Source organism: Acidobacteriota bacterium, assembly GCA_035471785.1.
Classification (GTDB): domain Bacteria; phylum Acidobacteriota; class UBA6911; order RPQK01; family DATIPO01; genus JANQFM01.
Map to the genome: position 1 here is coordinate 1 of DATIPQ010000103.1, position 57,671 is coordinate 57,671.

General features: G+C 62.2%; 49 protein-coding genes (1 of these 49 running past the window's edge). 20 read left to right on the forward strand and 29 right to left on the reverse strand.

Features of this window, described 5'->3' with window-relative positions:
- Positions 1–603: 603 nt before the first annotated feature.
- From VLU25_15110 to nth, 6 genes are all read right to left on the reverse strand, one after another.
- Positions 604–4,569 carry a hypothetical protein gene (locus VLU25_15110; GenBank protein ID HSR69264.1) on the reverse strand — a complete coding sequence of 1,322 codons (3,966 nt, stop codon included), beginning with the start codon at positions 4,567–4,569 and terminating at the stop codon, positions 604–606.
- Positions 4,570–4,583: 14 nt separating this feature from the next.
- Complete coding sequence (locus VLU25_15115) at positions 4,584–6,134, reverse strand: hypothetical protein (GenBank protein HSR69265.1); 1,551 nt, start codon at positions 6,132–6,134, stop codon at positions 4,584–4,586.
- 40 nt (positions 6,135–6,174) lie between these two features.
- Positions 6,175–7,188: a hypothetical protein gene (locus VLU25_15120; protein HSR69266.1), complete on the reverse strand. Its 1,014-nt coding sequence runs from the start codon at positions 7,186–7,188 to the stop codon at positions 6,175–6,177.
- Between the two features lie 19 nt (positions 7,189–7,207).
- A complete protein-coding gene (locus VLU25_15125; GenBank protein HSR69267.1) occupies positions 7,208–8,680 on the reverse strand; it encodes a hypothetical protein in 1,473 nt (490 codons plus the stop codon).
- A gap of 48 nt (positions 8,681–8,728) precedes the next feature.
- Positions 8,729–9,004 carry a hypothetical protein gene (locus tag VLU25_15130; protein HSR69268.1) on the reverse strand — a complete coding sequence of 92 codons (276 nt, stop codon included), beginning with the start codon at positions 9,002–9,004 and terminating at the stop codon, positions 8,729–8,731.
- A gap of 199 nt (positions 9,005–9,203) precedes the next feature.
- Complete coding sequence (nth, locus tag VLU25_15135) at positions 9,204–9,863, reverse strand: endonuclease III (protein HSR69269.1); 660 nt, start codon at positions 9,861–9,863, stop codon at positions 9,204–9,206.
- A 626-nt stretch (positions 9,864–10,489) separates the two neighbouring features.
- Between nth and VLU25_15140 the strand changes: the two genes are divergently transcribed.
- The gene (locus tag VLU25_15140) at positions 10,490–11,317 is read left to right on the forward strand and encodes a cyclase family protein (protein HSR69270.1); all 828 of its coding nucleotides are present in this window, start codon (positions 10,490–10,492) and stop codon (positions 11,315–11,317) included.
- A gap of 7 nt (positions 11,318–11,324) precedes the next feature.
- On the opposite strand, the gene VLU25_15145 is transcribed toward VLU25_15140, so the two are convergent.
- Positions 11,325–12,632 (reverse strand): hypothetical protein, encoded by a 1,308-nt coding sequence (locus tag VLU25_15145; GenBank protein ID HSR69271.1) that lies wholly within the window; start codon positions 12,630–12,632, stop codon positions 11,325–11,327.
- A gap of 82 nt (positions 12,633–12,714) precedes the next feature.
- Here VLU25_15145 and VLU25_15150 point away from each other — a divergent pair, with 82 nt between their 5' ends.
- The gene (locus VLU25_15150) at positions 12,715–13,128 is read left to right on the forward strand and encodes a hypothetical protein (GenBank protein HSR69272.1); all 414 of its coding nucleotides are present in this window, start codon (positions 12,715–12,717) and stop codon (positions 13,126–13,128) included.
- Positions 13,129–13,144: 16 nt separating this feature from the next.
- Here the strand turns inward: VLU25_15150 and VLU25_15155 are convergent, their stop codons facing one another.
- Both VLU25_15155 and VLU25_15160 read right to left on the reverse strand, forming a co-directional pair.
- Entirely contained in the window at positions 13,145–15,109 is a 1,965-nt protein-coding gene (locus tag VLU25_15155; GenBank protein ID HSR69273.1) for a ferrous iron transporter B, read from the reverse strand.
- The gene (locus VLU25_15160) at positions 15,106–15,465 is read right to left on the reverse strand and encodes a FeoA family protein (protein ID HSR69274.1); all 360 of its coding nucleotides are present in this window, start codon (positions 15,463–15,465) and stop codon (positions 15,106–15,108) included. Before VLU25_15160 ends, VLU25_15155 begins: the two co-directional genes overlap by 4 nt.
- Before the next feature lie 305 nt (positions 15,466–15,770).
- Between VLU25_15160 and VLU25_15165 the strand changes: the two genes are divergently transcribed.
- On the forward strand, positions 15,771–16,757 hold the full coding sequence (locus tag VLU25_15165; protein ID HSR69275.1) for a radical SAM protein: 987 nt from the start codon (positions 15,771–15,773) through the stop codon (positions 16,755–16,757).
- Positions 16,758–16,774: 17 nt separating this feature from the next.
- Here VLU25_15165 and VLU25_15170 read toward each other — a convergent pair whose 3' ends face one another.
- Positions 16,775–18,550 (reverse strand): amidohydrolase family protein, encoded by a 1,776-nt coding sequence (locus VLU25_15170; GenBank protein ID HSR69276.1) that lies wholly within the window; start codon positions 18,548–18,550, stop codon positions 16,775–16,777.
- Positions 18,551–18,643: 93 nt separating this feature from the next.
- Between VLU25_15170 and VLU25_15175 the strand changes: the two genes are divergently transcribed.
- The 4 genes from VLU25_15175 to VLU25_15190 all read left to right on the forward strand — a co-directional run bounded on the left by VLU25_15175 (position 18,644) and on the right by VLU25_15190 (position 21,263).
- Positions 18,644–19,801, forward strand: coding sequence for an aminotransferase class V-fold PLP-dependent enzyme (locus tag VLU25_15175; protein HSR69277.1), 1,158 nt, complete (start codon positions 18,644–18,646; stop codon positions 19,799–19,801).
- A gap of 50 nt (positions 19,802–19,851) precedes the next feature.
- Positions 19,852–20,508, forward strand: coding sequence for a cyclase family protein (locus VLU25_15180; protein HSR69278.1), 657 nt, complete (start codon positions 19,852–19,854; stop codon positions 20,506–20,508).
- 201 nt (positions 20,509–20,709) lie between these two features.
- Positions 20,710–20,868 (forward strand): hypothetical protein, encoded by a 159-nt coding sequence (locus tag VLU25_15185; GenBank protein ID HSR69279.1) that lies wholly within the window; start codon positions 20,710–20,712, stop codon positions 20,866–20,868.
- On the forward strand, positions 20,865–21,263 hold the full coding sequence (locus tag VLU25_15190) for a type II toxin-antitoxin system VapC family toxin (protein HSR69280.1): 399 nt from the start codon (positions 20,865–20,867) through the stop codon (positions 21,261–21,263). The genes VLU25_15185 and VLU25_15190 overlap by 4 nt, the downstream gene beginning before the upstream one ends.
- On the opposite strand, the gene VLU25_15195 is transcribed toward VLU25_15190, so the two are convergent.
- Positions 21,260–22,561, reverse strand: a complete 1,302-nt coding sequence (locus tag VLU25_15195; protein ID HSR69281.1) for a dicarboxylate/amino acid:cation symporter — start codon at positions 22,559–22,561, stop codon at positions 21,260–21,262. The two genes, VLU25_15190 and VLU25_15195, sit on opposite strands and share 4 nt — an antisense overlap.
- A gap of 102 nt (positions 22,562–22,663) precedes the next feature.
- On the opposite strand from VLU25_15195, the gene VLU25_15200 reads away from it, so the two are divergent.
- The gene (locus tag VLU25_15200; GenBank protein ID HSR69282.1) at positions 22,664–23,263 is read left to right on the forward strand and encodes a UbiX family flavin prenyltransferase; all 600 of its coding nucleotides are present in this window, start codon (positions 22,664–22,666) and stop codon (positions 23,261–23,263) included.
- A gap of 12 nt (positions 23,264–23,275) precedes the next feature.
- Here the strand turns inward: VLU25_15200 and yidD are convergent, their stop codons facing one another.
- From yidD to lpxD, 4 genes are all read right to left on the reverse strand, one after another.
- Positions 23,276–23,626: a membrane protein insertion efficiency factor YidD gene (yidD, locus tag VLU25_15205; protein HSR69283.1), complete on the reverse strand. Its 351-nt coding sequence runs from the start codon at positions 23,624–23,626 to the stop codon at positions 23,276–23,278.
- Between the two features lie 17 nt (positions 23,627–23,643).
- Positions 23,644–24,063, reverse strand: coding sequence for a DUF4870 domain-containing protein (locus tag VLU25_15210; GenBank protein ID HSR69284.1), 420 nt, complete (start codon positions 24,061–24,063; stop codon positions 23,644–23,646).
- Positions 24,064–24,256: 193 nt separating this feature from the next.
- On the reverse strand, positions 24,257–25,213 hold the full coding sequence (locus VLU25_15215) for a GTPase (protein HSR69285.1): 957 nt from the start codon (positions 25,211–25,213) through the stop codon (positions 24,257–24,259).
- A 23-nt stretch (positions 25,214–25,236) separates the two neighbouring features.
- Entirely contained in the window at positions 25,237–26,262 is a 1,026-nt protein-coding gene (gene lpxD, locus VLU25_15220; protein ID HSR69286.1) for a UDP-3-O-(3-hydroxymyristoyl)glucosamine N-acyltransferase, read from the reverse strand.
- 74 nt (positions 26,263–26,336) lie between these two features.
- Between lpxD and murJ the strand changes: the two genes are divergently transcribed.
- A complete protein-coding gene (gene murJ / locus VLU25_15225) occupies positions 26,337–28,019 on the forward strand; it encodes a murein biosynthesis integral membrane protein MurJ (GenBank protein ID HSR69287.1) in 1,683 nt (560 codons plus the stop codon).
- Positions 28,016–28,969 carry a site-specific tyrosine recombinase XerD gene (gene xerD / locus VLU25_15230; protein HSR69288.1) on the forward strand — a complete coding sequence of 318 codons (954 nt, stop codon included), beginning with the start codon at positions 28,016–28,018 and terminating at the stop codon, positions 28,967–28,969. Before murJ ends, xerD begins: the two co-directional genes overlap by 4 nt.
- 51 nt (positions 28,970–29,020) lie before the next feature.
- Here xerD and VLU25_15235 read toward each other — a convergent pair whose 3' ends face one another.
- From VLU25_15235 to VLU25_15255, 5 genes are all read right to left on the reverse strand, one after another.
- Complete coding sequence (locus VLU25_15235; protein HSR69289.1) at positions 29,021–29,716, reverse strand: helix-turn-helix domain-containing protein; 696 nt, start codon at positions 29,714–29,716, stop codon at positions 29,021–29,023.
- 532 nt (positions 29,717–30,248) lie between these two features.
- On the reverse strand, positions 30,249–30,392 hold the full coding sequence (locus VLU25_15240) for a hypothetical protein (GenBank protein HSR69290.1): 144 nt from the start codon (positions 30,390–30,392) through the stop codon (positions 30,249–30,251).
- Positions 30,393–30,464: 72 nt separating this feature from the next.
- Complete coding sequence (gene sucB / locus VLU25_15245) at positions 30,465–31,913, reverse strand: dihydrolipoyllysine-residue succinyltransferase (GenBank protein ID HSR69291.1); 1,449 nt, start codon at positions 31,911–31,913, stop codon at positions 30,465–30,467.
- Positions 31,914–31,983: 70 nt separating this feature from the next.
- Positions 31,984–34,731 carry a 2-oxoglutarate dehydrogenase E1 component gene (locus VLU25_15250; protein HSR69292.1) on the reverse strand — a complete coding sequence of 916 codons (2,748 nt, stop codon included), beginning with the start codon at positions 34,729–34,731 and terminating at the stop codon, positions 31,984–31,986.
- Between the two features lie 196 nt (positions 34,732–34,927).
- Entirely contained in the window at positions 34,928–35,539 is a 612-nt protein-coding gene (locus tag VLU25_15255) for a helix-turn-helix transcriptional regulator (GenBank protein ID HSR69293.1), read from the reverse strand.
- Positions 35,540–36,304: 765 nt separating this feature from the next.
- On the opposite strand from VLU25_15255, the gene VLU25_15260 reads away from it, so the two are divergent.
- Genes VLU25_15260 through VLU25_15270 form a run of 3 tightly spaced genes read left to right on the forward strand, consistent with a single transcriptional unit; the run spans position 36,305 to position 40,613 of the window.
- Positions 36,305–37,186, forward strand: a complete 882-nt coding sequence (locus VLU25_15260) for a GNAT family N-acyltransferase (GenBank protein ID HSR69294.1) — start codon at positions 36,305–36,307, stop codon at positions 37,184–37,186.
- Positions 37,186–38,028: a lysophospholipid acyltransferase family protein gene (locus VLU25_15265; GenBank protein ID HSR69295.1), complete on the forward strand. Its 843-nt coding sequence runs from the start codon at positions 37,186–37,188 to the stop codon at positions 38,026–38,028. The genes VLU25_15260 and VLU25_15265 overlap by 1 nt, the downstream gene beginning before the upstream one ends.
- Positions 38,025–40,613, forward strand: a complete 2,589-nt coding sequence (locus VLU25_15270; GenBank protein HSR69296.1) for an alpha/beta fold hydrolase — start codon at positions 38,025–38,027, stop codon at positions 40,611–40,613. The genes VLU25_15265 and VLU25_15270 overlap by 4 nt, the downstream gene beginning before the upstream one ends.
- Positions 40,614–40,617: 4 nt before the next feature.
- Here VLU25_15270 and VLU25_15275 read toward each other — a convergent pair whose 3' ends face one another.
- Positions 40,618–41,421 (reverse strand): SDR family oxidoreductase, encoded by an 804-nt coding sequence (locus VLU25_15275; protein HSR69297.1) that lies wholly within the window; start codon positions 41,419–41,421, stop codon positions 40,618–40,620.
- 109 nt (positions 41,422–41,530) lie between these two features.
- Here VLU25_15275 and coaD point away from each other — a divergent pair, with 109 nt between their 5' ends.
- From coaD to VLU25_15290, 3 genes are all read left to right on the forward strand, one after another.
- Positions 41,531–42,031: a pantetheine-phosphate adenylyltransferase gene (coaD, locus tag VLU25_15280; protein ID HSR69298.1), complete on the forward strand. Its 501-nt coding sequence runs from the start codon at positions 41,531–41,533 to the stop codon at positions 42,029–42,031.
- A gap of 155 nt (positions 42,032–42,186) precedes the next feature.
- Positions 42,187–43,374: a peptidoglycan DD-metalloendopeptidase family protein gene (locus VLU25_15285; protein HSR69299.1), complete on the forward strand. Its 1,188-nt coding sequence runs from the start codon at positions 42,187–42,189 to the stop codon at positions 43,372–43,374.
- 72 nt (positions 43,375–43,446) lie between these two features.
- Positions 43,447–43,632: a hypothetical protein gene (locus tag VLU25_15290; protein ID HSR69300.1), complete on the forward strand. Its 186-nt coding sequence runs from the start codon at positions 43,447–43,449 to the stop codon at positions 43,630–43,632.
- A 7-nt stretch (positions 43,633–43,639) separates the two neighbouring features.
- On the opposite strand, the gene VLU25_15295 is transcribed toward VLU25_15290, so the two are convergent.
- Both VLU25_15295 and VLU25_15300 read right to left on the reverse strand, forming a co-directional pair.
- The gene (locus VLU25_15295; protein ID HSR69301.1) at positions 43,640–45,994 is read right to left on the reverse strand and encodes a CHASE domain-containing protein; all 2,355 of its coding nucleotides are present in this window, start codon (positions 45,992–45,994) and stop codon (positions 43,640–43,642) included.
- Positions 45,995–46,106: 112 nt separating this feature from the next.
- Positions 46,107–46,982, reverse strand: a complete 876-nt coding sequence (locus VLU25_15300) for an alpha/beta hydrolase (protein ID HSR69302.1) — start codon at positions 46,980–46,982, stop codon at positions 46,107–46,109.
- A gap of 258 nt (positions 46,983–47,240) precedes the next feature.
- Between VLU25_15300 and VLU25_15305 the strand changes: the two genes are divergently transcribed.
- Together VLU25_15305 and VLU25_15310 are read left to right on the forward strand one after the other, a co-directional pair.
- Complete coding sequence (locus tag VLU25_15305) at positions 47,241–47,987, forward strand: hypothetical protein (protein ID HSR69303.1); 747 nt, start codon at positions 47,241–47,243, stop codon at positions 47,985–47,987.
- 71 nt (positions 47,988–48,058) lie between these two features.
- Positions 48,059–51,127, forward strand: coding sequence for a glycosyl hydrolase (locus VLU25_15310; GenBank protein ID HSR69304.1), 3,069 nt, complete (start codon positions 48,059–48,061; stop codon positions 51,125–51,127).
- Between the two features lie 6 nt (positions 51,128–51,133).
- Here VLU25_15310 and VLU25_15315 read toward each other — a convergent pair whose 3' ends face one another.
- Both VLU25_15315 and VLU25_15320 read right to left on the reverse strand, forming a co-directional pair.
- Positions 51,134–51,619: a DinB family protein gene (locus VLU25_15315; protein HSR69305.1), complete on the reverse strand. Its 486-nt coding sequence runs from the start codon at positions 51,617–51,619 to the stop codon at positions 51,134–51,136.
- 95 nt (positions 51,620–51,714) lie between these two features.
- Positions 51,715–52,434: an HAD family hydrolase gene (locus tag VLU25_15320; protein ID HSR69306.1), complete on the reverse strand. Its 720-nt coding sequence runs from the start codon at positions 52,432–52,434 to the stop codon at positions 51,715–51,717.
- Positions 52,435–53,044: 610 nt separating this feature from the next.
- On the opposite strand from VLU25_15320, the gene VLU25_15325 reads away from it, so the two are divergent.
- Complete coding sequence (locus VLU25_15325) at positions 53,045–53,320, forward strand: helix-turn-helix transcriptional regulator (GenBank protein ID HSR69307.1); 276 nt, start codon at positions 53,045–53,047, stop codon at positions 53,318–53,320.
- Between the two features lie 39 nt (positions 53,321–53,359).
- On the opposite strand, the gene VLU25_15330 is transcribed toward VLU25_15325, so the two are convergent.
- The 3 genes from VLU25_15330 to VLU25_15340 all read right to left on the reverse strand — a co-directional run bounded on the left by VLU25_15330 (position 53,360) and on the right by VLU25_15340 (position 56,201).
- Positions 53,360–54,748 (reverse strand): MFS transporter, encoded by a 1,389-nt coding sequence (locus VLU25_15330; GenBank protein ID HSR69308.1) that lies wholly within the window; start codon positions 54,746–54,748, stop codon positions 53,360–53,362.
- A gap of 69 nt (positions 54,749–54,817) precedes the next feature.
- Positions 54,818–55,921 (reverse strand): exo-alpha-sialidase, encoded by a 1,104-nt coding sequence (locus VLU25_15335; GenBank protein ID HSR69309.1) that lies wholly within the window; start codon positions 55,919–55,921, stop codon positions 54,818–54,820.
- A 1-nt stretch (position 55,922) separates the two neighbouring features.
- Entirely contained in the window at positions 55,923–56,201 is a 279-nt protein-coding gene (locus VLU25_15340; protein HSR69310.1) for a MoaD/ThiS family protein, read from the reverse strand.
- A gap of 114 nt (positions 56,202–56,315) precedes the next feature.
- On the opposite strand from VLU25_15340, the gene VLU25_15345 reads away from it, so the two are divergent.
- Positions 56,316–57,341, forward strand: coding sequence for a zinc-binding dehydrogenase (locus VLU25_15345; GenBank protein HSR69311.1), 1,026 nt, complete (start codon positions 56,316–56,318; stop codon positions 57,339–57,341).
- Positions 57,342–57,501: 160 nt separating this feature from the next.
- Here VLU25_15345 and VLU25_15350 read toward each other — a convergent pair whose 3' ends face one another.
- Positions 57,502–57,671, reverse strand: the 3' end of a protein-coding gene (locus tag VLU25_15350) for a hypothetical protein (GenBank protein HSR69312.1). 196 nt of this gene lie beyond the right edge of the window; only the last 170 of its 366 coding nucleotides appear in the window; its start codon lies beyond the right edge, outside the window — the gene reads right to left on this strand; its stop codon occupies positions 57,502–57,504.

A 57,671-nucleotide genomic window follows, 5' to 3' on the forward strand; every position in this document is an offset into this window, starting at 1 on the left:
CACTAGGTTTCCCCCAAGCTTCCGCACGGCTTGAGATCCCATTTCCTGGCGGATGCGGGTCTTGCTGGCGGCCCAGGAGCAGATGGGGCAGCGGGTCGAATCGCGGGTGCGGGCGGGACAGTTTCGATAATACCCACGGGCCATGATGGTGTTTGGGGCCATCCATCTCGGCTTGCTTGTAAAGTAAATGGGGCATCAAGCCGAAACAGTCAAGGTCAGGCCGGGGCGACAAGGCCCCCCGTTGCGGCTGGTAGGGGCGCGGATGTACCCTTTGAGTGCAGGACAGCAGCCGCTTCTGCGGCACTTGTTTTGCGTTTGTCTTTTAAAGGAGGGCAGAGATGGGCATCGAAGCAAAGAAGGGGAAAGAATTGGACCTCGGGTCCAAGATATTAATTTACTGCTGTATCGCGTGCACTTCGATATTCGGAGCAGTGGCCATGACCTTGGGGATTATCGAACTCTACCAGGGCGACCTGCCCCCTGCCGTCGGATTGATGATGCTGGGCCTGATCGTATTGGGCACTTCCTACTACATGTACCGAGAACTCCGTTGAGCGGGCATAGGCAGGCACATCGACCCTGCCCGCATCAATTCAGACGCCCTCATGGTCCTGAACTGCTGACCAGCACCTCCACTTCAGCCTCGCTCACCAGACCCTTTTCACTGATGGCCACCAGCCGGAAGGTCGTACCCTCCTCAACCGTGATCTGAATCGATCCGTTGGTGGGCACCGAGCCGATTCCGGGCGCGATCTGTGCCCGGGCCGCTCCGCTCGTCGTCCAGCTCAGAGTCCGCACCGTCGTAGAGGGGAACGAGCCGGCGGGAGTCACCGTAAAGGAACCGATCACGGGGCGGTCGTCGACGGCAACGCTGATGGTCGCCTCGGCCGATTCACCCGTTCCATTGGTCAGCACCAGGGTGAAGCTGGTGTCTTGGGTAAGGGTGACGGAAACACTGCTTGAGGCCTGCATGGGGATGGGCTGGGTCACATTGCTGATGGTTATGGACCATCCGGCCCCGGCCCTGAAGTTGGTGTCCCAGCTCAGGGTGGCCTGAGTATTCCTTTCGAAAACTCCCGGATCGTCGGCGGGGTTTCCGCTGGACGCTGAAATCGAAAAGGAAAAGATGCGTGGCGTGGCCTCCCGGACTTCCACTGTCAATGTCGACGTCACGCTCTCGCCTTCATCGTTTTCGGCCCTCAGCGTGAAGGAGCCGGTACGGGTCAGACAGAATGCCTGCATTTGCACCGTTGGCTCGACCACCTGTGTGGTGCCGTCCGGCACCGTCAGTTCGACCCGGGAAGCGTCCTCCGTGGTCCAGCTCAAGAAAGTGCGGGCCTGGTTAATGCTGCAGGGGGCCTCACCCACGCCATCGAGACCTCCGATGATGGCCACCGCAGGATCGGCACTGAAGGCGAGGATGCGGGGCAAGGGAGGTCTGACCCTAACCGTAGCCTGGGCCTCGGCAAACTCCCCTTCCTGGTTGGTGGCGGTCATGTTGAAGGTGGTGGTCTGGTCGACGAAGACGACCCGTTCGCCATCGGGCTCCACGCTGCCGACTCCGGTGATTAGGACCGAGGTGGCACCCGTCGTCATCCAGCGCAGGGTTACCTCGCCGCTGCCCCGCAATTCGGTCGGCTCAGCCGTGAAGCTATCGATTTGCACCAGGTCGGCGGGCCGGACCCTGATGGTCAGGGAAGCCTGCACGACTTCCCCGCGGTCGTTGGTGGCTGTCAGCACGAAGGTGGTCGTGACCTCGGGCGTGACGACCAGCATCCCATCCACAGCCACTTCAGCAACTTCTCCCGAGCCGCCGTTGGTCAGGGTGACGCGAGTCGCTCCCTCAGTTTCCCATTCAAGGGTAGTGCTCTCGCCTTGTCGCAGATCGCTGTCTTGAGCCACGAAGCGAACGATGCGCGGAAAGTCGGGCCGCACCAGCACGGTCGCTTCGGCATTAGCGCACTCGTTGACGGCATTGCAGGCGGTGAGCACATAGGTAGTGCTCTCAACCGGCATGACCTGGATCGAGCCCATTGCAGGGTCGAGATCGTTGCCGTCGACGTTGGTGATATTGACCATTTCGGCATTCTCGACCCGGTAAGTCAAGACGGAAGCATCACCCACGCGAATCTCCGTCGGATCGGCCGTGAATTCAACGATCACCGGCTGCTCGAGGCGAATCGCGGTGACCAGTTTGACGTCGGTGTCGCTCAGTCCGTCGGGGTCAGTGACGGTCAGGCTGGCCGAGCAGGTCTCTCCGTTGCCGATGACGAAGGAGGCCACGGGCTCGTCGGCGTCCTGGATCTGCGTCTCGGAGTTGCAGTCATCCTGCAGCTCCCATAGAAATGTGAGCGGATCGTCGTCGGGATCGAAGGAATTGGTGCCGTCGAGGATGATGCGGGTGAAGGGTTCGACATCGAGCATGTCGGGGCCGGCGTCGGCCACCGGGGCGCGGTTGTCTCCCCGCACGCGGCGGGTCAGCGTCTCGTAGCGGACGCGGGGGACGACGACGGGGACGGGGCCTTTGTCGGCCAGGTAGTTGCGAGGCGAGTTGGAGCGTCCCCATTCTCCCAGCCGCACCCCGAATCCGAAGCGCCAGCTATTGTCCTGAGAGACGAAAGACTCGTTGATGCCGAACTCTCCGGTCAGCTTGACGCGGCCCCACAGGGGAGGCAAGTTGACCCGGAAGACGCCTCCGGGAGCGTTGTCGTTGCGTTCCGATTCGAGGTAGCCGAAGGCTCCTTCCACAGAAACCCCGTTTCCCACGGCTACATCGAAATTGACGCCAATCTGGTCGGTCACGGCCAGGTAGGTCTCCTCGGACTCGACGGGGGTGATGGGCACGCTGCGCACCACTACGTTGTCCTGGTTGCCGTCGGTCAGGAAAACGCCGACCTGTCCCCGGTTGAACAGGTAGTTGAAGTTGAAGAAGAACTGGCCCACGGTACCCGAGCGGTCCCAGCCGCTGCGGTCGACCCGGCGCAAGCTCTGCATGAGGGCGAACTGAAAATTGCGGTAGCGGACCACCGGACCGATGTCGAACTGCAGTTCGCGGGTGCCGAAATTGCCCAATCCCCTCTCGGACCTGGGCACGAACTCTGGAAGGAACCCGGCCAGGTCGTTGGAGTCGTTATGACTGCGGAATGCCGCTTCTAACTGGGTCTGGATGGCGAAGGCGTTGGTCAGCCGGTGGAAAGTGCGCAGTTGCACGGTACCGTGCAGAATCTCGTTCTGGTCGTCGGAGCCGACATCGAACCGCAGCAGGCGAAAGTCGGGCTGGAAGACCCTCCTCCAGGTATCCAGGGGCTCCTGGCCGGAGGCCACTACCCGCACATCGTTCAGCGAGGCCGACATGTAGACTTCGTAGCGCCCGGGCTGAATACGGCGGTCGCGGTCGATCACCAGGTTGGGGCCGGTCTTCTTGTCCAGTTCCTCGACGTAGTTGCAGCCGTCATCGGGATTACAGGGAAAAAAGTAGTAGCTTCCCTCAGGGATGCCGACCAGCAGCGGGATCCTCTCGCGGCCCTGGTTGATGCGGGCCCACATCTCCTGGAAGAGATCGATCTTCAAGGCGTCCCCGGGATCGGCGGCGAAGTAGTCCTCCACTTGAATGTCGATGGATTCGCTGCGCAAGTAGACGGGCGGCAAACGTACGGGAGCGTCCTGTTGGGGCTGAGCGCCTTGGTCCGGTCCTTGCCCGGCGCCTCCGACCCAGTAGGAGTCGCGCCTGGAGGGCGTCCAGCCGGGGAACCATTGACTGAGGAAATGGTCGAGAGGCCAGTTGGCGACGATAGGGTCACGCAAGTGATTGGTCAACCAGTTGGCGAAGATCATCGACTGAGGGGAGGCGGTATCCGGGTCGGCCACCCGCACCGCGAAGTGCCTCAGAAGGGCCCGGCTCGGCCCGGGATCGAAGACCAGGCGAACCGCTCCGCCCGCTGCCTGCCGGTAGTCCTCGAAAGGAGTCGGGGCGGAAACGGTATCGAGAGGCCTGTCGTCTTGACGATCAGCTTGGGCGGCGTCGCTACACGTTGATCGGGCAGCCCATGTATTAAAGTCCCGTGCCAGTTGGGGAACATTGGTGGAGAGGATCGTGCAGAAGGCCGTCTCGATCTGCTCTCCGGTCAGATTCTGCTGACTGCTCACCCGCTTGAAAGCAATCTCCATGTGCTTTTCATAAGCCACTACGTCCTGAACTCGGGCCGCGGCAACGGCCATGTAGGCATGAATCAGGACGTTCCCTTCATAAAGCAAGTCTTGCTGGGGACTGCGCCGGTAAATCTGGTCGGCCTGGGTGGCCAGTTCCTGCATGTCTCGCACGACGGCGTAGTTTTCGAAGTAGAGCTGTGAGAAGGCAGGGGCCGAATAGGCTTGGTCGAGAGAAATCCCTTTGAGGTCTTGAAACAAATCAGCTACTTGGGAAAGCTGATGGGCGTGTCCCCCGGCTGAGCGGCCCGCCAGCGGATCCTGAGGCGCCTCTTGGGCCCATAGCGATGAGCCGGTCACGAGAAGAAGCATGATGAGAATCGATTGAGATTTCTCTAGCTGGAACACGATGATCTCCTTCAATGATCCTTGTAAGCTCACGGGTTTCCGTCCGACGGGTCGGGACGCGGTCCGGGGCGGATGCCGAAGGCGCCGAACTCGCGCCGGTCCTCTTCCAGCCTCTGACGATCCACATCTCCGCGAACCAGGTGATAGACGGCTTTGGAGGAATTGCCCAGCATGGAGTAGGTGCGCGCCAAGAGTCCGTGTATGGTTCGAAGCTGGCTTTCTCTCAGCAACGGCCCGCCTTGAGGCGACTGGGTAGCGCGCCGGCGCAGGTCTTCCAGGAGTTCTACCAAGGTCGACCAGTGCATGGCCCAAAAGAGCTCTTGCCCGAAGGCTGATACGTGGCGCTGAAAGAGAGCCCGCAACCTGTCGACCGAGTCCTCCCGTCCCGTGGCCGGCGAAAGACGAATGCCCTCAAGATAGGCAGAAAACGCCCGCTCCATCAGAAACAGCCTCTTGTGGAAGGCCTCTCCGGCGCGGGAGGCCCTGTTAATCAGGAATTCGGCCTCCTCCACCAGAAAATCTCCGTAGCGGCCAAAGAAGCGGGCCGCCTCCAGGACCTCGGCGGGGTCCTGCAAGGCAGGACGAAAAAGCTCTTCGGCGTGAGCCAGACAGTGCCTCAAGGTTTCCTCGGGAAGTGCCGGAAACTCCTCGGTGACCTGGTAGGCGGGAAGCTCCTCCACCGGCCCCGGGCGGGAACAGGCGCCGGTGCTGCGATCGCCCCAGTCGGACTCGGGCAAGGAGAAGATGCGGGTCAAGCGGCTGTCGAAGCGATAGAGCGCCTGGGCCTCGGCCAACCGTCCGGCGTCCATCTCCACCAGCAGGGCATGGGCCCGGTTGAGAAAGGCCTGATCGGAGGGGTCCGTATAAATCCGGGATGCGGCGCAGATCAGCCTGCCCAGATTGGTTCCCAACGGACCCGTATAGCGGGGATGTTCAGCCGCCACCAGGACGGCCAATTCCACGAACCGCTTGAGCCACATGAAGTCGGGCACCGGGTCGAGGACGTCCAGCCCCAATTGCTCGGCGAGCGAGTAGGAATCGAAATTGCGTCCCTGATTGGCTTCGATGCTGCGGACCGCCTGGATGACGTGGTTGAAGTCGGCGACGGCGTTGCTGCTCAGCGCCAAAATGTCCCTGCGGTCCTGATCAGGCGAGGGGATCAAAGCGTGATAGAGGCTCAATGTGGCTTTGGCCAACCAGTCCTCAGCTTGCAGGAAGTCACGTCCGATGCGCCGATAGACGGCTTCTACCTGGCGGTGCTTTTCCAGAAGTTCGCGCCGTTTGGGGTAGTCGAGGGAGAGCACGGCGGCAGCGTCGAGCCGGGTGAGAAAATCTTCCAGGCGCTGAAGGGCCTGGCGTCCCTGGCCTTGAGTCTGAATCGCCTGAGGATCGGGCACATCGAAGCTGAGCAGTCCGCCGCCGTCGCCGGCTTGCGGTGCCGAGGGCGGCGTATCCAGGGGACATTGGGCCAGCAGCCGGTCGCCGCCCACCGTCCACAAGACTGCCAGACAGCCTAGCGCCAGGCCCAGCCCCCGTCTCCGCGGCAACAAGCCGCACAATCCTGCCCAATGCCGTTTCAAGACTTTCTCCTTCCTCTCTCGGCGCCTTCGAACCCGTCGGTTAGGGTTTGGAAAGGGCTTTTTGACTCAGGCTCCCCAGGCGGATGCGGCGGTCCTCCACCTCGTCCCAGAACTTCTCGAAGCGCGCCAGGATGGGATAGTAGGCCTGCCTGAAGCCCACTTCCTCAGGATCGCCTCCGCTGTCGCCCTCTTGCTGGACCTGCAAGTCAAAATAAGCCAGTTCCTCAATCCGGTAGGGAAGCCCCTTGCCCAGCATGCCCGAGACGATTTCGTCTTGTTCCGGCATGGCCTCATCTCCCTGGCCCGTGTCCTCAAGCCGCTCGGTCAGCCTGGTCCCCTGCCCACCTCCGGCCAGCTTGTTGGCGAAATGACTTTGCATCAGTGCGAGAAAGCGCAGCCCCGTCGGTTCCAGCTCAGAACGGATGCGGCGCAGATTGACCCCTTGATCGCGGCCAAAGGCCGGCGTATCCAGAATGCGGGAAGGAACCGCTGTGACCGGAATGACGTAGTACCATCCGTCCTTCTCAGAGGGCTCAAAACGGGGGATGAAGACGATATCCACCAGGCTGGCAGCGGCCAGCGGCGCTCCCTCATCGCTGGTGCTTAACTGCGCCGCCCGCTGAGGAGCTGCCTTATGGGAAGGCGGTGTCCGTTCCCGCCCGGGAGCCGGCACCACGTCTTCCCTTCCGGTGAAGAGAAAAAACTGGTAATCGATGTCCGTCAAAGTCCGCTCGATGATCGGTTTCTCTTGCGGAGAGCCGGCGACCGTCTTTTCTTTGGGCAGGGCCACGAAGAGCTGAACGGCTTCGTTCAGATCTTCGGAGGAGACGTCGTTCCTAGTGCACGGATTGCTCTCCGCCAGCCATCCCAGCAATTCCTTGACGGCTTCCTGCTCGGGCCAGTTTTCAAGCTGAGAGTGGGTATCGCAGGGCAGCATGATGCGGGTTTCTTTGGAAGTGCAGTCAGGTTGCCGATCCTCGGAATCCTGACTCAGGCCCCAACCGGTCGTCGCCGGCATCAGCAGCAGATACAACATAATTCGTAGATTGGTCATGCGGCTCTCTCTCTTGTCTTTACTGACCCAACACCCGGCGGATTCTCCTGGCATCGCTGCTCAACGTCTGAGCCTGCAAGACTCTGATCGTCACCCTGAATTCAACCCAACCGGTTTCCCCGTCAGTTGCCTGAATGGTGAAATCCAACTCGCGGGAGGTGTCGCCCCGCACGGCCTGCAGCAATTGATCGGGATCAAATACCAGTTGAGCGGAGGGGCTGGTCGGATCCGGTTCAATGCGGAAACCGGCGGGCCAGCTCGAGCCGGGCCGGAAGGAACCTGAACCGAGGAGGATGCCGTCCTCTCCGTCGGGATCCACAATCCAGCGGGAGAGATCGAACCACCACCGGTTTCCCATCGTGAAAGTGTCGTAAGGGAAGTGCCAGAGCATGTCGCGGTCGAATGCACCCGCCTGACCGCGGTATACGCTGCGCGGCGGTTGATTCTCCAGGATCACCACTGGCATGCTGCCGGGAACTTCCTCCCCGTATCGAACCTCTGCCGCAAGGGCGGAGTCGGCATTCTGCCCTTCCTTGGAGCGCAGGCGGAAAAACACTTTGTCAGAGGGCTTGAGCTCACTGAACCTGCCTTCGATGTAGGTACGGCGGGAAGCATCATAGGACCAGAGTACGGTCCGATTGTCGATAGTGACTTCCTGAGCGGGTCCGTTCTCCACCGTAAAACGCTTCTCGTCCGGTTTGGCCGCCACAGTCGTTGTCACCCGAAACCTAAGCACCGGCTCGGTTCCGGGATCCGACCTCAAGCGGAAGCGATTGGCGCTCGAGTCGATTGCGAAAGACTGCGCAGCGGAATCGAGTTGAAAACCTTCCAGCCTGGGATGCAGATCGCCCCAACGGCCACGGACGATCTTCAGCGGAGGCATCTCCCAAGGACCCGCCTCGTCGGAAGTATAGTGCATGGTAAGCGAGTGGCCTCGATTCGAGCGCTTCCAATGGACCTGGCTTTCGCCGAAGACCTCAAACTCAACCTTGTAAATGAAATAATAGGTTCCTCGCAACGGATCCGTAGACCCTCCGGGTCCGATCAGATCAAAATTGTAGCGCTTGATGGGGACTGCGCCGTTGTGTCCCAGACCGGAGTGATCAATGGACTCAGATTCCGTGTCAATCCGTCGCCAGTCTCCTGCTTCGTTCTCCGGACTCCAGTTCTGACCGTTCTTGGTCTTCCGATCCCAGTCTGAGATCTCACACTGTGTCTGACATTGCCAGGCCTCCACGTGAAGGTCGTAGTCGATGTCGCGGAAATCATGTCCGGGCGTGTAAATCACAGGATAAAACGAGATGGGGAAGCTAGGGTTCACGGAGGATTGGGTTTCTGGCGTCGTATTGACAACGCCCGTGGACTTGTCGGTGGGCATGCCCAACTGCGTCCTGATTCCCTGCAGTCCGATGATGAACAGGACAATGAATTTCAGGAGAATAAGGAGGACATTGACCATGTCCTGGTTGGTGTCGACGACTCTTTTTGCCATGACAGTTCCGCTCTCCTTATTAAAAAGGCCCTTTTCATAGGGAGGAGCCTATCTTGAGACTTTCTTGAAGGTTGTCTCTGCTTTGTAGGAAGTCAACGGTTCACAACTCGGCTTCCCATTGGGCTTGGAGACCTCTTCGGATTCGATATCATAGTAACCAACAGCCACTCTGGCAAAGGCATATATAATGATGCTCAAAGCTATCGCTATGAATGCCTCGTCAGGATAGTTATAGTACATCAAAGCAAGTCCGATAGCGAGGCCGACAAGGTTGATAAAGGTCCCGAAAAGGTCGATTCGCCGGATGTTCTTTCTTGAAGGCATTCTCTCTCCTTGTCAGATATTCATACGCTGCCGGTTGTCATTCGGCCACAGACCGTATAGACACCATAAGACGTTCTTGGGGTGAAACATTTTCTTATTTGCTTCCATGGTGAGCACGATTATTGCGCAGCAACGCAAAGAGGGCAAGTTTTGTCTGCGGAATTAGCGGTTCTTGATGAGCGGTCCTTGTTTCCTGGGGCTAGACGACGCCGGGGCCCATTTCCTGGCGGATGCGGGTCTTGCTGGCGGCCCAGGAGCAGATGGGGCAGCGGGTCAAATCGTGGTTGCGGGCAGGACAGTGTTCGCGTCCAAAATAGATGATCTGCAGATGCAGCTTGCTCCACAACGAGCGGTCGAAGACCTTCTTGAGATCTTTTTCAGTTTGGGTCACCGACTTGCCGTTGGAAAGTCCCCAGCGGGCGGCCAGACGGTGAATGTGGGTGTCGACCGGGAAGGCCGGTTGGCCGAAGGCTTGGGCCATGAGCACCGAAGCCGTCTTGCGGCCCACGCCGGGCAGTTCCTCCAGCTTCTCGAGATCGGCCGGCGGCTTGCCGCCGTACTCTCGGGCCAGACGTCGGGACATGGCCTTCAGGTTCTTGGCCTTGGTGGGGGCCAGTCCCACGGTCTTGATGATGTCGCGGATCTCCTCCACCTCCATCTCTGCCATCTTCTCGGCCGTGGGGGCACGCGAAAAGAGCACAGGGGTGACTTCATTGACCTTCTTATCGGTGGTCTGAGCGCTGAGAGCCACAGCGACCAGCAAGGTGAAGGGATCGACATGCTCCAGCGGAATAGGCGGATCAGGGTAAAGATCTCCCAGGATACGCACGATGCGTTCTGCTTTTTCAGCTCGGGTCACGGGGCGAGAATTTACCACAGGCTGCCGCCAACGCCCAACCTCCAAGTGTCCAACTTCCAAAACGGCGACGGGGTCAAGAAAAAAAAGAGCGGAATGCGGGAGAGCGCGAGGCTTAGGAGGTGGGTATCAAGACAGTTTGGGGCCAGCCTCGAAGGGGAGCCGAACGGAGGGGTTGCCGTGTCGGCCGGTCGCTCTTCTTCCGCATTCCGCTCAGCGGGGGGATCGTGGAGAGAAGACAGAGGACGGAACACGGCAAAGGGGGGAGGATGAAAGATTCTCGAGAAGCGCGGGCTACGCTTCGGGGCTAAGAATCCCATTCTTTTCGGGGATCGCACCTGAACGGCGGGCAACCGCCGGTATGATCCGGGGCGTTACGTGTTCCGTCCTCCGTCTTCTCTCGGTTGTCTCCCGCAGCAACGGGACGCCTATGTGTTGAAAAGGTTCTTCAATCCGGCGCGACTTCGCGCCGTCGCTTGGTTCAACGTTTGGCCTCGGCCTTTCCCCTCATATTTTTTTCAAAAAATTTTCGACAGGGCATTCGACCGCCTATTGGCGGCCATCCAGGGAAGAATCTGGCACAATGAGGAAAAGGCTCTTTCCCAGCGCCGAAAAAGGAGAAAGCACCAATGTCGACACCTCGGATTTGGACCGCACTCATAGCCGGACTGCTGCTGGCAGCCGCTGCCTGCAACAACCACTCCGCTACCCAGGTGGCGGAGGATGCCCAAGCAGGGATCATCTTCGACAAGGTCACCGACCTCACCTATCCCTTTGACGAGCAGACCATCTACTGGCCCACCGCCGAGGGGTTCGAGTTTCACAAGGGGCCGGAGGGAGTTACCGACAAGGGCTATTTCTACAATGCCAACACCTTCCAGGCCGCAGAACACGGCGGCACCCACCTGGATGCCCCCTACCATTTCTACGAGGGCGGGCACAAGGTGGGCGAGATCCCGCCTGAGCAGTTGACGGGCCCGGCCCTGGTGGTCGACGTCTCGGAGCAAGTCTCCAGCGACCGCGACTATCTGATTTCGCTGCAGGACTTGCAGGACTGGGAATCCTCCAACGGCTCCATCGAGGAAGGCGACATCGTCTTGCTGCGTACCGGCTTCGGCCGTTACTGGCCTGACGCCGAGCAGTACCTGGGCACGGCTGAAAAGGGCCAGCAGGCGGTGGCGTCCCTGAGCTTTCCCGGGCTCTCGGAGGAGGCCGCCAGGTGGTTAGCCGAGGAGCGCAGGATCGCCGGCGTGGGCATTGACACGGCCAGCATCGACTTCGGACGCTCGCAGGACTTCACGGCCCATGTGGCCCTGGCCAGCCGCAACGTCCTCATCTTCGAAAACGTCGCCAATCTTGACCAGTTGCAGCCCCGCGGCTCCTATGTGGTGGCGCTTCCCATGAAAATCCAAGAGGGCTCGGGAGCCCCCTTGCGCATCATCGCCTTGACACCTTGAGCGGGTCTTAAGATTCGACCGCAGGGCGCCGGGTTCGGTAGCGGCGTTGCTCCACTGCCAGGTAGCCGCATCCTGCCAGACGTCCCGTCAGGTAAGCGGCGGCGGCGGCCACGGCGCCAGTCCAGTCGAAGAGATAGAGTCCGCACAGCATCGAGGCCACGATGACCGCGATCTCCAGAGCCGAAGACCCGGTGATGGGTCCGGTGCGCTTGATCGCCACCAGCACCGACCGCTGCCATACCAGGGTCACCGTCAAAGCCGGCATCACGCACATGATCTGGGTCGGCAGAAGAGCGAAGGCGGCCAGGTCGGGGGAGAGGCCTGAAATGTCCTGGTACCAGACCGTCGCCAGAGGGGTGAAGGCCAGCAAGGCCAAGGCTCCGCTGGTGGAAGCGCCCAGCATGACGGCGAAGCGGCGCAGAATGCCTTCGTTTTCTCCTTTGGAGCCCATCAAGGCAATGGCGGCTTCCTGGTAGGACAGCCCGAAGGCTCTGAAGATGAAGACCAGCGAGTTGATGACGGGCAAGACCGCCAACGATTCCAGCGGCAGCCTGCCCAGCCCGGCCAGAAAGCTTGTCAGTGGATGCACCGCCAGGGCCAGGATCGCGGTCACGGCCAGTGGATAGTAAAAGTGGGTGAGGGCGCCAATGGTCACATCGCCGGCCTGCGTCTCGCCTTCCTTTTCCATCAACTCGGCCACCACCGGACCTGCCATCACACGAGCGGCCAAGGCCTCCACCGATACCCCCGCCGTGAGTGCCAGTCCGCCCACCAGGGCGCCCGGCAAATCGCTCCAGAAGCCGGCCGCAAAAGCGCAGACCGCCATCGCCAGCAGGCGCAGGACGGTTCCAAGGGCCACCTGGCGGGTCTTTCCCCCGGCGATGAGGACGCCCTGATAAAAGCGCCGCACCCCTACCATGGCGGGCCAGGGCAGAAGCAAGAGGATGGTCCAGCGGGAGAGCTGGCCCACCTCTACCGGGACGTCCATGACGTTGGCGGTCAGCCAAGGCATGAGCGAGGTCGACCCGGCCAGCAGCATGAGAACGGTGATGGAAGCGTTGAGGACGTTGTTGAAGCGCCTCAGCTTGAAGAACGAAAGGCGGTCGCGAACCAGCGCGGTGGCCGCGGTCAGCATGTTGATGATGGGCGACTCGACGACCAAGGCCACCGAGTAGGCCAGTCCATAGGCGGCCAGATTGATCTTGGCGTCCGGCAGACGCGCGATGACGGCGGCCAGCAGAGGGCCCTCCACCGACATCATGAGCCAAGTCATGGCCAGCGGCATCCAGAACTGGAATATCCTGCCGTAGGTCAAGCATCCCCCAAAAAACTTCGAGACGCCAGGCAGTGTAGCGGGGATTCCGTTATTGTGGAAGGATGGAGCGGAGGCGATAGGGATGTACGATTTCCAACCGTTTTTCGAGTTCGTATCAGGCCTGGTGGCAGTGTTGCTGATCTGGATGGCGGCAGCACTGCTCATCGCCGCCCTCCTGCTGGTGATCGCCTACCGCCGCATCAAGCGCATCGAACTGCCGCCGGACGCCGATTTTTGGGTGGCCATCCGGGCCGTCCCTCTCTACTTGGTGGTGGCTCTCGACCTGCTCGACTTCGCCCTCGACTTCCTCTCGGCGCCCATCGGATGGATAGTGCTCACCCATTTCGGACTGACGCCTTTGCGCAATACCTCGGTGGTAGAGATGCTCATCCCCTTCACTCAGCCCATCCCCACCCTCACCCTGGCCTGGCTTGGCGCCCGCCTGTTGGGCTGGGGCGAATCGTCGACACCGGCCCGCGTCATCGAGCTGGAGTAGGGGACCGGAACTCTGCTCAGGCGGCCAGCCAAAGAGTGGCGTGGTAAGTGATCCAGGAAGCGCAGTAGGCGATCACGAACATTCCGCCGAAAGCCAGGGCCGGCAAGCGCCAATTCCCGGTCTCGCGACGCATGACCGCCAGGGTGGAGACGCACTGCAGGGCGAAAATGAAGAAGGCCAGCAGCGAAAGGGCCACGGCCAACCTCTGTGCCCCGGTGGCCTGGTCGGGAGGCACGCTGGGCGGGGCCAAACGGCTGCGCAGCGTGCTGACCAGGGCCGTTTCGTCCTCTTCCTCCACCGAGTAGATCTGGGCCAAGGTGGCGATGATGACTTCGCGGGCGGCCAGCGAGGCCACGATGCCCACCGAGATGCGCCAGTCGAATCCGATGGGCTCGAAGACGGGCTCCAGCAGTTTCCCGGTCGAAGCCGCCAGCGAGTGTTCCAGTTGGTAGGCCTGATAGGCCTGCCGTCCCTGGGCTTCAACGTGAGCCGGCACCTCGACGCGGGGGAAGGTGAGCATCGCCCAAAGCAGGATGGAGGCCGCCAGGATAATGGTTCCGGCCCGGCGCAAGAAGCTGGAAACCGGCATCCATACGCCCCTCCACAAGACCCGGGCGGTGGGGCGGCGGTAAGGGGGCAACTCGACGAAGAAAGGCATCGACTGACCCTTCAAGGGCCCGCGCCGCAGCCAGGTGGCGGCCAGCAAGGCGGCCAGCGCTCCCGCCAGGTAGAGACCCATCATGACCAGTCCCTGCAGGTTGAGAAAACCGGCCACCGTCTGCGAGGGAACGAAGGCCGCGATGAGCACGGCGTAGACGGGCAGGCGGGCCGAGCAGGTCATGAAAGGCGTCACCAGTATGGTGGCCATACGCTGTCGTCGATCGGGAATGGAGCGGGTGGCCATGATCCCGGGAATGGCGCAGGCGTAGCCGGAGAGCAGGGAAACGAAGCTCCGTCCATCCAGCCCCGCCCAGCTCATGAGGCGGTCCACCAGGAAGACGGCGCGGCTCATGTAGCCCACCTGCTCAAAGAAGGTCAGCAACAGGAAGAGCAGGGCGATCTGGGGAACAAAGACGATGACGCTGCCCACTCCGGTAAGCACGCCGTCGACAAGGATGTCGCGCAGCATTCCGGCGGGAAGCAGCGTCGTCAAGTAGCCGCCGAGCATGCCCACCGCGCTGTCCAGGCCGTCCATCATGGGCTGGGCCCAGGAGAAAATGGACTGGAAGAAAAAGAGCATGACGGCCAGGAACGTGATGACTCCCGTCACCGGATGCAGCATCCAGCGGTCGAGAGTATCGGTGAAGGGCGTGCCCGCGACCGGCGAGCGATAGGCCTGGCGCAGAATCTCGTCGCCCCAGGCGAAGCGCTGGGCGGGATCGTCGGGAACGGGACTCTCGGGCATGGGCGGGTAGAGGGCGCGGGGGCTGAGAAGGCGCTGCTTGAGGCTCTCGATGCCGCGTCCGCGGTTGGCCACCACCGGCTCCACCGGGATGCCCAGCAAGCGTTCCAGCTTGTGCGGATCGACGCGTCCGCGGCGGGACTCGATCTCGTCGATCATGGTCAGCACCAGCACCACCGGCAATCCCAGCTCCATGACCGCGCCCAGCAAGGGCAAGGAACGCGAAAGCGAGGTGCTGTCGGCCACGAAGAGCACGGCGTCCGGCTGCGGCTCGGAAGCCAGGCGCCCGCGAAGAAAATTCAAGGTCAGCCGCTCTTCAGGCGAATGGGGATCGAGGCTGTAGGTTCCGGGAAGGTCGATGATTTCAACCTGGGTGCCGTCGACTCCGCGCAGCGTCCCCACCGCCAACTCGACGGTGACGCCGGCGTAGTTGGCCACTTTGCTGCGCAGTCCGGTGAGGGCGTTGAAGACGGTGGTCTTTCCCGAGTTGGGACTGCCCACCAGAGCCACGCGGCGTTGCGAGTTGAGCACTGGCAAAACCGCGTCGGGGGCATCCTGATGGCAAGACGGCCCGCTCACACGTCGTCCTTTCGGACGGAGCCGTTGCGATTGCCGTTTCCGTTGCCGTTGCGGTAGGTGGCGTCGCCCGCCATGCGCCCTTCAAGTTCGTCCAGCAGGACAAAAATGCAGCAGGACTCGCTGCGCCGCAGGCAAATGCGGGTGTTGCGGACTTCGTATTCCACCGGGTCCCGCAGGGGCGAACAGCGGCGCACCTCTACGCGGCTTCCGGGCACGAAGCCCAAATCCCGCAGCCGATGACAAAAGGGGTGATCTTGATCCATTCCGCAGACACGCCCGCATTGGCCCGTGGCCAAGGCGGAAAGCCGCACGGGCCGGGGGTTCTGCTGGTTGTGCCGGGTGGTTGCCATCGCCATCCGTGACCTCTTTTTGAAAACCATTCTCAAAAAGCAAGCCGAGTATAGCATGCCTGGCGGAAGAAAAGCCAACCTTGAAATAAGGGCCTGTCAAAAGATAGACATTGGCCTGGGACTTCCCTGTCGGATAGAATTGACGCATTTGGGGCCGGTTGGTATAGTGCGCGTTTAGTTTTGGGGGAGACTTTGTGAACTCGAAGGTCAGGCAAGCGCTGGATCGTTTCAATATCCCTGTGAAGCGTTCCGAAGCTTCGCAGCGACAGCGCAAAATCTACCAGTTGAAGACCACTCTGCGCGAGTGGAAGATGGCCGTCAAGTCCATTTATTCCACCCGCCATCCCCTTCTCGCCCACATCATCCCCATGCGGCGCTGCAACCTGGCCTGCACCTACTGCAATGAGTTCGACGACCATTCCGATCCGGTTCCCATCGAGGAGATGAACCGCCGCATCGACCGTTTGGCGGAACTGGGGACGGCCATCGTCACCATCAGCGGCGGCGAGCCCCTCATGCATCCTCACATCGAGGACGTCATCCGCCGCATCCGCAAGCGCGGCATGCTGGCGGGGATGATCTCCAACGGCTATCTCATGAGCCGTCAGCGCATCGAGTCGCTCAACGAGGCCGGTCTGGAGCACCTTCAGATCAGCATCGACAACGTCGACCCCGACGAGGTGTCGAAGAAGAGCCTCAAGGTTTTGGACAAGAAGCTCCGCTACCTGGCCGAATTCGCCAAGTTCAAGGTCAACATCAACTCGGTACTGGGTTCGGGCGTGGAAGACCCCGAGGACGCCTACATCATCGCCCGCCGAGCCGACCAATTGGGCTTTACCTGCACCGTGGGCATCATCCACGACGGCAGCGGCCACATGGAGCCCTTGGGCGACCGGGAAGTGGCGGTCTACGAGGCCGTGAAGATGATGGCCAAGAAGGGCTACTCGCGCATGAACCGCATCTTCCAGGAGAACCTGGTCAAGGGCAAGCCCAACAACTGGCGCTGCCGGGCAGGGGCCCGCTATCTCTACATCTGCGAAGACGGCCTGGTTCACTATTGCTCTCAGCAAAGAGGCTATCCCGGCATTCCGCTGCAGGACTACACCCAAGACCACATCGACCGGGAATTCCTCACCGAAAAGTCCTGCGCCCCCTACTGCACGATCGCCTGCGTCCACACCGCCTCCACGGCCGACATGTGGAGAGCTCCTCAAAAGAAGGTCTTCGTACCGAATGGCGAGGAGAAAAAGCAGCCCGGCGGCCCGAGTGTGGTGGAAGATCTGCTGCAACTGGAATAGCTGCCTGAAGCCGGGTTTCAGCGACGATGCGGCAGCAGGACTCTCCCCGCCAGCTCCCCGGTCAGTCTCCCCTGATCGAGAACCGCCCGCCCGTTGACCAGCACGAAGTCGACGCCGGAGGCGTGTTGGTGGGGTTTGAAGAAGGTCGCCTGGTCCTGCAGGTCGTCAATATCGATGACCACCAGGTCGGCAGCCAGTCCGGCTTGCAGGAGTCCCCGGTCTGAAAGGCGCAGTATGCGGGCTGGCAGGCTGGTCGAAGAGCGTACGGCATCAGCCAGCGAGAGGACGCTGCGCTCGATGGCGTAACGGCGGAGTTTGCGGGGAAAGGTCCCGTAGTAGCGGGCATGCACGGCTCCGTCCTCGGGGAGTGCGATTCCGGCGTCGGAAGCCGTTGCCGTCCAGGGCCGCCGGGCGTAGCGCCGGATGTCGCTTTCAGCCAGCGAAAACCCCCGCAGGCGAGCGCCGCCGGGCCGGTTGCCGTAGCCCTCAAGCTGCAGCTTGAAAGCCATCTCCACCGGGCTTATGCCATGACTGGCTGCCAACTCGGAAAGGGTCCTCCCGATCATTGCCGGATCGGGGTGGTCGAATACCACGATCTTGTCGGGCCCTCCCCGGCGGGCGATTTCGTGGGCCACGTCGCGGCGCAGCAGAGGCGCGGCTTCAGGATCGGCCAGGACGCTGCGCAGGGCTTGGCCGTAGGCCTCGGGCGGAGCGTCCTCGCCGTCGTCCTCTTCCGTCTCCTGGCCGGGCGAAGCGGGACGCCACACCCAGCGGGGAATCAGCACCGTCGATCCGTCGCTGCCGGTGGTGTCGTAGGGATACTGGTCGGCCCACACTTCCACACCCCGCTGGCGGGCCCGCTCGATGAGTTCGATTGCAGCCTGGGACGCGCCCCAGTAGTGCTCTCCCTTGGCCTTGATGTGAGAAGCCACCACGGTGGCTCCGCTGCGCTCTCCGATTTCGATGGTCTCGCGCACGGCATCGAGAAGGCTGGGAGGCCGGTTCTGGGAGCGGCTGGGCCAGAACCACATGGGATCGGCTCCCTCGCTGCGCTGATGAGAGATGTAGACGCCTCCTGCGGCGGCCACCTCCTTCATCAACTCGACCAGTTCGTCGGTAGTGCTCCAGCGTCCGGGTTCGTATTCCAGTCCGGCCGAGACGCCCCAGGCCCCCTGGGCCAGAGCCTGGCGCAGCAGTTCGCGCATCTGCTGCACTTCGTCAGGCCGGGCCGGACGCTTGAAATCGGCGCCCATCACCTGGCCGCGCAAGGTGCCGTGTCCCGCCAGCAACACGGCGTTGAGTCCGATGCCCAGCTCAATCAGCTCGCTCTTCTGCTCGGCGATAGGCCAGGGCGACCGGCCATCCTGGTTGACAACCGCGGTGGTGATTCCCTGACTCACCAGATTGGGCGCCGCGCGGCGCTGCGGATCGCTGGAGCGCAGCCCCCGCGAAGAACGCAGGGAGTCGTCGGCATGAGAATGCAGGTCGATGAAGCCGGGAACGATGAAGCGGCCATTCATCTCCACCTTGCGGCTTGCCCTGGCTTGCCCCAAATCGCCGATGGCGGCGATGCGCCCGTCCTTGACGGCCAGGTCGGCCAGAAACCAGGGATTACCGCTGCCGTCCAGCACCCGTCCACCCAGGAAGAGCCAGTCATAGGCGGGCTGGGCACGATCTTGCTGGGAAGGACTGACAGGCTGCGCCCCAAGGCTTGGCCAGAGCAGCACGGTCAGGACGAAGGTAACGGCAACACGCGACCAGGACATCCAGAGCAAGGTACCAAATCCCGCCATCCCGGCCAACCGGAAGCAGGTCTTGGGGGAATCGCCGCAAGGATGCGCCTCCCGTCCTTCAACGATCGGCTCAGTTGCTGTTATTCTGGGCTGATGAGCGACGACCTGCTGCAGTGGAGAGAAGAGTTTCCCATCCTGGACGAAACCGTCTACATGATCAACAACTCGCTGGGCGCCATGCCGCGCCGCGTCTACCACTCCCTCAAGGAGTACGGCGACGTCTGGAATCATCGCGGCGTGCGGGCCTGGGAAGAGCGCTGGTGGGACATGTCGCTGGAGGTTGGCGACTTGATCGGCAAGATCCTGGGAGCCGGCGCCGGAGAAGTGACCACTCATCAAAACGTCACCCTGGCCGAGGCCGTCATCCTCTCTTCACTGCCGCGCGGCGGGAAGCGCAACAAGATCGTTTACTCGGAACTCAACTTCCCTTCCGTCCGCTATCTTTACCAGGCCGATCCCGACTTGGACTGCCAGGTCATCCCCTGTCCCGACGGGATCGGCGTGCCTCTTCAGCCCCTGCTGGACGCCATCGACGAAAACACCCTGGCTGTACCCATCTCCCACGTGATTTTCAAGAGCGCCTATATCCAGGAGGTGGAACCCATCATCGAAAAGGCCCACAAGGTGGGTGCCTACGTCATTCTCGACACCTACCAGAGCTGCGGGACCGTGCCCTTCAACGTCACCGATTGGGGAGCCGATTTCGTGGTTGGAGGCTCGGTCAAGTGGCTGTGCGGAGGCCCGGGCGTGGCTTACTTGTGGGTGCGTCCTGACCTGCGCGATCAGCTCAAGCCTCGACTGACCGGATGGATGGCCCACGAGCAGCCCTTCGAGTTCCGTCCCCAGATGGCCTACGCACAGACGGGATTCCGCTTCCTCAACGGCACCCCCAACGTCCCCGCCCTCTACGCCGCCAAGAGCGGATACGAAATCGTCGCCGAAGTAGGCGTGGAAGCCATCCGCCGCAAGAGCCTCCAGATGACCGAGCGCCTTATCGAGCTGGCCGAGGAAAGGGGCTTCGAGGTCAACACGCCCCGCGATCCGGGCCGCAGAGGGGGCACCGTTTCCATCAACCCGCCCCAGGCGCAGCAGGTCAGCCGCCGACTGCTTGATCGCGGATACATGATCGACTACCGTCCGGGCGCCGGAATCCGCGTGGCTCCCCACTTCTACAACACGCTGGAGGAATGCGAGGCCACCATGAACGAGATGGCTGCCATCGCCGATCAGCTCTCGACCTCTACCGTCTGATCGTGTCCGGAACTGGACTTTTTCGACGCCTGGCCGTAATGTGGCGGGTCATGGAAGATAGCGGACGACCGGCCAAGAGCCAAGGCAAGAAGATCTACGACCTTTCCCCGACTTTCCGGTCCGGCATGGCGGTTTGGCCGGGTGACGTGCACTTCCGGCACCAGCAGAATCTCTTCCTTTCGCGGGGAGACTCGGTCAACCTCTCGGCGATCACGCTCAGCCTGCATGCCGGCAGTCACGCCGATGCGCCGCTGCACTACCTGGAAGAAGGGGATGCCATGGATCGGGTGGACGTCCGCAACTATATCGGGCCCTGCCGAGTGATCTCCGCGCAATCGCCGGACCTCATCCGTCCCGAGCACGTCGAGGAGGTGCTGAAGGAGCGTCCGCAGCGCCTGCTCGTGCACTGCAATCCCGGCTACTCCTTGGACGCTTTCCCGTCCCATTTCGTCCATTTCTCCGCTCAGGCTGCGGATGCCATCGGCTCGGCCGGCGTGCGCCTGGTCGGCCTCGACGCCCCTTCGGTCGACCACCAGAACAGCAAAGACCTCCCCGCCCATCACGCCTTCGCCCAGCACAGAGTGCTGATCCTGGAAAACCTCCTCCTGGACGGCGTCCCCGACGGCACCTACGAACTCATCGCCCCGCCCCTGAAAATCGCCCGCGCCGACGGCTCCCCCCTCCGCGCCCTCCTGCGTGAACTGTGATGAAGGTTCGGAGTTGGGAGACCTGGGGCACGCCTATCGAAGCCTGGGGGAGGTCGATCACTTGATTCTTGCATCAAAGTGATGCAGAATATGGCAGGAGGTGCGATGATGAAGGCTATTACACTGCGCAATTTGCCGCCACATGTGGAGCAGGTTGTTCGTCGGCGGGCAGAGAGAGAGCGCTGGAGTCTGAATCGGACCGTGATACGGCTGCTTGAGGAGGCCATAGAGGAGGAAACCGAAGACGACGGAATTCTCGAAGAGTTGGCGGGCACTTGGTCGCGGGAAGAGGCCGAGGCGTTTGACCGGGAGTTGGAAGCCCAGCGCACCATCGACCCTGAGATCTGGAAGGACGAATGATCCTGCTGGATACGTCTGGTTATTCTGCCTACCGCCGTGGCCACGCTGCCATCTTGGAAACGCTGAAGAAAAGCGCTCAGATTTATCTCAACCCCGTGGTCTTAGGTGAACTGCATCAAGGGTTCCGCCGCGGCCGGCGCCGGGCAAAGAACGAGACGGAACTGGAGCGGTTCCTGGCGTCGGGAAGAGTGAGACTCCTCGACATCACCGCCGACACAGCCGGCCATTACGCGTCCATCGTGGCCGACTTGCGGGCGGCCGGCACGCCGATCCCCACCAATGACATCTGGATCGCGGCGTCCGCAATGCAATTCGGGCTCACGGTCGTGACTACCGATGGACACTTCAATCACGTGCCTCAAATCAAAACACAGCACTTTTCACTTCACAGCTAGTCGACTTTGAGCTGTTCGCCTTCGGAGTGGGCGACCAGGGTGGCTACGGTGCAGTCGCCGGTGACGTTGGTGGCGGTACGGCACATGTCGAGGATGCGGTCAACGCCCAGGATCAAGGCGATTCCGGCGGCGGGGACGCCGATGGCGTTGAGGATGATGACCAGCATGATGATGCCGGCTCCGGGAACGGCGGCGCTGCCGATGGAGGCCAGCAAGGCCGTGAACACGATGGTCAGTTGGGCGCCCAGTCCCAGTTCCATGCCCAGGGCCTGGGCGATGAAAAGGGCGGCGACCGATTGATAGAGGGCCGTGCCGTCCATGTTGATGGTGGCGCCCAGAGGCAGCACGAAGGAGGAGACCTCTTCTGAAATGCCCAGCTCGTCCTGGCAGCGCTCCATGGTGACGGGCAGGGTTGCCCCCGAGGAACTGGTGGAAAAGGCCACCAACTGCACGGGCGCGATGGCGGTCAGGAACTTGCGCAAGGGCATGGGAGTCAAGAAGTTGATGAGCGAGGTGTAGACGATGACCACATGCAGCAGCAAGCCCAGCACAACCGCCAGGCAGTAATAGCCGAGCGCGCCCAACAACTCGATGATCTGGTCCGGATCCTCCCCCACCCGCACGATGGTGTCGGCCAGCAGGGCGAAGACGCCCAGCGGCGCCACGTACATGATCAGGTCGACCATCTTGATGATGACCTGGTTCATGCCTTCGAAGAACTGGTAGACGACACGGGTGTGCTCGGTCTTGAGCTGGATGAGCACGACGCCCACCAGCAGCGCCACGAAGACCATCTGCAGCATGTTGCGGTTGCTGGTGGCGGAATCGAAGAAGTTTCCCGGCACGATGTCCACCAGGGGCTGTAGGGGCCCCTGCTGTTCGGTCAAGGCCGCCGCCATCTCGCGCTCGCCGGTCTCGGCCTCGTAACGCGCCTGCAGGGTCTCGGCCAGTTCCCGGGGGACATAGTCGCCGGGACGCAGCAGGTTGGCCAGCCCCAGGCCGATGGTGATGGCCACGGCGGTTGTAGCCATGTAGAGGACGATGGTCTTGCCGCCCAGACGGGAGAGGCGGCTGACGTCGGAGAGCGAGGCCACGCCGGTGATCAGCGAAGTGAGCACCAGCGGAATGGCGATCAAGAGCAGCAGGTTGAGAAAGATGCGTCCCCAGGGAGCCACCCAGTCGGAGATGAACCCGTGCCAGCCGTTGAGCGCCCCGAAGACGCCGAAGATCACGCCCAGCACCATCCCCATCAGGATCTGCCAGTGCAACTGTCTGTACCAGGGTTTCTTGACTGCCATCCGGCGATGATACGGGGAAAGCCTTGGGCGGGCAAGGAGTTAGGGCACCCTGGAAATAGGGGGGCGCGAGCCCATGGGCGGCGGGCATGCTAGCATAGCGGCGTGAGCGAGAAGAAGCGCATCGTGGTGGCCATCTCAGGGGCATCGGCTCCCGTCTACGGCATCCGCATGCTGGAAATCCTGCAGCAACGCGAGGACGTCGAAACCCACCTCGTCCTGACCAAGTCCTCGCTGCGCGTCATTCAGCTCGAAACCGACAAGAGCCTTGACTACCTGCGCGAGTTGGCCGACGAATACTACCGCTGGGACGACATGGCGGCCGCCCTCTCAAGCGGCTCCTTCAGGCATCAGGGGATGGCGGTAGCGCCCTGCTCGGTCAACACCATGGCCTGCATCGCCCAGTCGATCACCAAGGACTTGGTGACGCGGGCCGCCGACGTGACGCTGAAGGAAAAACGTCCGCTGGTTCTCATGGTGCGGGAATCGCCTTTGCACCTGGGGCATCTGAGAAACCTGACGGCCCTGGCCGAGATGGGAGCCGTCATCGCTCCGCCCATCCCGGGCTTCTACTACAACCCACAATCGCTGCAAGACATCGTCGATCACAGCGTGGGCCGCGCGCTCGACCTGCTGGGAATTCACATCGAAATGAAGCGCTGGCGCACCCCCGAGGGCGCCCAATCGCCCTTCGGATCTGATTGAGGAGGCCTTGCACTAGGGACGGTTTTGAGCCGTGTCGCCGGGAGATGAGGCGAGGGGCTGAGAGGAGTCGTTTCCGCTCACCTGATCCCAGGCCCATCCCAGGGGAGAGCACATGAGCAGGCGGTGGCCGGCCTTGAGATTCCCTTTCAGCAAGCCGTCGTCTTCCAGGACTCCGAGCGCGTAGTGGGAGCAGGTGGGGCGGTACCGGCAGCGAACGATCTTTGAGGAAATGGGCGATCCGTATTCCTGGTAGAAACGGATCGCCCCTACCTCCGCGCGCAGCGCCAAGCCCGATCCGATGAAAACCGCCATGGCAGCGGCTATCACGAGCCAGATCAGCAATCGCCTGGCGCTGGCAAACATGACTCGACCCCTTGGTCTTAGAACTTGTTGACGAAATCGCTGATCACGGGAACGACCAGGCGCTGCCCCTTGGTCGCCTTGACGATGGCGATAATGCGCAGGACCAGGAATCCCAAAAAGAGCAGAGGAATCAGGCCGCATCCCAAGATCCATCCCAAAACGGGGACGAACTGGAGAATGGTCAGCACGATCCAGGCCACGATTTCCGCGCCCAGAATGCAAAGCCCGTTCTTGGCGTGCCACTGCACCTCGGCGTCGTCCTTTTCAACCAGCAGGGGAACGAGTCCGAGGATGTACAGATAGCTGAGCACCAACATCACGGCCTTGTTCTCCCCTCCCCCGCCGCTTCCTCCCGAAGGCGGTGGCGGAGTGGACGACTCAGGCGGCGGCGGCGAAGAAGGCGGTGGCGGAGTCTGCGGCGGAGTATCTTCAGGCATGCGTTAATTCGCTCCTTGTGAGGGACAGGCTCTAGCTCGTTGACTCGCCGCAGCGGCAAGCTCGCCGCCAACGGCGCCGGCGCTATCCGGCAGGCGGACTCCCCCAAATCTCCCCGACGGACGGGTACCGTGCCCAGAATCTGTAGCATATCCGACATGCTTGCACAAGGGGCAAGGCGGGAAAAAAAGCTGATCAGGCATGAACTTCAGCGACGTCTTTGTCACGCACGGGATACTCGCGCTCCACCATCAGGCCTTCCAGTTCGTCATTCCAAACCTTGGCGAACTTGAAGTTCTGGGCCAGGTCCTTGTGGATGTGAGCGGCGGCCTCGATCATGGTGGTGCCGCGCTTGAGCACAAAAGGGGCGCCTTCAGCTTCCCGATGTCCGGGGGCCTTGGTGTAGAGGCGCACCACGTCCAGGGTCTTGAACAGCCGCGACTTGAGCGCCATCAGATCGCCTTGCGAGAGAGCCGAGAAGGGTCGGGCCCGCAGATTCTCGCCGTAAAGCTCCTGCCAGGCCTCAAACTCGTCCTTGCCCCCGCTCAGATCGACCTTGTTGCCCAGGACGAGAAGCGGCGGCGAGGCCTTCTCGCCGATCTCGATGCCGCGCCGCTCGAACGACTCCAGTATGAACTCGCTCTGCTCGAGCAAAGCCGCATCGGTGACGTCGAAAAGCAGCAAGGCCGCATCGGCCCGCTCGATGAGGGCAAGTTGCCAGGGCTCGAGCGTTTCCTTCGCCAAAGGAGGCGTGTCCACCAATTGGATCTGGATGTCCTCGAAAGGCATCATGCCGGGCTGGGGAACGCGGGTGGTGAAAGGATAATCGGCCACTTCCACGTCAGCCGCCGTCAGGGACGCCACCAGTTGCGACTTGCCCGCGTTGGGCGGACCGCAGATGACTACTTGGCCGGCCCCTTCCTTGTCGACTTGGTGATGAGTCTTGGTAGAGGTGGCGGGTCCGCCCTTCGGTCCGCCCTTGCGCAGCTTGGCCAGGCGCGTCTTGATGTCGGCCTGCAGCTTTTCGGTCCCTTTGTGCTTGGGAATGACGCGCAGCATCTCTTCCAGGGCATGCAGCTTCTCCTCATGGCTGGCGGCCTTCTTGAAGCGCTCTTCGGCGTCGTGGTACTGGGGCGTCAGGTTGGCTGGCATCGCTTATATTATGCCAAGTTCCGTCAGCCGCGGTCTTGTCGCCGCAGCTCGCGGATTTCCTTCTCCAGCCGGCGGACGGTCTTGACCAACTCGGGAAAACGGTGCATGAGGACATAGTTCTTCTTCCACAAACGCGTGTCCATCTCGGGCGAGCCGGACACCATCGTCCCCGGCTCCACGTCCTTGCCGACACCGGACTGGGCCGTGACCACGGCGTCGTCTCCGATGGTCAGGTGGCCGGCCAGCCCGACCTGACCGGCCAGGCGGACGCGCCGGCCGACCTTGGTGCTGCCGGCCAGTCCCGCCTGAGCCGCCACGACGCTGTCGGAACCGACGGCGGATCCGTGGCCGATCTGCACCAAGTTGTCGATCTTGGCCCCCTTGCTGATGCGCGTTTCGCCGACGGTGGCGCGGTCGATGCAGGTGTTGGCGCCCACTTCCACGTCGTCCTCCAAGATGACCAGTCCCGATTGCACCATCTTGTGATACTCGCCACCCGAGTCGGGAGCAAAGCCGAAACCGTCGGCGCCGATGACGGCTCCGTTCTGCAGCACCACCCGGTCGCCGATGCGCACGTGCTCGCGCACCACGGCTCCCGAGTGGGCCTCGAAATCGCTGCCGATCTGCGCATAGGGATAGATGACGACGTTGGGATGAAGCACGGCTCCGCGGCCGATGCTGGCGCCCTCGCCGATGACCACGTTGGCGGCCAGGGCATGGTCTTCGCCCAGTCGGGCCGTCTCGGCCACCCAGGCCGTGGGGTGTATGCCGGGCACCACCTGGGGAGGCTGATAAAAGAACTCGATGGCCCGCGCGAAGGCCAGGTAAGGGTTGTCGGTGACCAGGCGGGGAATGTCGGTTTCGACTCCGGGCGCCGTCAGCACGGCCCCGGCCCGGGTCTCCTTGAGCTTGGCGCGGTACTTAGGATTGGAAAGAAAGGTGAGCTGATCGGGCCCCGCTTCCTCGATTCCGGCCACGCCCTCGATCTCGAGATCTTCAGGCCCCTTGAGTTCACAGCCCAGGCGGCGGGCAATTTCATCTAGTCTCATCAGGTGCCGATGATATCGTATCGCGGACCCATCGCTAAAGATGCGGCGACTAATAGGGATGGGCGTGGAGACGCATGAGCAGTCAATCTGAGAAGGATCCTCAGCCGGCGCGGGGCAACGGTCAGAGGGGCGAGGCGGCCCGCGCCGCCGGACTGGTTTCTTTGGCCGTCTTGTGCAGCCGCATCCTGGGGCTGGTGCGGGAGATGGTTTTCTCGCGCCTGCTGGGCGCCAGCTTGGCCATGGACGCCCTGCGGGTGGCCTTTCTCATCCCCAACCTGCTGCGCGACCTCTTTGCCGAAGGAGCCCTTTCATCGGCCTTCGTCCCCACCTTCACCGACTACCTGCGCAACAAGTCGAGGAGTGAGGCCTGGCACCTGGCGGGCCTGGTCATGAGTCTGCTGATGATGGTGCTGAGCGCCTTCGCCCTGCTGCTGCTGGCCTTTCCGCGTCAAGCCATGCTGCTGGCCGCGGCAGGTTTCGCCGATGATCCCGAAAAGGCCCGTCTGACGGCCTTCCTCCTGCAGATCCTGTCGCCTTTTCTGCTCTTCGTGGCGCTGGCTTCGGTGGCCATGGGCATCCTCAACGCCCTGGGACACTACTTTCTGCCGGCCCTGGCCCCTGCTTTCTTCAACCTGGCCGTGATCGTCTCGGGATTCACCCTGGCGCCCTATCTGGAGTCCCAGGGTTACAATCCCGCCGCCGGACTCGCCCTGGGAATGCTGGCGGGAGGCGTGCTTCAGTTCGCCGTACAGGTGCCCCTGATGCGCCGCAACGGATTCCGCTTCCGTCCGGGACTCGACCTCAATCACCCCGGCATCCGGCGAATCCTGCGGCTGATGGGGCCGGCGGTGGTGGGGATCAGCGCCGTGCAGGCCAATGTCCTCATCAGCATGCAGATGGCATCTTACCTGGAGCCCAGCGATGGAGTCGTGTCCTGGCTGGGCTACGCTTTCCGCATCATTTACCTGCCCATCGGAATGTTCGGGGTGGCCGTGGGAACCGTCAATTTGCGCAACGTTTCCCTGCTGGCCGCCGAGGGACGCCAGCAGGAGGTGCGGGCCAACGTCTGCCATTCCTTGAGGCTGGTGACCTTGCTGGCCCTGCCCTCCATGGCCGGAATGCTGCTGCTGGCAGAACCTCTGGTCAGACTGCTCTACGAGGGGGGCCGCTTCAGCGCCGAAAGCACCTACGCCACCGCCCTGGCCCTCATGGTCTACGCCGTGGCCCTTCCGGCCTACAGTTGCCAGAAGGTCTACGTCCCCACCTTCTACGCCCTCGACGACACCCGCACTCCGGTGCGCATCAGCATACTTTCGGTGGCGGTCAACGTCGTCTTCAGCCTGACCCTGGTATTCCTGGTGCTGCAGCCCGTGGCTCCGCGCAGCGCCTACCTGGGACTGGCTCTGGGGACGGGCGTTTCCATCAGCCTGCAGGTGGGATTGCTGGCGCGCGCGCTGCGCATCCGCCTGGGCAGCATGCGGGCCCAGTTAGCTCCGGCCCTGGCCCGAATGGCCGGCGCCACGGCGGTCATGACGATCGGCGTCTATCTGCTGCACTCCGCCCTCGGGGAGTGGCTCTCGGGCTCGCGCTGGAGCCAGGCCCTCCTGCTGGCGGCTTGCATCGCCGGGGGGGGCGCTCTCTACTTCGCCTGCTGCCTGGTGTTGGGTGTGGAAGAAGTCAAGGAACTGACCGCCGGGCTGCGCAACCGCCTCTCCGGCCGCGGCAGGGGAGCCAGCCGCCAGGAAGGAGACAAATGAGCAGGGGGGAGAAAGACGCTGAGCGGGCCTTCGACGGCTACATCCGCTATCTGCAGGTTGAGCGCGGACTCGCCTCCAACACCGTCAAGGCCTACCGCCGAGACGTGCAGCAGTTCTTCGACTTTCTGGCGCGGCAGGAGAAGGTCACGGCTCTGCGAGCCGAAAAGGCCCACCTGACGCGCTACCTGCGCGAACTGCACGGTCGGCTCGCCTCGGCATCCGTCCACCGCAAGATCGTCAGCCTCCGCTCCTTCTACCGTTTTCTGCTCAACGACGGATACCTCTCTTACGATCCCTCGGAAACCCTGGAAACGCCCCGCGTCTTCCGTTCCCTGCCCCAGTACCTGGAATTCGCCGAGGTGGAAGCCCTCTTGCAACAGCCCGACTTATCGACGCGCTACGGCCTGCGCGACCGCACCATGCTGGAAGTGCTCTACGCCACGGGGCTGAGGGTGAGCGAACTGGTCAAGCTGCGGCTGGACGCCGTCAACCGCGAGGAAGGCTACCTCATGACCATGGGCAAGGGATCCAAGGAACGTCTGGTCCCCTTCGGCGACGCCGCCCTGGGATGGCTGGAACGATACCTCGGGCAAGGCCGTCCGCAGTTCACCGGGAAAACCGGCCCCAGCCCCTACCTTTTCCTGACCCAGCAGGGCGGATGCATGAGCCGGCAGCTCTTCTGGAAGCTGGTGGTCCGCTACGGCAACCAGGCCGGCATCCGCAAGGCCAAACTCTCGCCCCATAAGCTGCGCCACAGTTTCGCCACCCACCTGCTGGAGAACGGAGCCGACATCAGGGCCGTTCAGGTGATGCTGGGACACGCCGACATCTCCACCACTCAGATCTACACCCACGTGGCCCGCGAACGCCTCAAGAAGATCTACGACAAGAGCCATCCGCGAGCCCGGGCTTCGCACCTACCGGACTCCAAAAACCAACTCCCGGAATGAGAGTGGGTCTGCCTGCCGCACCCCGTCGGCGTTGGCCCAAGAATCAGCTCGTTATTCCTGCTCGGCGCCGACCCGTCGGGCGGCTTCGCGCTGCAGGCGGTTGAGGGTTCGCCGGGCGTGGCGGATCTTGAGGCGCAGGGCGCGGTCATAACTGAGGCGGTCATAGGTGCGGCGCAGGGCGTGGCTGAGCGAAGAAACGTCGCGGCGCATCAGCCGGCTCAATTCCACCAGCGAGAGGTGGGGCGTTTCCTTGACGAGCACGGTAGCCACCGCCCGCGCTTCGGCCAGTTCGCGGCGGCGGGAAGGCGAGGCCAACTGCTGACGGTCGATGGCATAGGTTTCACAGACCGCCTGTTCCACGTCCTGCAGGGAGACCTGGGGCACCTGGCGGGCGCGGGCCCGCTCAACCCACTTCTCGATGAACTCGTCGTCGACCTCCTCCACCCACTCCGTAATCTCGCCCGGCCACACCTGCTGGATGTCGGTGCCCAGAACCTGCAGGATGCGGAAGAGATTTTCGAGGCTCATGCGGTAGCGGCCCGTTTCCAGACAGGAATACGACCCCAAGGGGATTCCGGTGCGGCGGGCCATGTCCTGCACGCGAATTCCCTTCTCGATGCGGATCCTGCGCACCGTCGAGGAGACGAATTCGTTGACCGGATCGGTCTTGCTGCCCAATGCGAGGCTTCCTTCCAGGTTTCCCCAGGTCGCCAGCCGCCGTTCGCGGAAGAGCCCAGGGGTATGCATGCGGGTCCAAACCTTGACTGTGCAGGCACCTTGAAAATCAGAGCCCGCGGTTGCGTCAAACGTTGAAGCGGTAATCATGGTAGCAAATCGATATTGTAAATACCAAGGTGCTTTTGTTAAAACTATCCCTTCGTGGTGGCACTGCTCAGCCCAACTCCACTATCGGTTTCAGAACGGTTTGACGGGAGTATCCGCGGTGGCCAAGCCATCAATCTCTGTTCCCGCCAGTAAAGACATTGTTTACAGAGACTTAGCTCCAGCGGATGAAAGCGCACGGCGATTTCCGACTGGCAAGCCCGAAGCGCCGGACTCCTCTACCTCTAACGTTCCCGCACCCGCCATGGACGAGATAAAAAGACCATTTTTGCGAGAATTCCTGGATTCAGAGCCGATTGATTGCTAGCCGTTATGTGCTAATCAAGAAAACGTGTCAGTAAAGGACTGAAGCGGTTGCGGAGGGATAGACCTCGAGGGCCCTGAGGACGCCCACAGATCGCTTGGCGCCCTTTGCCGGGGGCATGGGGTCCTGCTCTTAGCGGCGAGGTGAAGATCTGCGCAACGAGAGGCGCAGGCGGGAATAGAGACGGGCCAAGCCGCCCACCAGGAAGGGCAGGCCCAAAATCAGCAGGTGGGTTAGGGAAAGCGTCATCTGCTCATGATGGAGAAGAGGCGGCATTTCAGACTGGCTCCTCGATCGGACGGATTGTACGGGGACGGCCCGCTTTGCCGACTTTAGCAGATCGGAGGCTCAGATTTCCAGCATCATGCGTTCGGGATCTTCCACGCACTGGCAAATGCGTTTCAGGAAGGTGACGGCTTCTCGTCCGTCGATGACCCGGTGGTCGTAGCTGAGGGCCAGGTACATCATGGGACGCACTTCCACCGAATCTCCCACCGCCACCGGGCGCCTTTGTATGGAATGCATGCCCAGCACGCCGCTTTGGGGGGGATTGAGTATGGGAGTGGAGAGGAGCGAACCGAACACGCCTCCGTTGGAGATGGTGAACACCCCTCCGCTGAGTTCGTCCAGCGAGATTTTCTTCTCGCGCACCTTGCGGGCCAGCTCGGCGATCTCGCTTTCCACCTCGGCGAAGCTGAGGCGGTCGGCCTGGCGCAGCACGGGCACTACCAGTCCGCGTTCCGAACTGACGGCGATCCCGATGTCATAGTAGTGGTTCTCGACGATCTCCTCTCCCTCGATCTGCCGATTGACCTCGGGAACGGTCTTGAGCGCGTCCACGACCGCCTTGACGAAGAAGGACATGAAACCCAGTTTGATGCCGTACTTCTCTTCAAAATCCTTCTTGTGACGATCTCTCCAGGCCATCAGGTTGGTCAGGTCGGCTTCGTTGAAGGTGGTGAGAATGGCTGCCGTGTGCTGGGCCTGAACCAGGCGCTCAGCGATGCGCTTGCGCAGCGAACTCATCTTGCTGCGCGTTTGGCGGCCGGTCTCCCCCGGCTCTCGACGCTCGGGCGTCGGGGACGGCGCCGGGCGGTCCTGCTGCCGGGGCGCGGCCTGAGACGGCTGGGCGCCGCTGCGCAGGAGATTGAGATGGCGAATAACGTCGCCCTTGCTGAGGCGCCGCCCGCTGCTTTCGATGTCGTCGGGGTCGATCTGGTGCTCGCGGATCATGCGGCGCACGGAGGGTGGCACGAAGAGCTGCTTGGAGGCGGCCGACGCCTCATCCTGCGCCTGCACCGGCTTGGGACCGGGACGCTCTTGCGGACCGGCGGCGGAATCCTCCTTTTCGTCGGCTTCCCGGCGCTCTTCCTGAGCCTCCTCTTCCCGGGCCTCCTCTTCTCGGGCCTCCTCTTCCCGGGCCTCCTCTTCCCGGGCCTCCTCTTTCTGGCCTTTGGATTTGCCCTGGCCGGCTTGCTGCTTTTCTTGAGCGGCCTTTTCCTCCTCCTCTTCCTCGGGGGCGGCCTCCTGGCTCTCCCCTGTTTCGGCCTCCTCGCTTTTCTGGGCCGATTCGTCGATCTTGGCCACCACCTGGCCCACTTCGACGTCTTCCTCTGCGCTTACCATGAGTTCGATGCGGCCCGCCTGCTCGGCGTTGATGGTGACGGTCACCTTGTCGGTTTCCAGTTCGAAGAGTTCGTCATCGACTTCTACGAAGTCGCCGTCCTCGACCAGCCAGGCGGCCAGGATGCCTTCGCTGATCGACTCGCCGACTTCGGGAACCTTGACTTCAATCATGGGGGACTATCCTTTCCAATCTGAGCCGGCGACTCGCCCATGCGGTGAGAGGCTGCGGCGGCAGGGCACATCAGGCCCAATCACCGCCTTTGACGGCTTCAGGACGTTCATCTTCAGCTTGAAAGACGGCTTCAACCAGTTCCTGCTGCTCCCTTGCGTGCACGGAATGGTACCCGGTGGCCGGGCTGGAGCTGGGATCTCGTCCAACGTAATTGAGGGGCAAATCGGGAAACAAGCGGCGCAACCGGGGGTGCATGAACATCCAGCCGCCGCGGTTGGCCGATTCTTCCTGAGCCCAAACCACTTCCTCGATGTGGGAGTAGCGTTGCACAACGCTGCGCAACTGCTCCAGCGGGTAGGGGTAGAATTGTTCCACCCTGATCAGGGCCGCCGAGGCCTCTTCCTTCTCCTGGCGGCGCTGCAGCAGATCATAGTAGACCTTGCCGCTGCACAGCACCAGCCGCTTGGCCTGGCGGGGCTGCTCGGGATCGTCCAGAACTTCTTGAAAGCGTCCCTGGCTGAAGTCCTCCAGGGGAGAGACGCAGAGCTTGTGACGCAGCAGGCTCTTGGGCGCCATGATGATGAGGGGACGCCGGAAAGGCCGCTTGAGCTGCCGGCGCAGGACGTGGAAATAGTTGGCCGGGGTGGTCAGATTGCAGACCTGGATGTTGTCTTCGGCGCAGGCTGCCAGGTAGCGTTCCAAATAAGCACTGGAGTGCTCCGGTCCCTGTCCCTCGTAGCCGTGGGGCAGCAACATGACCAGTCCGGCGGTCCGCTTCCACTTCGACTGGGAAGAGACGATGAACTGGTCGATGATGACTTGGGCTCCGTTGGCGAAGTCGCCGAACTGAGCTTCCCAAAGCACCAGCATGTAGGGCTCGGAGTAAGCGTATCCGAAGTCGAAGCCCAACACCGCGGCCTCGGAGAGCATGCTGTTGTAGACACAGAAGCGCTCCTGCCCGGCCTCGATGTGCTCCAGCGGGATGTAGGATTCCTGGGTCTTGGTGTCCTGCCACACCGAGTGACGTTGAGAAAAGGTGCCTCGCGCCGAGTCCTGTCCGGAAAGGCGCACCGGAAGCCCCTCGATCAGGAGCGAACCGAAGGCCAGCAACTCGGCGAAGGGCCAGTCGATGTCGCCTTTCTCCTCCACCGCTTCCATGCGCTTGGGCAGGGCCCTCTTGATCTTGGGATTGAGGGCGAAGCCTTGGGGGACGGTGGTGAGGGCCCGGGCCACCTTGACCAGGTCGTCGTGGCCGACCTTGGTTTCCACCGGCTCATGGGAGTAGGGCTGGTCGAGACCTTCCCACAATTCCCCGAAAGCCTGGGGCACCAGTTCGGGCTGGTCCTGCTTGAGCGTCTCCAACTCTTGCTGAAGGCGCTGATCGAATTCTTTCCTCTGCTCCTCCGCCTCCTCCTCGCTCAGCTCACAGCAATCGACCAGGTGGTCGATGTAGATTTCGCGCACCGGCGGGCGGTTCTCGATCTTCTTATAGAGCTGTGGTTGAGTGAAGCGCGGTTCGTCCCCCTCGTTGTGGCCGTGGCGCCGGTAGCAGACCAGGTCGATGACGACGTCCTTGGCGAACTGCTGGCGGAAGCGCAGGGCCAGTTCGGTGACGTAGACCACGGCCTCGGGGTCATCGCCGTTGACGTGGAAGATGGGCGCTCCCACCATTTTGGCGACGTCGGTGGGGTAAAGGGTGGAGCGGGCGTCTTCCGGGGAGGTGGTAAAACCGATCTGGTTGTTGACCACGATGTGGACGGATCCGCCGGTGCGGTAGCCGGGCAGTTCCGAGAGGTTGAAAGCCTCGGCCACCAATCCCTGTCCCGAGAAAGCGGCATCGCCGTGGAGCAAGAGGGGGACCACCTTGCGGCGTTCCTTGATGTCGTCGTGGCGCCGCTGCTTGGCCCGGGTGCGTCCCAGCACCACCGGATCGACGGCTTCCAGATGGGAGGGATTAGCCGTCAGGCTGACCTTGATCTCGGCGCCCGACTCGGACTTGTGCTGACTGGAGTAACCGCGATGGTACTTGACGTCGCCGTCGCCGTCGACGGCCGCCGGATCGACGTCTTCAAACTCGTAGAAGATCTCGGCGTAAGGCTTGTTGAGAATGTTGGCCAGGACGTTGAGGCGTCCGCGATGAGCCATGCCCACCACCACTTCCTGCACCCCGGCCTGAGCCGCCGCCTCGATAAAGAAGTGCATGGAGGGGATCAGGCTCTCGCCGCCTTCCAGAGAGAAGCGCTTTTGACCCGGATAGCGGCGGTGCAAGAAGTTCTCGAAGACCTCGGCGTCGGTCAACTGGCGGAGTATCTGCAAGCGCTTGGCGCGGTCGAAGGAGGGCTGGTTGCGGACCGGCTCCATCTGCTCTTCCAGCCAGTCATGCATCTCGCGGTCGTTGCCGTGCAGATACTCGACTCCCACGCTGCCGCAATAGGTCTGGCGCAGGATCTCGATGGTCTCTTTGAGGGGAGCGCGGCTGGGGGGGCCCTTAAGTCCAGTTTCAAACTCCTCCTCGAGTTCCTCCTGGGAAAGCCCGAATCGAGCGGGCTCCAGGTGGGAATGGGCCCGCGTGGGCAGATCGCCCAGCGGATCGACGCGGGCAGCCAGATGTCCCTGGGCGCGGTAGGCCTCCACCAGGCGGTCGACGCGATTCTGTCCCCGCTCGGCGCGGGGATCGGCGTCGCCCAGACCCATCTCGAATCCGCGGAAGAAGTGTCCCCAATCAGCCGAAACCGACTCGGGGTCCTCTTTCCAGCGGCGATACAGCTCTTCGATGAAGTCCGCACTAGCTGATAGGGGCGCGGACGCCTTGCGCATGACAGCTGACTCGGACGTGGACACTTTACTAGCGCTCTCCTTCCGTCAAGGCCTCCATTATAGACGAGCAGGAGGTATGGCGGGTTTCGAGGGCACAAAAGGGAAGCGTCCAAGCGCTGCCGGGGGACCAGGGGGGAGCCCCGGAGGAGCGACGGACCAGCGGCCCCGAGAAGCCGCCTTGGTCCGCCGTCAGCTCTCAGTCCTCGCTGCCCATGATGTAGTGAAGTTCTTCGCGGGCGTCGTTGATTTTCTGTTCCAGCTCGGGATCTTCATCGGCCATCTCCATCATGCGGGTGGCGCGGCGGCTCAAGGAGGAGATGTGAACGCCCAGCTTATGGGAAAGGCTGGTCAGGGAAAGCTGCGGCAGTTCCCTCACCAGGCAAGCGCACAAGGCTTGGGCTTCAAAGGCCTGCTTGGCCTTGATCTCGGGCCCCCGCCGGATCTCCTTGATGCCGCACACACGGCAGACGGCTTCCACCACGTCGTCGAGGGAAACCACGGGAGGCTTGCTCTGCATGGCCTCGTCCACGATCTTCTGCATATCGTTTTCGCTGATGACGTCAACGTCGGGTACATCTCCCTGCGGCCACACGTCGGTGATGTCGCAGTCCAGCGCTTGCAGGATGCGGAACAGATTATCAAGGTTGATCTTGTATCGACCGCCTTCCAGGCAGGAATAGGAACTGGCGGGAATACCGGCATGCTTGGCGATATCCTGGACTTTGATTTCCTTGGCGATGCGGATCTGCCGGATGCAGTCTCCCACGTAATTGTTGATGACGCTGGTCGATTTGCCGGATCTTCTCATTGTCTACCCCCAGTGGTTTCGGTTCTCTGGAAAGAACTGCTTCACCTTGCAATCCTCCGATTTCGCAAATTCTTCCAGGCTTTTCAGGCCCTTAGCGGACAGTGAAGCGCTCTGCCAGGCTTTCCGGTTTCCTCATTGGATATCACAATCGGGAAAAAAGCAAGAGGTAGAAGAAAAAAAAAGATCTTTTTCCTTCACCCCTGTGCAACCATCTTGCTTTCCTCTGTTGGAGGGACCGGACTCACGCATGGCACAGACATTATGGCAAAAAAACGCCACGCCTGTTTGTAAGACAACAAATCCGGTGGCTCAGTGAAGCTTGCTCCGTCCCCCGCCAACCATGCTGGCATGCAAGAACATTCGCTGTTCAATTGATACCCGCCAGCTTAAAGTTTTGCAATTCTATACTGCCCAGTTGCTTGTTTGCAAATTTTCTTCTCTTTTCCTATCGCCTTGCGGTCCGCATCCCGGCTTCGAGAGAGGGAGGAGCTGGCGGAGAGACCAGGGCGAGGAAGGCCGCGGATCGCCTCATCTTGGCTTGAAAACTCCCTTTTCGGCGAGCGCGGTCGGAGGTCTTCTGGTATCCTGCCGTTGCGCTTTGTTGGAGAACTCCGACGCTCGAGGAAGGGCGATTGGTGAAAAACCGCTTCTGGGACGAAACGGTTAATGAATCAATGCATTTCTTCGTCCCTAGCTGATGAGGAAATGTAGGGGATCAGTCCACCACCCTTAGAGGGCGGCGGCACTAATCGGAGGCCCACGCATATGAGCAACGAATCGACGATCAAAGAGCCTCAATCGGAGGGCCGGGGCGAACCTCCCGGCGGACGGCAGAGGCGCAAACTTGATCAGCAGGGGTCGACCGGCATCAGCGCCGTCTACCCCATTGCGCGCGGCAATCTCCCCGAGACCGAGCTGACCCAGGGAGACTACGTGGTGCGCTTCGCCCGCTCACCTCAGGAATTGGAACAGATCCTCCGTTTGCGCTTCGAGGTCTTCAATCTGGAATTGGGCGAGGGGCTGGACGAGTCTTATTTGAGCGGACGCGACGAAGACCCCTTCGACGCGGTTTGTCATCATGCCGTGGTCCTCAGCCGTCAGGAGCAGCGCCCTGTTGGAACCATCCGCCTGCAGACCTCGGAAATGGCCCGCAACAATTTGGGATTCTATTCGGAAACCGAGTTCGACCTGCGGCCCCTTCCAGAGGAGATCCTGCACAATTCCATGGAGATCGGGCGTGCCTGCGTGCTGCGTTCGCACCGCAACAAGCGGGTCCTCTTTCTTCTTTGGAAGGCGCTGGCCCTATATCTTTCCTTCAACCGTCAGAGAAGACTCTTCGGATGTTGCTCGCTGAACTCTCAGGATCCCCAGGTGGGGCACCTGGCCTTGCGTTACTTCCGCAGAGAGGGGCACATTCATCCGAGCTTTCAGGTGAAGCCCAAAGAGGGCTTCGAGTGTCCGCCGTGCGAGGATGTCGAGCCCGTTGAGCAGTTGGAGATCCCGACTCTTTTCCGGACCTACCTGCGCTACAACGCCAAGGTTTGCAGCGGACCGGCCGTCGACGCCGCCTTCAAGACCATCGATTTCTTCGTGCTGCTGGACATCGCCGATCTGAATCGCGAGAAGTATCGGCTCTTCTTTCAGTGATGAAAGCAGACTCCCGCCCATCCGAGGACAGCTTCGGCTGGCCGGCCCATCTGCCGGCCGTCATCAGAGCTCCTTTGAGGCTGGGAGCGCTGATACCTTGGACCGTCTTGGTCTATCTCTTTTTCCTGGCCGGCAAGGCGCCGGCCCGCCTGGCTCACCAGGGACGCAGGCGCTGGCGTTACTTCGCCTTCCGTCATTGGTCGCGGGGAATGCAATCCATCTTCGGCATGCGGGTCCACCTCAGCGGCCGTCCGCCGCAACCGCCTTTCGTGCTGGTCAGCAATCACCTCAGTTACGTCGACATTCTCCTCTTGGCGGGTCATTTGGACTGCGTCTTCGTGGCCAAAGCCGACATCGACCGCTGGCCTTTCATCAACTGGCTGTGCCGTTCCGTGGACACCCTCTTCGTGGACCGCACCCTGCGCAAAGACGTGGTGCGGGTCAATCGCCTGGTGTCCGACCGGCTCCAGGAGGCGACAGGAATCATTTTCTTTCCCGAGGCCACCTCTACCGACGGCAGCCGGGTGCGGCCTTTCAAGCCTTCACTGCTGCAAGCGGCCGTGGACGCCGGAGTTCCGGTGCATTATTGCGCCCTCAGCTATCGAACGCCTGAGGACTCCCCGCCGGCTTCGCTGGTGGTGTGCTGGTGGGGCCCGATGCCCCTGCCCAGCCACCTGATGCGCATGCTCTCGCTGCCGGGATTCGACGCTTATCTCGACTTCGCTCCCCAGCCTCTGAGCGGAAGCGACCGCAAGGACATGGCGCGGCGCCTGCAGCAGGGCGTCAGCGAGTTGTTCCGTCCCGTGCGCCAGCCGGGCAACCCGGAGGGCGAAACCGCTTGAGTCCTTCTCCTGCACGCGCCCGCCGCCCCTGGTTGCGCTACCTGCTGGCGACCTACCTGCTGCTGCTGGCGCTCTCCCATCTCTACCGCTGGTGGACGCCTCCCCCGCCGCCTTACCAGTGGCCCGATGCGCGGAGCATCGAACTCCAGGCCAACCAGGACCGGCCGCAGGTCACCATCAGCTATTTCGACCGGGGCCCGCTCACTGGGCAGGACCCGGACGGCTCGCCGGCCCCGGTGGTGGTGCTGGTTCACGGCTCGCCCGGTGACAAGGCCAACTTCCGCAGTGTCATTCCGGCTCTAGCGGCGGACATGCGGGTGTTGACCCCCGACCTTCCGGGATTCGGAGCCTCCACCCGCAACGTGCCCGACTACGGAGTGGAGGCACACGCCGGCTACCTGCTCGACTGGCTGGAGGCGCTGGGCGTGGAGAAGGCCCACTGGGTGGGTTACAGCATGGGAGGAGGCGTGGTGCTTCAAGCCCAGCGGCTGGCTCCCGAGCGGGTGGAGAGCCTGGTCTTGCTGTCGGCCATTGGCGTACAGGAAATCGAACTGCTGGGCAATTACCATTTCAACCATCTCGTGCACGGAATCCAACTGGCGCTGTTGTGGGGACTGCGCGAAGGCTTCCCCCACTTCGGGGCCCTAGACAACGCTTTCTTGAGCGTCGAGTATGCACGCAATTTCTACGACACCGACCAGCGTCCTCTGCGCCAGATCTTGCGCGACTACCGCAAGCCCATGCTCATCATCCACGCCCAAGAGGATCCCCTGGTACCCATCGGGGCGGCCCGCGAGCACCATCGCCTGGTCCCTCAGAGCATCCTCGAGATCCGCCGCGACAGCCATTTCGGCGTCTTCCTGGACGGTCCCGGCATAGCCGCCCAAATCGGGGCCTTCGTCGAGCAGGTTGAAGCGGGAACGGCCCCCGACCGTGCCCACGCCGACCCTGCCAGGATCGAGGCCTCCCGACGTCCCTTCCGGCCCCGGGACGTCCCCAAGGCCCAAGGACTTACCCTGGTGGTCTTCTGGCTTCTCATCGTGGTGGCCACCTTCGTCAGCGAAGATCTTACCTGCATCCTGGCAGGACTGGTGATCGCCGTCGGCCGCATCGATTTCCTGACCGGCGTCAGCGCCTGCTTCACGGGAATCGTGATCGGCGACGCGGGACTTTTCTGGATGGGCCGGCTGCTGGGACGCCCGGCCCTGCAGCGAGCCCCCCTGAAGTGGCTGCTGCGCGACCAGGACATCGACCGCAGTTCCCGCTGGCTGGCCACCAACGGGCCCATGGTCATCGCCGCCAGCCGTTTCATTCCCGGCAGCCGCCTGCCCACCTACTTCGCCGCCGGCATGCTCAACACCAGCTTTGCCGTCTTCCTTTTTTTCTTCGTCCTCATGGCCGTGATCTGGACGCCCGGTCTGGTGGGGCTCTCCATGCTGCTGGGCCAGGACGCGCTCCTCTACCTGGACTATTTTCACGATTACGCCTGGCTGGCCTTGGCCGCGCTGGTGGCGGCCATCTTCTTTTCGGCCCGCGTGCTTTTGCCCCTCGCCAACAAGCGGGGACGCAGGCTGCTGGCCGGAAGCGTCCGGCGCAAGCTGCGTTGGGAATTCTGGCCTCCGTGGGCCTTCTACCCTCCCGTGGTGGCCGCTATCGCCGTGATGATGCTGCGCTACCGCTCCATCACCGTCTTCACTGCCGCCAACCCCGCCATCCCCCAGGGCGGATTCACCGAGGAACCCAAGTCGCCCCTGCTGGAAAAGCTGCCCGCGGACCACGCCCTGCCCGCCCGCCTGCTGCCCAGAGAGCCGGACCAGGCCCGAGAGGCATTGCAGGCCTTGATGCAAGAGGAGGGATTGGACTTTCCGGTCATCCTCAAGCCCGAGCGGGGGGAAAGAGGGTTTCAGGTCAGTCTGGCCACGGACCGCGAGCAAGCCCTCGAGATCCTGCACAAGGCCGAGCGGCAAATGATGGCGCAGGCTTTTGCTTCGGGCCCCGAGTTCGGGGTCTTCTATGTGCGCCGGCCCGGAGAAGAAAAAGGACGCATCACCTCCATCACCCGCAAGATACTGCCCAAGGTGAAGGGAGACGGACGGCGCACCATCGAGGAACTGATACTGGATGACAAAAGGGCCGTCTGCATGGCTTCTCACTACTTCCGAAACCTGCGGGGACGTTTGTGGGAGATCCCTGAAAAAGGGCAGGAAGTGCAGCTCACCCACGTCGGCACCCATTCCCGCGGCGCCATCTTCGAGAACGGGAGCGAGTTGATCAGTGCCCAACTGGGCCAAGCCATGGACCGCATCTCGCGCCGTCTCGAGGGCTTCTTCTACGGGCGCCTGGACGTACGCTCCCCCAGCGACCAGGCGCTAGGCCAAGGACGCTTCAAGGTGCTGGAGGTCAACGGAGTGACGTCCGAACCCACCCATATCTACTCAGGCGGACTGATAAATGCCTACCGGCAACTGATCCGCCACTGGAACTGGGCCTTCCAGATCGGCCGGGAAAACGTGCGATTGAAGCAAGCCCGTCCCGCGCCGCTGGGCGAAATGGTCAGGCTCATCCTGCGCAGGCTGCGCCGCTGACCGTTCAATTGCCCAGGATGTGGTAGCCCGCGTCGACGTGGAGCACCTCGCCGGTCATTCCGCTGGAGAGGGGACTGGCCAGGTAGAGCGCCGTTGCGCCCACTTCCGAAGCCTCGATGTTGCGGCGCATGGGAGCCTTTTCGGCCATCACGCCCAAGATGCTGGTGAATCCCGAGACCCCACGCGCCGAAAGTGTCTTGACAGGTCCCGCCGAGATGGCGTTGACGCGGATGTTCTTGGCTCCCAACTCAGCCGCCAGATAGCGGACGCACATATCCAGGGACGCCTTTGAGATCCCCATCATGTTGTAGTTGTCGACGACCCTCTCCCCGCCCAGGTAGGTGAGCGTGATGACGCTGCCTCCTCCTGCCTCCTCGAACAGGGGCACGGCCCGCCGCACCAGCGCAATGAGAGAGTAGGCGCTGATTTCCTGGGAAAGCGAGAAGCCCTCCCGCGAGGTTTCTGAAAAGCCTCCGCTGAGGTCCTCGCGCTGGGCGAAGGCGATGGAATGGACCAGGGTGTCGAGCCGACCCGCCTCTTCCTGGACTCGAGCGAAGACCTGGTCCATCTGCTGGTCTGAAGTGACGTCGCAGGGCAGGAGCAGGACGCTCTCGCCGCCTTCCAGCCCCTCCACCAGCTTACGGGCGTTGCGCTCCTGACGTTCCGACTGGTAGGTGAGGGCCAGGCGCATGCCCGACTGGTGCAGCGACTGGGCGATGGCCCAGGCCAGACTGCTCTTGTGAGCCACGCCCAATACCAGCCCCACCTTGCCGGCCAGAAGTCCTTCCACACTCGACTGCATGCTCATCGGCTTCTCCTTAGGCTTGTCCTTGACGGCGTTAAGGATACGGATTACTGGGCGCGAAATCAAAACGAAGATTGGCATGCTCAGCCTGACTTCGATAAGATGCGCCCTGATGGGCGAGCATGTGAAAGCCATTTATCCCGGTTCTTTCGACCCCGTGACCAACGGGCATCTGGACATCATCAAGCGGGGCCGGGAGATCTTCGGCGAGGTCATCGTGGCCATCCTGGTCAACCGGGGCAAGAAGCCCCTCTTCTCGATCGCCGAACGCAGCGACATGCTGGGGCAAGTCACCGCCCAATGGGACAATGTCCATGTGGATTCCTTCAACGGCCTGCTGGTGGACTACGTTTCGCGGCGGCAAGCCAAGGTGATTCTGCGGGGCATTCGGGCCGTCACCGACTATGAATACGAATTCCAGATGGCCCTCATGAACCGGCGTTTAAGACCACAACTGGAAACCGTTTTTCTGGTTCCCAGCGAAGAATATTCCTATCTCAGTTCCAGTTTGGTGCGCGAGGTGGCCACTTTGGGGGGCTCCGTACAGGGCCTGGTCCCGCCGCTGGTCGAAGAGCGGCTGCGGGAGAAGGTGGATCGGCGCATCAAGAACTAAGAGGGCGACTGCGAGATTTGATGAGGAATCGCGAGCTTGATCAAACCTGCTTGAAAGGCAGCACGAGAAAACGCCGGTTTTGGGCGGGCAGCCTGTTGACCGTTTGCTTAGCCTGGCAAGTCGGCTGCACGGGGTCGGAGGCTTCCACGGCCCCTTTGAGCCATGCCTTTGCGCCTTCGGAAACCGAAGCTGAGGCCGAGAGAGCGCCCCTGGCGGCGGATTCTGCTGAAGCCACCCTCCCCCTGCGCAGCGAGGGCCCGTTTCCCTCCGGTTCCTCCTTTCATCAGGCCTTGGTTGAAGAGGGCTTTTCACCGGCCCAGGTCCAGGCCATGATCGACGACGTGCGTCCGGTCTACAACTTGGCCCGCGTGCGGGCGGGGCATCGGCTCATGATCGAGCGCGACCGCGAAGGAAGCCTGGCAGCCCTGGAGTACGATATCGACGAAGAGGAATTCCTGCGCATTGAGCCGGACTCCCAGGGAGGATACCGGGCTGACCGCCTGGCCTTCGATTTCCGGCTCGAGGAGTTTCAGATCGAAGGCGTGATCGAGTCCTCGCTCTGGAACAGCATCCTGCAGCAGGGCGGAGACAGCCAACTCGTCATGATGATCGCCAACCTCTTTCAGTGGGATGTGGATTTCACCACCGCCCAGCCCGGCGATTCCTTCAGCGTCATCGTGCAGAGGCGCTTCAAGGAGGGTGAGCCGGCCGGCTACGGAGACATCTTGGCGGGGCGCTATTCCAGCGGCTCCAAAGATTTCTACGCCTTTCTCTTCCATCATCCGGAACGCGGCAAGAACATCTATTACGACCGTGACGGACAGGCCGTCCGCAAGGCTTTCCTCAAAGTCCCCTTCGCTTTCAATCCGCGGGTGACCTCGGGCTACAGCTACAGCCGCTTTCACCCCATCCACAAAGTCCGCCGTCCCCATTTGGGGGTCGACTACGGTGCGCCTTACGGCACTCCTGTCCTTGCCTCGGCCTCGGGACGCGTGATCCTGGCAGGACGCAACGGCGGATTCGGCAAGATGGTGCGGGTCCGCCACGCCAACGGGTACGTCACCGGCTATGCTCACCTTTCCCGCATCGCCGTCAAAGTCGGACAGGCGGTGCAACAAGGCCAAATGGTGGGCAGGGTGGGTTCGACCGGCGTCTCCACCGGACCTCACCTCGATTATCGCGTTCAGGACCGCTCGGGACGCTACATCAATCCCCGCCAGATGATCTCCTGGCCCTCCGACAAGCCTCTGGAAGAGAAACACCTTCCCGCCTTCAAGCGCCTGCGCGACGCTTTCCAGGTCCGCATCATGCCTCAGCGCATCGAGGGTTGTGAAGTTACCTGATCCTGTAAAGCCCCCTGTCCGGCTTGGGTCTCCGACTTGCCGAGGCCGAATGGGATAACCTGTTTGCCAGGCATGGCGAAGCTGAAGACAACCATCTGCAAGTGGGACCGGGGAGACTTCGAGAAGCTCTACTCGGAGCATCCCTCTGTGGTCGCCAAGCCCCGCTTCGCCTGCCGCAAGTGCGGGCGGGTGGCGCGCAAGAAAAAGTGGCTGTGCAAGGCCTTCAAGCTGCATTTCAAGCCGCCGAAGGGGTCCTGAGGTCGAGTCAGGAACGGTCTGGCTGAGTGGCCCGCCCCGACCAGCGCAGCAGCATCTTCTGCAGCTCCTCCCGGCTGATGGGTTTGGCAATGTAGTCGTTCATGCCCGCCTCCAGACATTTCTCCCGGGCACCCTCCATGGCGTGGGCCGTCATGGCGATGATGGGGAGTTCCTGCTCCATTCTTAACCGGCGGATCTCGGCGGTGGCTTCATAGCCGTCCATCTCGGGCATCTGGCAATCCATGAAGACCAGATCGTATCGGCTCTCTTGAATCATCTTTACAGCCTTGCGTCCGTTGGAGGCGATGTCGGCCCTGCATCCCAGCGTTTCCAGGATGCGCAGGGCCACTTTTTGGTTGACCAGATTGTCCTCGGCCACCAACACCCTGCAACCCGCAACGGCCAATTCTCCCTTCTCCGATCTGAAGTCGCCGTTGCGGGCTGGAGCTTGGGCGACTGGCGCCGCTTCGGCATGTTGATGCTGAAAGGAATTGGGATCGAGCGGCAGGCTGACCCGAAAACAGAAGCAGGAACCTTGGCCCGGCCGGCCTTCGGCTGAGAGCGTTCCACCCATCATCTCCGCCAACTGCTTGGAGATGGCCAGCCCCAGGCCGGTGCCTCCGTACTTGCGGGTGGTGGAAGGGTCGGCCTGGGTAAACTTCTCGAAGAGGCGATCGATCTGATCGGAGCGTATGCCGATGCCGCTGTCTTTGACCCTTATTTCGAGGTCGGCTTGGCGGCCTCGGCTGGCGCCCTGGACCTCGACTCGGACGAAGCCTTCTTCGGTGAACTTGATGGCATTGCCCAGCAGATTGGAAAGAATCTGGCGCAAACGCACCGGATCGGCGATGAGAAAGCGCGGAATCGACTGAGGATAGCCGATCTGCAGGTCGAGTCCTTTCTCCCGAGCCTTGGGAGCCAGCAGGTCGGCGGTCTCCTCGATGGTTTTGCGGAGGTCGAAGGGTATGGGCTCGAGGTTCAGCTTGCCGGCCTCGATTTTCGAGAAGTCGAGAATGTCATTGATGATCTTGAGCAAGGTGCGGGCTGAGCCGTCGATGATTTCGGCGAATTGATGCTGCTTGGAATCGAGTCCTGATTCCAGCAGCAACTCCGTCATCCCGATGACCCCGTTCATGGGCGTGCGGATCTCGTGGCTCATGTTGGCCAAGAAATCGGTCTTGGCCATGTTGGCCTTCTCGGCCGCTTCCTTGGCCTCACGCATTTCGGCCTCGGCTTTGAGCCTCTCCTTCACTTCCTGCTGCAAACGCTCGTTGGCGGACGACAACTGGGCTGTGCGCTGACGCACCAGCTTCTCCACCCTGGCGCGGCGCCCGATACCGATGACCAGGTAGAAGCACAACAAGGCGGTCAAAACCACTCCCAAGCCAAGGATGAGCCAGGGCTGAAAGGTCCGCTGGGAGGCCATGAAGCTGGGACGGGCCGAGAAGTGCGCAGACCAGGTCCGGCCGGCGATGATCATATCGGTGGCGTAGGTGAAGAGGCTGTCCCGGCTTGCTCCCTTAGTTTGGAAAATCACGCTTTCACCGTCCGCCGCCTCGGTGTCGAGGAGGCGCACGTCCAGCGGCAGACGGTCTAAATGCGCGAAGGCGCTCTCCACCAGTTGGCGCACGCGAAACGCGCCCACCGTGAATCCGACCAGGCTCTCCCGCCTCTCCTCCTTGGTGGGGGGCGGCCGGTTCTGGCGGTAGACGGGCTGAAAGACCAAGAAACCGTAGGCATCCTCAGGATCGCCCAACATGGTGATGCGTCCCGTTGCCGCCATCATGGCCCTGTCGCAAGCTTTCTCCATGACCTGTCGGCGGCCTTCTCGGCTGGCGATGTCGCGTCCCAGGAGGGGACGGTTGTCGGCAGGCTCAGCGTAGTAGACGGGGAAATACGTATCTCGCGGAGGCGCTAAAGGTGCGTCCGCCAGGGTTTGTCCCCAGTCGCGGAAGACGAAGTCGCGAAATCCGTCGCGGCGGGCCGCGTCCTCGTACTTCCGGCGCTCCTCGGCCGCAACGCGGGGCACCCAGGCCAGGGACTGTACGATGGAGGAACGGTGGAGAGCGGGAGTGACGAAGCGGCGAAACTCCTCCCGGCTGAAGCCGCCAGTGGCATCGTGGAAGGCCGTCATGGAATGCAGCGTGGAGAGGCTGTCTTCCATCTGCCGCTTGATCTCGGCCACCCGTTCTTCAGCAGCCCGTTCGAGGTCGTTGCGGATCTTGTCGTTTTCCCAGGTCCGCAAGGCGGCGAAGGCGGCGATGCTCAAGGAAACCCCGGCCAGCAGCACCAAGCAGGCGGTCAGATACTCGCGAGTAGCGGGCTGCCTTGCCTCCCCGTCACCTGGTTTCTTGACTTTCATGGCTCCAAACCCCGACGGCTCCAGGACGCACCTCGCGCTCTAGAAGACTTGTCCTCTCCATCGGAATGTCTCGTCGTCTTGTTTAGCAATCTTGCTCACTCCAGCGAATTTTCTAGCGAAGAGTCCTCTCGATGAACTGATGAAAGTGGCTCAAGACGAGATCGGGAACTTCCAGATGAGGATAGTGCGCCGCCTCTTCCAACGTTATCACGTCGGCGGCGGGCACCACCTGGCGGTAGCGCTCGGCCATGCGCCCTCCCGAGATGCTGTCAAGAGCCCCGGCGATCAGGCGCAAGGGCACGTCGCTTTGGGCCAAAGCGCCCACCCAGCGGTCTTCCCAGCGCTTCCTCTCTTTCAGGTACTGGATAAGCCTGTGCATGATGGCGAGTCCTCGGCCGCGGCTCACCAGTCGCCAATACTGCGCCATCTCGGCATCGTCGGGGCCTTTGCCGGGAGCGAAGAGGCGTGAGAAGTTGCGCCTGAAGGTGCGCTCACCCAAGAGCAACGCCGCTCCTTTCCCCAGCGGCGAGAGCAGCAGCTTTTGGATGAACAGCGGACGGTTGGCGTCGGGGATGAGCCCGCCATTGAGGAAGCAGACCGAACGCAAGCCGAGTCCTGAGGCACGCCGTCCGCGCCCCCCCTCGATATGCCTGGCCAGCAGCTCTTGGGCCACGGTGTCGCCGTAGTCGTGAGCCAGAATGTCGACCTCGCTGATGTCGAGCTGCCGGAGCAGGCCTTCGATCAAGTCCGCCTGGTCGAAAATGGAATAGTCATAGTGGCGGGGTTTGGCGGAGAATCCGAATCCGATCAGGTCGGGGGCCACCACCCTGAAATGACCAGTCAGGTCCTTCCATACCCGATGCCAGTCCCAGGAGGCGGTGGGGAATCCGTGAATGCAGAGCAAGACCGGACCCGCACCGTCGTAACGATAAAAAATGGGCTTTCCGCGGTGACGGAATTCCCGTCCAAGTTGACGCCAGTGACGCAAAGTTCGTCCTCGAAACTGAGCCCCGTCCGAGAGCCGGCCGCAAATCCGATTCTAAACACCCCTTCTGTCAGCGGCAAATGCTTCGGCCACGGCCTGCTCCGATACTTTTTCAGACTTGACGCGAATAGGTTAGGAGCAGCATCCGTAGGAAGAACAGTGAGCGGCCGCGAGGTCGCCTTCACAAATCTATGCAGATCGACCGGCGGGGCGGAGAGAGGCATGCGGCTCTGGCCGGCTTCAACAGAGAAGGAGATTCCCATGATTCGGAAGTTGTTCGTCGTACTTGCTTCAGGGCTGGCCATGACCGCAATCCTCAGCGCCCAAACGGTTGATGAGGTGGTTGCCAAAATCATCGACGCTCAAGGCGGAAAAGAAGTGTTCATGTCGATCGACACTTCGCTATCGAAAGGCAAAATGATCTTTCAGGGCGGGGCGGCCAGCGGCGAGCTGCGCATTTATCAAAAGCGCCCCAACCTGGTTCGCTTCGAACTCGACGTGGCCGGCACAACCCTGATCCAGGCCCACGACGGCGAGGACGCCTGGAAGGTCGTCCCCGCGGTCATGCAAGGGACAGGCAAACCGGAGGCGATGACGGAAAGAGAGCGGCGGGACTTCCTGGGCGGAGCCCACATCGATCCCCTTTTGATCGACTATCAGGAGAAAGGCCACGAGGTCGAGTTGGTGGGGACTGAAGACATGGAAGGAACCGAGGTCTACCACCTCAAGGTGACCCATAACAACGGACGGGTCTTCGAGCAATACTACGATACCGAGACCGGCCTGCTCATCAAGAACATCACCATGACCTACAATCCCCAGTTGGGGCAGGACCTGGAGATGACCCAGTACATGGGAGACTACAAGGACGTCGGAGGCATGATGATCGCTCATTCCGTCGAAGCCCAAGTCATGGGGCAGACCGCCTTCCAGATAGTCTTCGAAGAATTTGTGGCGAATCCGGACCTGGATGACAGCATGTTCTCCCGCCCCGCCGAAGAGGAATAGCCTCAAGTTCTGCTCCCGGGGGGCCGCCGCGGCGGGCCCCTTTCCCATCCCCATTCAAGAGAGAAACGACCATGCGTGTATTGTGTTCACTGCTGTTGCTGACCCTGGCCGCACCCTCCGCGCTGCGGGCTCAGGTGGAGATCTCGACCGCAACCTTGGGTGACCTGCGGGCCCGCGCCATCGGTCCCGCCGTCATGAGCGGACGCATCTCGGCCCTGGCCGTCTCGCCCGCCGACTCGCAGCAGATTTACGTGGGAGCGGCGGGAGGAGGCGTGTGGCACTCCAGCGACGGGGGAGCTTCATTTCAGCCCATCTTCGACGACTATGCCTCCTCCATCGGCGCCCTGGCGCTGGATCCCGGTGACGACAAGACCGTCTGGGTGGGGAGCGGAGAGTCCTGGGTGCGCAACTCGGTGGGCGTGGGAGACGGCCTCTATCGCAGCCGCGACGGCGGACGCAGCTTCCAGCACATGGGCCTGGAGCAATCCGAGCACATTTCGCAAATCATCGTCCATCCCCAGGACTCCAACGTGGTTTGGGTGGCCGCCCTGGGTCCGCTCTGGTCGCCGGGCGGCCAGCGCGGAATCTATAAGACCGTGGACGGGGGGAAGAGCTGGCGCTGCGTCCTCTCGGACAACGACTCCACGGGGGCCGCCGATCTTGTCATCGACGTCCAGGAACCCGATATCCTCTACGCCTCTCTGTGGGAAGTGCGGCGCACGCCCTACTCCTTCCATTCGGGCGGGCCTGGAAGCGGTCTTTACAAGAGCGTCGACGGAGGGGAGAGCTGGAGCCGGCTCCAAGAAGGTCTGCCCGAAGGGCATCTGGGCCGCATTTCGCTGGCCCTGGCTCCTTCACGGCCCAACCGCGTCTACGCCATCGTGGAGTCGGAGAAAACGGCCCTTTACCGCAGCGACGACGCAGGGGCCTCCTGGAGCCGCATGGATGAAAGCAGCAACACCATCGTGCGTCCCTTCTACTTCGGCGAGATCGTCGTCGACCCCGTCGACTACAACCGGGTCTACCGTCCGGCTTACAGCCTCACGATCAGCACAAACGGCGGCAAGTCCTTCGAAAGCACCGGCTTCGCTTCCGGGGTCCACCCCGACCATCACGCTTACTGGGTCGATCCCCGCAATCCCGACTATCAACTCACCGCCACCGACGGAGGACTCTACCGCTCCCTCGACCGCGGACGCAGTTGGGACTTCCTGGCCAACCTGCCCATCTCCCAGTTCTACCAGGTCCGCTACGACATGCAGAATCCCTACTGGGTCTACGGCGGGTTGCAGGACAACGGCTCCTGGAGGGGACCTTCGGACGCCCGCGGGGGCATCGCCAATCACATGTGGGAAAACCTGGGCGGGGGCGACGGGTTCCATGTCTGGCCCGATCCCTCCGATCCTCAGGCCGTCTACTGGGAGTCGCAGGGCGGCAACGTACAGCGCCTCGACCTGGGGATCGGCGACAGCCAGAACATCCGGCCCTTCGTGAGCGGAGAAGAATTGCGTTTCAACTGGAACACGCCCATTCACATCGGAGCCGCCAGCCAGGCCCTCTACGTTGGAGCCCAGCACCTCTTCCGTTCCCAAGACCAGGGACGCTCCTGGAAGCGCATTTCTCCCGACCTGACCAGCGACGATCCCAGCAAGCAGCTCCAGGAGGAATCAGGCGGCCTCACCGTCGACAACACCACGGCCGAGAACCACTGCACCCTCTACTCCATCAGCGAGTCGCCGCTGGACTCCGAAATCGTCTGGACGGGAAGCGACGACGGACGGGTGCAGGTGACACGCGATGGAGGAGGCTCCTGGAGCGACGTGACCGGCAACCTGCCCCAGTTGCCGCGAGCCGCATGGGTCAGTTCGGTTCACGCCTCCCGCCACTCTCCCTCCCGCGTCTATGTGACGGTCGACAACCACCGCAACGGAGACCAGGATCTCTACCTTTACCTGAGCGACGATTGGGGCGCCACCTGGACCCGCCTGCAATCCGAGGCCATGGAAGGATTCGCCCGCGTCATCCGCGACGATCCGGTCAATCCCGACCTGCTTTTCCTGGGAAGCGAGAGCGGACTTTTCGTGTCCCTCGACCGGGGAGGACACTGGGCCCGCTTCGAGGGCGGCCTGCCTCGGGTCTCGGTGCGCGATCTGGCAATCCACCCGCGCCAGCACGACCTCATCATCGCCACCCATGGCCGGGGGATCTACATCGTCGACGACCTCACGCCCCTGCGTCACATTACCCCCCAAGCGGCGGAAGCCGAAGTGGCCATGCTGCCCTCCCGCCCCTTCGAGCTCTCCAGCGGGTTCGACAGCCGCCAGCGTTTTCAGGCCGGCCAATGGACGGGTCAAGGCCGCGGCGAAATGGCAGCGGTGGCCTACCACTTGAGGAAGCGACACATCATCGGCGATCTCAAGGTGGAGATCTTCGATGGGGAGGGCAACCTGGTCATTTCCCTTCCCGGAGGCAAGCGCAAGGGCATCAACCGCGTCCAATGGGCCATGCGGGGCCGAGCGCCCCAAATCGCCCCGTCCCCCACCCTGCAAGCAGTTCCGGCACTCGGTCCCCTGGTGCCCGAAGGCACCTATCAAGTCCGCCTGACCAAGGGGAAGAAAAGCTACGACGGCCAAATCCATCTGAGGCTGCCCGACGACTACCCCTTCGCGCCCCATCAACGCCGGCAGCGCCGGCAGATCATTGCAACCCTCTATGAAATGCAGGGCGATCTGGCCTACTTGGCCAAGGCGGTGACGCAGATGAGCCAGGACGCCGAGGCCAGGGCCCAAGAGCTGCCCCAAGGGGACCAACTGCGCCAAGATCTGGAGGCATGGGCTGAAGCTCTGGACGAACTGCAAGGCCGCCTGGTGGCCTCGCGCCAAGTGCAGGGCATCAGCGGCGAACAGCAACTCAGGGAAGAAGTCGTCGGACTCTATGCCGCCGTCAACCTCTACAACGGACCGCCTACCCAGTCGCAACTCGAACAGAGCCAGGCTTTCGGCCGGCAAATCGACGAGAGGCGGGCTGATCTGAGGGTCTTGACGGAAAGGCTGCCTCAATTGAACCAGGGCCTGCAGGAAGCAGGGCTCGCGCCCCTGGCCCTCCTCTCCCGCCAGGACTTCGATGAGTCGATCCGCTGACAGGAGTCAATTCCACTGCATGGCGGAAAGCCCGTGAATTCGGCGCAGCAGGCCGATTTGACCGATGTGCTGACTTTCATGGGCCAGCAAGAAAGCAAGTCCTCCCAACACGTCCCCCCGGTCGATGGGAAACTTGTGGGGAGATTCGGCCTCAAGCGGCTCAGGTCCGATCTCTTCCAGCCGGCTCGCCAGGAGATCGGAAACCTCCTGCCAGGCGAACATCAACTCGGCCAAAGAAGGAATCTCGCCCAGATCATCAACGCTTCGGACATCTTCGGTGACGTCGGCAAAAGGGTTTTGGGCGTCTTCGAGCCCCAACATGCGGGCCATGTAGTAGCGGGCGTCGATGACATGAAGGGTCAAGAAGGCGATGTTGTTGGCTTGGCCCGGCCGCTCCTGAGCAACCCCGTCGTCCACCCCGTTGAGGGCGTTCTGAAACAGGCGGGTGTTGAGGTTGAGAGTGGCGTAGAGAGGTTCGACAACTGGCTGCATGAGATCCTTGAGCTCCTTTCCAGGCTCCACAATGAGGGCTTCATGGTACATGAGGCGCGCGGACAGTTGAAGCCCCATGACCGGCAGGAAGGCGGTCAGCCTTTGCAACCGAGCAGTCCGGCCAGGACGGACAGGTCTTCCACGACTTCATGAGGACGGCCCCCGGCTTGGCCAACGGGCATCTCGCTGCCCTCGCCGCTACGCACCCACACGGTGAAACATCCCAGGGCCAAACCCATGCGGATCTCCACGTCGAGACGGTTTCCGATAACGCCGATCTCAGCCGGTTGCAGCCGCAGAGCCGGCCCCAGGGCTGCCAGCGCCTCCCCCTTTTCCCGGCTGCGCGCCACCATCCGCACCCCGTCGAAGTATCGGCCCAGCCCGCTCTTGTCCAGCTTGCGTTGCTGAAAGTCGGCGAAGCCGTGAGTGAGCAGAAAAAGGCGGTAGTGCAGACGCAGTTCGTCGAGCATGCGCCGGACTCCAGGCATGCGCCGCAACGCGCTCACCGAGGGGTTGCGGAAGAGCTTCTCGCGGGCCTCCCAGGCCCCGGCGCCCAGTTGGGGCACCTGCCGGCCGACGGCGCCACGCAAGCCGGCGGGATCGCTGCGCCGGTAGTGCAGGAGCGTCTCGGCCAAGGTCTCGCAGTCGGGAAGCTCCGGCCGAGCGGCACCGCCGCTCTCCTGTTGCCGCTCTTCAGCCCGATATTGCAGCATGAGCCGGGCGGCCTCCCGTTCCAAGGGGACGATGAGATCGTCGTAGGTTCGAATCAGCGTATCGTCAAGATCGAAGACCAGCGCCCTCAGGTCGCCCCTCATGGCTTCATCCTAGCAAAACAAAAAACTGTGAGCCGCATCCCTGCCGGGCCTGCTCGTCCGCAACACCCAGTTGCGAATGAACGGCTTCACGCGGCCGGCGGTTTTCCTCGAGGAACTGATCGAGAACCTTCTCGACTCAAGATGCCGCGGACGTACGCGCCGGCGTCTTGCTGGCCCCGGCCCGCCGGACCGACACGCCCATAGAGTGCAGATCCGGCGGGCTGGCCCCAGGCCTCCCAATTGCCAGGGATTTCTTGCCATCGCAAAGGCAAACCAAAAAGCTTCAGATCGATTTTCATTGCATAAATATTGCGATTGAGCAGCAAAATATGGCAAATTAGACTACGTTGAAGTCGAATCGACAGCCAGAGGCGACGACTTGACGTTGCCGGACCTGCTGATACGTCTTCAGAGGTGGACTCTATACCAATGCTGCAGGTGCCGTCCCGACACCGCTTGTGAACCGGAAAGACTCCACAGTTCTTAGAATTACGAGAAGTACATGTTTATTTTCAAGCGAAGAGTGACTGTTGGTGCGGATTTTAGCCATGAATGCATACCCTGGGCCCGTGGAGCTTTGCCATAACCGCTGTTTAGTATGGAGAGAATTATGGAAGACAAGAAACTCAGGCAACTGGGCCACCGCATCCGCATGGCCCGCAAAACGAAGAGCATCACGCAGGAGAGGCTGGCCGAGCTGGCGGGATTGTCGACCACCTACATTGGCCGGCTGGAACGCGGTGAAAAGACGCCTTCCATCGACACTCTGGTGACACTTTCGGGTGCTCTCGAACAATCGCCCCTGGACCTGCTCATCGACCTGGACACCTCGCTGGGCAAGGAGCACATCAAGAACCGCATCCGCAACCTGCTGGGGCTGCTCTAAGGACGGCGGCGCCCCCGAGTCAGCCGTTGCCGCCACTGCTCAACTGCGATCGTCGCCTTTTTCCTCTGCGTTCTCGGCGGAGGATTCAGGTTCTTCAACAAGTTGACCCGCCACAGCGGCCCCGGCCGCGTCCACTTTCTCATCCGCGCTCTTGACCGTGATGGTGTCTAAGCCGTGCCCTCCCGGCCCCGCCTCAGCCCGGTTGAGCTGGAGGGCGAAAAACAGCCCCACGAATCCCAGCAGCGAAAAGAGCCACATGCCGTACTGATATCCTCCGGGGTTGGCCGCTCCAGCCTGGCCATAGTCGTTGGCGGCGCCCACCGCCAGATTGAGGCCCGCCACTCCGGCCTGTTGCAGCAGGGTCATCAGTGCGTAAGCCGTCCCCAAACGCCGCTCATCGACCACATAGGCCACCGAAGGCCACATCACGGCCGGGATAAGCGAGTAGGCGACTCCCATCATGGCGATGGGGATGTAGGGACTCAGTCCGGTGTGCGCCATCATCAGGTAGACGGGCATGATGAGGACTGAACCGATGACCATCAGATGGGAGCGCCGTCCCATCCAATCCGCCAGGAACCCGAACACCGGGGTGGCGAAAATGGCCGAGAAGGAAATAACCGAGAGCATGGGACCTGCCTCCGACAAGGGCAGGTCATAATTGTCGCTGAGAAACTTCACGCCGAAGGTCTGGAAGGGGAAGATGGCCGAGTAGAAGGTGGCGCACAGGCCCACGATGAACCAGTAGGAGCGTGAAAACTTGAGCAGATCGCTCCACACCAGCCTGTCGGTCTCGCCGGCGGCGCCGAGAGCGTACTCTTCCTCGGCCTGTTTCTCCAGAACCCAGTAGACGGCGGCCGCGATGAGCGAAGAAATGCCCACGATGGCGGCCATGAAGAGGGGCTTCTGCCAGTCATCGTAGAGGCTTTCAAACCATCCGGTGGAACTCTGGGCGGCGGCCGCGCCGGCCCGCGCAACCATCAGATTGACGCCGAATGCCAGCCCCAGTTCCTTGCCCCGGAACCACTTGGCCAGGGCCGTTGTGATGGCGACGATCATCGATTCGGCACCCAGACCGAAGATGAAGCGTCCGGCCAACATGACCTGATGATCGCCGCTCAGGGCCGTCACGACCGCCCCCACCACGCAGAGTGCGGTGAAGACGACGGTGGTGTTGCGCGTGCCGAAGCGGTCGATGAGAGGACCGGCCAGAAAGAGGAGAAGAATGCTGGAAAGGCTGTAGATCGCATTGAGCGATCCGATCATCGAGTCAGTGAAGCCCAATTGCTCGGTCAGCAGGGGGGCCACCGGCGCAATGCTGTCGTAGATGTAATAGTTGCCGAACATGGCGATGCTGATGGCAGCCAGCACCGACCAGCGCAGCACAATAGGCGGGCGCGAGGACGGGGAGGGGTTTTGCTCTGTCATTTGCCGCTTAGCTTAGCCGAGCCGCCGCCCCCTGGCAAGGAAACCCAGGCCCCGGCGGGCTCAGGCGCTTTATGACTGCTCCTGGAAGCGCACGGCGTAAACGGGGGGCAGGTGAGTGCTGAGGGCGGTCCATGAGTCTCCTTGATCGGCGGAAACCCACAGTCCGCCAGTCGTCGACCCCATGGCCAGCCACTGCCCCTGGGAATCCACGTCGAGGGCGTGGCGATAAACCAGGTGGTAGGCGGGAGCCGGGGGAAGTCCCTGCTGCAAGACCTGAAAGCTGCTTCCGCCGTCGCGGGTGCGGGTGACGACGAAACGTCCCTCCACCGGCACCCGGCACTCGTCCTTGACGGCCGGGACGAACCAGGCCGTGTCTGCGTCATGGGGATGCACTGCGACGGCGAACCCGAAAGTCGAGGGCCCGGCTTCGCGAATGGAAGTCCAGGAATGCCCGGAGTCTCGGGAGCGGAAGATGCCGTTATGGTGCTGTACCCACATTCCATCGGGGTTCGAGGGGCACTGGACCACTCTGTGAGGATCCTGGATGTCGGGGTCTTCGCGGTTCTCGGGAGGCATGTACTCGGCGTACATGCCATCGGTGCGGCACTGCCAACTCCGGCCGGCGTCCCGGCTGATCCAGTTGCCTCCGCAGGAAACGCCTACCAGCAACCGGTCGGAGTCGCGGGGATCGACGCAGACGGAATGGATTCCGGGGTGGTCGTAGCCGCCGCCGAACCACTTGCGGCGCTCTGGACGGTCCCAGAGCGAGCGCACCAGGTGCCAGGAGGCGCCGTCGTCATCGCTGCGGAAAAGGCCCCCGGGTATGGTTCCGGCCCACAGGCGTCCGGGACGATCGTGGCCGCCGGATTCAAGGCACCACAGCAACTCCAGCTTCCAGGGCACCTTGTCTTCGGAGTCGGCATCCTCGGGTTTGCTGGGATAGGCCGGGGCGGGCAGTTCCTCCCAACTCCGTCCCCCGTCCGGCGAGGCGTGCAGCTTGACGCCGAAATGACCCAGGTTGAGGGCGGCGTAAAGGCGTCCGCTGCGGGGATCGGGGAGCGTAAACACTACCGGATCGCCGATAAAGGCCGTCTGACACACCCGCCACTGAGAGCCGTCCCGTTGGAAGCCGAACAGCCCCTTGCGCGTCGATACCCACAACCGTCCGCTCATCTCACACCTCTCTTCCAGCCCGGCTTCCTCCCGAGAGGGCCTGCATGACGTAAATCTCGCTGTCAGGCCTGATTCGGGATTCCAATCCGGCTTGATTCCCGTCCAGAAAAATCACCACATGACGGCGCACGTCACCCTGTTCGTCGAGAATATACCCGCCCAGCCGGGGATAAGAACGAAAGACCGCTTGCAGGGCTTGGCCCACGGATTCAGCTTCCACGTCGACCTCGGGCGCATCGAGATGCCGCTGCAAGTTTGAAGTGAAGACGACACGTGCCATGAGTCCTATTCGATGGGCGCAACTCTACTCCCTGGGAGGAGAAATGACAAGGCGCCGCCGGCATGAATCTGCACGCCGCGAGAGAGGCCGGGGGCCGCACTACGAGGACTGGCGATGAGACGAGTTTGGAAGACATCCAAGGCCGGCTCGCTGAGCCGTCTGCGATTGCTCGAGGAGGAGATGAAGCCGCTGGACTCCGGCTCTCTCAGGGTGAGGACCCGTTGCTGCGGGCTCAATTTCGCCGACCTGTTCGCCTTGCTGGGCGTTTACTCGGCCACTCCTGAGGGCGCCTTCGTCCCGGGATTGGAGTTTTCCGGCCGAGTTGAGGAGGTGGGGGCCGAGGTGGAAGGATGGAGCCCGGGCGACCGCCTCTACGGCGTCACCCGTTTCGGAGGCTACGCCGACCGCATCGATATCGAAGCCGGCTACTGCCGTCCTCTGCCCTCAGGCTGGTCGTGTGCGCAAGGGGCGGCCTTTCCGGCTCAGACCCTGACCGCCTGGTACGCACTGAGGACGCTGGGAGAGGCCCGCGCCGGCCAAAACGTGCTGGTGCAAAGCGCCGCCGGAGGAGTGGGCCTGCAGTGCCTCAACATCTGCCGGAACCTCAATGTCCGCGCCATAGGATGCGTGGGCCGTCCGGAAAAGATCCCCTTCCTGCACAAGGAAGGCTTCGAGGAAGTGGTGGTGCGGCGCAAAGAGACTTTCCAAACCGACCTGCGGCGCATCCTGCAGGACCGCCCGCTGCATCTGGCCTTGGACGCGGTAGGCGGATGGGTGCAGAGGCAAAGCTACCAACTTCTGGCGCCCACGGGCCGGTTGGTGGTCTTCGGCGCCGCCCGCTTCATGCCCAAAGGCCGGCGCATGAACTGGATCAAGACAGCATGGCGCTACCTGCGGCGCTTCAAGGTCGATCCCCTCAACATGATCGCCGACAACAAGAGCGTGATGGCTTTTAACCTGATCTGGCTCTGGGATCGCCTCGACCTGATGTCGGCCCTCCTGGAGCAGATCGAATCGCTCGGATTGCCTCCTCCTCACGTGGGCGCCCAATTCCCCTTCGAGCAGGCCCGCCAAGCCCTGGCCCACCTGCAAAGCGGACGCTCGGTAGGCAAGGTCGTCCTGACCTTGGAGGACTACTAGGGCCACCCGCTGGCCAACAAGTCTGAAACCCAGGACTAGCGAATGGCACCCCTTCGGAGTTCTTTCGAACTTCGCATATCGCACATATCGCACCTGGAACTTGGCAAGGTCCTGGCTCAGAATCTATGACCGTCAGCACCAGGGGCTCACTAGCACGGGGTCAAAAAGGCTTGAAAATCGCCAGGTAGGCGGCCAAAGCGCCCACGATCACCGACGTCCACCAGATCAGGTTGCCCGAGTCCGGACTTCGCCGGGCCCACACCGTCAGCAGGGCGAAGCCGATCCAGATCACGATCTTGGCGAAGACCCAACCCGGCCAAGGCATGGGAT

Bases quoted from the DNA above. Each gene is read 5' to 3' on its own strand.
- VLU25_15150 (HSR69272.1), top strand. From the start codon at position 12,715: ATGTACGATTTCCAACCGTTTTTCGAGTTCGTATCAGGCCTGGTGGCA.
- VLU25_15255 (HSR69293.1), bottom strand. From the start codon at position 35,539: ATGAGAAGATCCGGCAAATCGACCAGCGTCATCAACAATTACGTGGGA.
- yidD (HSR69283.1), bottom strand. From the start codon at position 23,626: ATGTTTGCCAGCGCCAGGCGATTGCTGATCTGGCTCGTGATAGCCGCT.
- VLU25_15165 (HSR69275.1), top strand. From the start codon at position 15,771: ATGGCCGTCAAGTCCATTTATTCCACCCGCCATCCCCTTCTCGCCCAC.
- VLU25_15340 (HSR69310.1), bottom strand. From the start codon at position 56,201: ATGGCACGTGTCGTCTTCACTTCAAACTTGCAGCGGCATCTCGATGCG.
- VLU25_15310 (HSR69304.1), top strand. From the start codon at position 48,059: ATGCGTGTATTGTGTTCACTGCTGTTGCTGACCCTGGCCGCACCCTCC.
- VLU25_15330 (HSR69308.1), bottom strand. From the start codon at position 54,748: ATGACAGAGCAAAACCCCTCCCCGTCCTCGCGCCCGCCTATTGTGCTG.
- VLU25_15195 (HSR69281.1), bottom strand. From the start codon at position 22,561: ATGGCAGTCAAGAAACCCTGGTACAGACAGTTGCACTGGCAGATCCTG.
- VLU25_15240 (HSR69290.1), bottom strand. From the start codon at position 30,392: ATGCCGCCTCTTCTCCATCATGAGCAGATGACGCTTTCCCTAACCCAC.
- VLU25_15125 (HSR69267.1), bottom strand. From the start codon at position 8,680: ATGGCAAAAAGAGTCGTCGACACCAACCAGGACATGGTCAATGTCCTC.
- VLU25_15120 (HSR69266.1), bottom strand. From the start codon at position 7,188: ATGACCAATCTACGAATTATGTTGTATCTGCTGCTGATGCCGGCGACG.
- VLU25_15210 (HSR69284.1), bottom strand. From the start codon at position 24,063: ATGCCTGAAGATACTCCGCCGCAGACTCCGCCACCGCCTTCTTCGCCG.
- VLU25_15215 (HSR69285.1), bottom strand. From the start codon at position 25,213: ATGCCAGCCAACCTGACGCCCCAGTACCACGACGCCGAAGAGCGCTTC.
- VLU25_15345 (HSR69311.1), top strand. From the start codon at position 56,316: ATGAGACGAGTTTGGAAGACATCCAAGGCCGGCTCGCTGAGCCGTCTG.
- VLU25_15260 (HSR69294.1), top strand. From the start codon at position 36,305: ATGAGCAACGAATCGACGATCAAAGAGCCTCAATCGGAGGGCCGGGGC.
- VLU25_15325 (HSR69307.1), top strand. From the start codon at position 53,045: ATGGAAGACAAGAAACTCAGGCAACTGGGCCACCGCATCCGCATGGCC.
- coaD (HSR69298.1), top strand. From the start codon at position 41,531: ATGGGCGAGCATGTGAAAGCCATTTATCCCGGTTCTTTCGACCCCGTG.
- VLU25_15140 (HSR69270.1), top strand. From the start codon at position 10,490: ATGTCGACACCTCGGATTTGGACCGCACTCATAGCCGGACTGCTGCTG.
- xerD (HSR69288.1), top strand. From the start codon at position 28,016: ATGAGCAGGGGGGAGAAAGACGCTGAGCGGGCCTTCGACGGCTACATC.
- VLU25_15305 (HSR69303.1), top strand. From the start codon at position 47,241: ATGATTCGGAAGTTGTTCGTCGTACTTGCTTCAGGGCTGGCCATGACC.
- VLU25_15275 (HSR69297.1), bottom strand. From the start codon at position 41,421: ATGAGCATGCAGTCGAGTGTGGAAGGACTTCTGGCCGGCAAGGTGGGG.
- sucB (HSR69291.1), bottom strand. From the start codon at position 31,913: ATGATTGAAGTCAAGGTTCCCGAAGTCGGCGAGTCGATCAGCGAAGGC.
- VLU25_15290 (HSR69300.1), top strand. From the start codon at position 43,447: ATGGCGAAGCTGAAGACAACCATCTGCAAGTGGGACCGGGGAGACTTC.
- VLU25_15335 (HSR69309.1), bottom strand. From the start codon at position 55,921: ATGAGCGGACGGTTGTGGGTATCGACGCGCAAGGGGCTGTTCGGCTTC.
- VLU25_15315 (HSR69305.1), bottom strand. From the start codon at position 51,619: ATGCAGCCAGTTGTCGAACCTCTCTACGCCACTCTCAACCTCAACACC.
- VLU25_15180 (HSR69278.1), top strand. From the start codon at position 19,852: ATGGAAGATAGCGGACGACCGGCCAAGAGCCAAGGCAAGAAGATCTAC.
- VLU25_15175 (HSR69277.1), top strand. From the start codon at position 18,644: ATGAGCGACGACCTGCTGCAGTGGAGAGAAGAGTTTCCCATCCTGGAC.
- murJ (HSR69287.1), top strand. From the start codon at position 26,337: ATGAGCAGTCAATCTGAGAAGGATCCTCAGCCGGCGCGGGGCAACGGT.
- VLU25_15170 (HSR69276.1), bottom strand. From the start codon at position 18,550: ATGGCGGGATTTGGTACCTTGCTCTGGATGTCCTGGTCGCGTGTTGCC.
- VLU25_15160 (HSR69274.1), bottom strand. From the start codon at position 15,465: ATGGCGATGGCAACCACCCGGCACAACCAGCAGAACCCCCGGCCCGTG.
- VLU25_15320 (HSR69306.1), bottom strand. From the start codon at position 52,434: ATGAGGGGCGACCTGAGGGCGCTGGTCTTCGATCTTGACGATACGCTG.
- VLU25_15265 (HSR69295.1), top strand. From the start codon at position 37,186: ATGAAAGCAGACTCCCGCCCATCCGAGGACAGCTTCGGCTGGCCGGCC.
- VLU25_15235 (HSR69289.1), bottom strand. From the start codon at position 29,716: ATGCATACCCCTGGGCTCTTCCGCGAACGGCGGCTGGCGACCTGGGGA.
- VLU25_15250 (HSR69292.1), bottom strand. From the start codon at position 34,731: ATGCGCAAGGCGTCCGCGCCCCTATCAGCTAGTGCGGACTTCATCGAA.
- VLU25_15130 (HSR69268.1), bottom strand. From the start codon at position 9,004: ATGCCTTCAAGAAAGAACATCCGGCGAATCGACCTTTTCGGGACCTTT.
- VLU25_15190 (HSR69280.1), top strand. From the start codon at position 20,865: ATGATCCTGCTGGATACGTCTGGTTATTCTGCCTACCGCCGTGGCCAC.
- lpxD (HSR69286.1), bottom strand. From the start codon at position 26,262: ATGAGACTAGATGAAATTGCCCGCCGCCTGGGCTGTGAACTCAAGGGG.
- VLU25_15295 (HSR69301.1), bottom strand. From the start codon at position 45,994: ATGAAAGTCAAGAAACCAGGTGACGGGGAGGCAAGGCAGCCCGCTACT.